43 protein-coding genes (2 of these 43 cut by a window edge) are annotated in these 57,671 nt (G+C 69.3%); 22 read left to right on the top strand and 21 right to left on the bottom strand.

Going from position 1 to position 57,671, the window contains the following annotated elements:
- On the top strand, positions 1-2,600 hold the 3' portion of the coding sequence (gene metH, locus ACW5DW_RS06260; protein WP_457017895.1) for a methionine synthase. 190 nt of this gene lie to the left of the window's left edge; the window shows 2,600 of its 2,790 coding nt (coding positions 191-2,790); its start codon lies off the left edge, out of view; it ends in the stop codon at positions 2,598-2,600.
- Between the two features lie 120 nt (positions 2,601-2,720).
- On the opposite strand, the gene ACW5DW_RS06255 is transcribed toward metH, so the two are convergent.
- The 7 genes from ACW5DW_RS06255 to ACW5DW_RS06225 form a co-directional block, all read right to left on the bottom strand.
- Positions 2,721-3,557: an alpha/beta hydrolase gene (locus tag ACW5DW_RS06255; RefSeq protein WP_457018423.1), complete on the bottom strand. Its 837-nt coding sequence runs from the start codon at positions 3,555-3,557 to the stop codon at positions 2,721-2,723.
- An 11-nt stretch (positions 3,558-3,568) separates the two neighbouring features.
- The gene (locus ACW5DW_RS06250; RefSeq protein ID WP_457017894.1) at positions 3,569-4,267 is read right to left on the bottom strand and encodes a DUF2058 domain-containing protein; all 699 of its coding nucleotides are present in this window, start codon (positions 4,265-4,267) and stop codon (positions 3,569-3,571) included.
- 8 nt (positions 4,268-4,275) lie between these two features.
- Positions 4,276-4,491 (bottom strand): SlyX family protein, encoded by a 216-nt coding sequence (locus tag ACW5DW_RS06245; protein ID WP_457017893.1) that lies wholly within the window; start codon positions 4,489-4,491, stop codon positions 4,276-4,278.
- A gap of 5 nt (positions 4,492-4,496) precedes the next feature.
- Entirely contained in the window at positions 4,497-5,843 is a 1,347-nt protein-coding gene (locus tag ACW5DW_RS06240; protein WP_457017892.1) for a UDP-glucose dehydrogenase family protein, read from the bottom strand.
- A 33-nt stretch (positions 5,844-5,876) separates the two neighbouring features.
- Positions 5,877-6,662: an FKBP-type peptidyl-prolyl cis-trans isomerase gene (locus ACW5DW_RS06235; RefSeq protein ID WP_457017891.1), complete on the bottom strand. Its 786-nt coding sequence runs from the start codon at positions 6,660-6,662 to the stop codon at positions 5,877-5,879.
- A 68-nt stretch (positions 6,663-6,730) separates the two neighbouring features.
- Positions 6,731-7,669 (bottom strand): FKBP-type peptidyl-prolyl cis-trans isomerase, encoded by a 939-nt coding sequence (locus ACW5DW_RS06230; protein ID WP_457017890.1) that lies wholly within the window; start codon positions 7,667-7,669, stop codon positions 6,731-6,733.
- Between the two features lie 114 nt (positions 7,670-7,783).
- Complete coding sequence (locus tag ACW5DW_RS06225; RefSeq protein ID WP_457017889.1) at positions 7,784-8,341, bottom strand: glutathione peroxidase; 558 nt, start codon at positions 8,339-8,341, stop codon at positions 7,784-7,786.
- A gap of 142 nt (positions 8,342-8,483) precedes the next feature.
- On the opposite strand from ACW5DW_RS06225, the gene ACW5DW_RS06220 reads away from it, so the two are divergent.
- From ACW5DW_RS06220 to ACW5DW_RS06190, 7 genes are all read left to right on the top strand, one after another.
- Positions 8,484-8,942 (top strand): hypothetical protein, encoded by a 459-nt coding sequence (locus ACW5DW_RS06220; protein ID WP_457017888.1) that lies wholly within the window; start codon positions 8,484-8,486, stop codon positions 8,940-8,942.
- Positions 8,943-8,946: 4 nt separating this feature from the next.
- The gene (locus ACW5DW_RS06215) at positions 8,947-9,318 is read left to right on the top strand and encodes a GntR family transcriptional regulator (protein WP_457017887.1); all 372 of its coding nucleotides are present in this window, start codon (positions 8,947-8,949) and stop codon (positions 9,316-9,318) included.
- Positions 9,315-10,193, top strand: coding sequence for an ABC transporter ATP-binding protein (locus tag ACW5DW_RS06210; RefSeq protein ID WP_457017886.1), 879 nt, complete (start codon positions 9,315-9,317; stop codon positions 10,191-10,193). Before ACW5DW_RS06215 ends, ACW5DW_RS06210 begins: the two co-directional genes overlap by 4 nt.
- A complete protein-coding gene (locus ACW5DW_RS06205) occupies positions 10,190-11,257 on the top strand; it encodes a hypothetical protein (protein ID WP_457017885.1) in 1,068 nt (355 codons plus the stop codon). Before ACW5DW_RS06210 ends, ACW5DW_RS06205 begins: the two co-directional genes overlap by 4 nt.
- A 243-nt stretch (positions 11,258-11,500) precedes the next feature.
- Positions 11,501-12,229: a DUF2884 family protein gene (locus ACW5DW_RS06200; protein ID WP_457017884.1), complete on the top strand. Its 729-nt coding sequence runs from the start codon at positions 11,501-11,503 to the stop codon at positions 12,227-12,229.
- Positions 12,230-12,309: 80 nt separating this feature from the next.
- A complete protein-coding gene (locus ACW5DW_RS06195) occupies positions 12,310-13,158 on the top strand; it encodes a DUF4097 family beta strand repeat-containing protein (RefSeq protein ID WP_457017883.1) in 849 nt (282 codons plus the stop codon).
- Between the two features lie 26 nt (positions 13,159-13,184).
- Complete coding sequence (locus ACW5DW_RS06190; protein ID WP_457017882.1) at positions 13,185-13,862, top strand: hypothetical protein; 678 nt, start codon at positions 13,185-13,187, stop codon at positions 13,860-13,862.
- 69 nt (positions 13,863-13,931) lie between these two features.
- On the opposite strand, the gene ACW5DW_RS06185 is transcribed toward ACW5DW_RS06190, so the two are convergent.
- Entirely contained in the window at positions 13,932-15,356 is a 1,425-nt protein-coding gene (locus ACW5DW_RS06185) for a class II fumarate hydratase (RefSeq protein WP_457017881.1), read from the bottom strand.
- A gap of 307 nt (positions 15,357-15,663) precedes the next feature.
- Between ACW5DW_RS06185 and purB the strand changes: the two genes are divergently transcribed.
- The 11 genes from purB (at position 15,664) to pilH (ending at position 29,036) form a co-directional block, all read left to right on the top strand.
- Positions 15,664-17,070 carry an adenylosuccinate lyase gene (gene purB, locus ACW5DW_RS06180; protein WP_457017880.1) on the top strand — a complete coding sequence of 469 codons (1,407 nt, stop codon included), beginning with the start codon at positions 15,664-15,666 and terminating at the stop codon, positions 17,068-17,070.
- Positions 17,071-17,167: 97 nt separating this feature from the next.
- The gene (gene bla, locus ACW5DW_RS06175; RefSeq protein WP_457017879.1) at positions 17,168-18,100 is read left to right on the top strand and encodes a subclass B3 metallo-beta-lactamase; all 933 of its coding nucleotides are present in this window, start codon (positions 17,168-17,170) and stop codon (positions 18,098-18,100) included.
- 50 nt (positions 18,101-18,150) lie between these two features.
- Positions 18,151-19,293 carry a JmjC domain-containing protein gene (locus ACW5DW_RS06170; RefSeq protein ID WP_457018422.1) on the top strand — a complete coding sequence of 381 codons (1,143 nt, stop codon included), beginning with the start codon at positions 18,151-18,153 and terminating at the stop codon, positions 19,291-19,293.
- Positions 19,290-20,201: a GNAT family N-acetyltransferase gene (locus tag ACW5DW_RS06165; RefSeq protein ID WP_457017878.1), complete on the top strand. Its 912-nt coding sequence runs from the start codon at positions 19,290-19,292 to the stop codon at positions 20,199-20,201. The genes ACW5DW_RS06170 and ACW5DW_RS06165 overlap by 4 nt, the downstream gene beginning before the upstream one ends.
- A 433-nt stretch (positions 20,202-20,634) precedes the next feature.
- Entirely contained in the window at positions 20,635-23,466 is a 2,832-nt protein-coding gene (locus tag ACW5DW_RS06160; protein WP_457017877.1) for a 2-oxoglutarate dehydrogenase E1 component, read from the top strand.
- A gap of 37 nt (positions 23,467-23,503) precedes the next feature.
- Positions 23,504-24,730 (top strand): dihydrolipoyllysine-residue succinyltransferase, encoded by a 1,227-nt coding sequence (sucB, locus tag ACW5DW_RS06155; protein WP_457017876.1) that lies wholly within the window; start codon positions 23,504-23,506, stop codon positions 24,728-24,730.
- Positions 24,731-24,854: 124 nt separating this feature from the next.
- Positions 24,855-26,291 carry a dihydrolipoyl dehydrogenase gene (gene lpdA, locus ACW5DW_RS06150; RefSeq protein WP_457017875.1) on the top strand — a complete coding sequence of 479 codons (1,437 nt, stop codon included), beginning with the start codon at positions 24,855-24,857 and terminating at the stop codon, positions 26,289-26,291.
- A gap of 66 nt (positions 26,292-26,357) precedes the next feature.
- Entirely contained in the window at positions 26,358-26,759 is a 402-nt protein-coding gene (locus ACW5DW_RS06145) for a hypothetical protein (protein ID WP_457017874.1), read from the top strand.
- A 3-nt stretch (positions 26,760-26,762) separates the two neighbouring features.
- Entirely contained in the window at positions 26,763-27,356 is a 594-nt protein-coding gene (locus ACW5DW_RS06140) for an LOG family protein (protein WP_457017873.1), read from the top strand.
- Positions 27,357-27,580: 224 nt separating this feature from the next.
- Positions 27,581-28,576 carry a YhdH/YhfP family quinone oxidoreductase gene (locus ACW5DW_RS06135; protein WP_457017872.1) on the top strand — a complete coding sequence of 332 codons (996 nt, stop codon included), beginning with the start codon at positions 27,581-27,583 and terminating at the stop codon, positions 28,574-28,576.
- 61 nt (positions 28,577-28,637) lie between these two features.
- Entirely contained in the window at positions 28,638-29,036 is a 399-nt protein-coding gene (pilH, locus tag ACW5DW_RS06130) for a twitching motility response regulator PilH (protein ID WP_457017871.1), read from the top strand.
- A gap of 25 nt (positions 29,037-29,061) precedes the next feature.
- Here the strand turns inward: pilH and ACW5DW_RS06125 are convergent, their stop codons facing one another.
- Positions 29,062-29,967, bottom strand: a complete 906-nt coding sequence (locus tag ACW5DW_RS06125; RefSeq protein WP_457017870.1) for a DnaJ C-terminal domain-containing protein — start codon at positions 29,965-29,967, stop codon at positions 29,062-29,064.
- 162 nt (positions 29,968-30,129) lie between these two features.
- Here ACW5DW_RS06125 and ACW5DW_RS06120 point away from each other — a divergent pair, with 162 nt between their 5' ends.
- On the top strand, positions 30,130-30,612 hold the full coding sequence (locus ACW5DW_RS06120; protein ID WP_457017869.1) for a redoxin family protein: 483 nt from the start codon (positions 30,130-30,132) through the stop codon (positions 30,610-30,612).
- 51 nt (positions 30,613-30,663) lie between these two features.
- Here the strand turns inward: ACW5DW_RS06120 and pbpC are convergent, their stop codons facing one another.
- Complete coding sequence (pbpC, locus tag ACW5DW_RS06115; RefSeq protein WP_457017868.1) at positions 30,664-33,123, bottom strand: penicillin-binding protein 1C; 2,460 nt, start codon at positions 33,121-33,123, stop codon at positions 30,664-30,666.
- A gap of 205 nt (positions 33,124-33,328) precedes the next feature.
- Positions 33,329-38,254, bottom strand: a complete 4,926-nt coding sequence (locus ACW5DW_RS06110; protein WP_457017867.1) for an alpha-2-macroglobulin family protein — start codon at positions 38,252-38,254, stop codon at positions 33,329-33,331.
- 186 nt (positions 38,255-38,440) lie between these two features.
- Here ACW5DW_RS06110 and ACW5DW_RS06105 point away from each other — a divergent pair, with 186 nt between their 5' ends.
- Positions 38,441-39,124, top strand: a complete 684-nt coding sequence (locus ACW5DW_RS06105; RefSeq protein WP_457017866.1) for a HEAT repeat domain-containing protein — start codon at positions 38,441-38,443, stop codon at positions 39,122-39,124.
- Positions 39,125-39,185: 61 nt separating this feature from the next.
- Here the strand turns inward: ACW5DW_RS06105 and gyrA are convergent, their stop codons facing one another.
- From gyrA to ACW5DW_RS06055, 10 genes are all read right to left on the bottom strand, one after another.
- On the bottom strand, positions 39,186-41,780 hold the full coding sequence (gene gyrA, locus ACW5DW_RS06100; RefSeq protein WP_457017865.1) for a DNA gyrase subunit A: 2,595 nt from the start codon (positions 41,778-41,780) through the stop codon (positions 39,186-39,188).
- Positions 41,781-42,161: 381 nt separating this feature from the next.
- The gene (gene mtnA / locus ACW5DW_RS06095; RefSeq protein WP_457017864.1) at positions 42,162-43,241 is read right to left on the bottom strand and encodes an S-methyl-5-thioribose-1-phosphate isomerase; all 1,080 of its coding nucleotides are present in this window, start codon (positions 43,239-43,241) and stop codon (positions 42,162-42,164) included.
- Positions 43,242-43,265: 24 nt separating this feature from the next.
- A complete protein-coding gene (gene epmA, locus ACW5DW_RS06090) occupies positions 43,266-44,237 on the bottom strand; it encodes an EF-P lysine aminoacylase EpmA (protein WP_457017863.1) in 972 nt (323 codons plus the stop codon).
- Positions 44,234-46,741: an NAD-dependent DNA ligase LigA gene (ligA, locus tag ACW5DW_RS06085; protein ID WP_457017862.1), complete on the bottom strand. Its 2,508-nt coding sequence runs from the start codon at positions 46,739-46,741 to the stop codon at positions 44,234-44,236. Before ligA ends, epmA begins: the two co-directional genes overlap by 4 nt.
- A 626-nt stretch (positions 46,742-47,367) precedes the next feature.
- A complete protein-coding gene (gene zipA / locus ACW5DW_RS06080; RefSeq protein ID WP_457017861.1) occupies positions 47,368-48,111 on the bottom strand; it encodes a cell division protein ZipA in 744 nt (247 codons plus the stop codon).
- Between the two features lie 28 nt (positions 48,112-48,139).
- The gene (gene smc / locus ACW5DW_RS06075; RefSeq protein WP_457017860.1) at positions 48,140-51,643 is read right to left on the bottom strand and encodes a chromosome segregation protein SMC; all 3,504 of its coding nucleotides are present in this window, start codon (positions 51,641-51,643) and stop codon (positions 48,140-48,142) included.
- Positions 51,644-51,825: 182 nt separating this feature from the next.
- A complete protein-coding gene (gene otsA, locus ACW5DW_RS06070) occupies positions 51,826-53,199 on the bottom strand; it encodes an alpha,alpha-trehalose-phosphate synthase (UDP-forming) (protein ID WP_457017859.1) in 1,374 nt (457 codons plus the stop codon).
- Positions 53,196-54,974, bottom strand: a complete 1,779-nt coding sequence (locus ACW5DW_RS06065; RefSeq protein ID WP_457017858.1) for a glycoside hydrolase family 15 protein — start codon at positions 54,972-54,974, stop codon at positions 53,196-53,198. Before ACW5DW_RS06065 ends, otsA begins: the two co-directional genes overlap by 4 nt.
- Before the next feature lie 14 nt (positions 54,975-54,988).
- Positions 54,989-55,735, bottom strand: a complete 747-nt coding sequence (gene otsB, locus ACW5DW_RS06060) for a trehalose-phosphatase (RefSeq protein ID WP_457017857.1) — start codon at positions 55,733-55,735, stop codon at positions 54,989-54,991.
- A 49-nt stretch (positions 55,736-55,784) separates the two neighbouring features.
- Positions 55,785-56,873 carry an ABC transporter ATP-binding protein gene (locus ACW5DW_RS06055; RefSeq protein WP_457017856.1) on the bottom strand — a complete coding sequence of 363 codons (1,089 nt, stop codon included), beginning with the start codon at positions 56,871-56,873 and terminating at the stop codon, positions 55,785-55,787.
- A gap of 174 nt (positions 56,874-57,047) precedes the next feature.
- On the opposite strand from ACW5DW_RS06055, the gene ACW5DW_RS06050 reads away from it, so the two are divergent.
- Positions 57,048-57,671: the beginning of a GH1 family beta-glucosidase gene (locus tag ACW5DW_RS06050; RefSeq protein WP_457017855.1), read on the top strand. The gene runs 750 nt beyond the window's last position; 624 of the gene's 1,374 nt are visible here — the first part of the coding sequence; the start codon lies at positions 57,048-57,050; its stop codon lies beyond the right edge, outside the window.

Genomic DNA, 57,671 nt, shown 5'->3' with positions numbered 1-57,671 from the left:
AGATCCTCGACGTCAACATGGACGAGGGCATGATCGATTCGGAGGCGGCGATGACGCGCTTCCTCAAGCTGATCATGTCCGAGCCCGATATCGCCCGCATTCCGGTGATGGTCGACTCGTCGAAGTGGAGCGTGATCGAGGCCGGGCTGAAGTGCCTGCAGGGCAAGAGCGTGGTCAACTCGATCTCGCTCAAGGAAGGCGAGGACGAGTTCATCGAGCAGGCGCGCAAGGTGCTGCGCTACGGTGCCGCCGCGGTGATCATGGCTTTCGACGAGGACGGCCAGGCCGACACCAGCGCGCGCAAGGTCGAGATCTGTACGCGCGCCTATCGCATCCTCACCGAGGAAGTCGGCTTCCCACCCGAAGACATCATCTTCGACCCGAATATCTTCGCGATTGCCACCGGGATCGAGGAACACGACAACTACGCGGTCGATTTCATCGAGGCCACGCGGATCATCCGCCAGACCCTGCCGCACTGCCATGTCTCCGGGGGCGTGTCGAACGTGTCGTTCTCGTTCCGCGGCAACGAGACCGTGCGCCAGGCGATCCACTCGGTGTTCCTGTACCACGCCATCCAGGCCGGCATGGACATGGGCATCGTCAATGCGGGCGGCATGCCGATCTACGACGACCTCGACCCCGAGCTGCGCGAGCGCGTGGAGGACGTGGTCCTGAACCGCCGCAAGGACAGCACCGAGCGCCTGCTGGAGCTGGCCGAGAAGTACAGGGGCAGCAAGGGCCAGGCCAAGGCCGAAGACCTGTCCTGGCGCGAGAAGCCGGTGCGCGCGCGGCTGGCGCACGCGCTGGTGCACGGCATCGATGCGTACGCCGAGCTGGATGCCGAGGAAGCGCGACAGCTGTCCTCGCGCCCGCTGGACGTGATCGAAGGTCCGCTGATGGATGGCATGAACATCGTCGGCGACCTGTTCGGCGCCGGCAAGATGTTCCTGCCGCAGGTGGTCAAGTCCGCGCGCGTGATGAAAAAGGCGGTCGCCTACCTGCTGCCCTTCATCGAGGCCGAGAAGCTGCGCACCGGCGACACCGGCAAGAACAACGGCAAGATCGTGATGGCGACGGTCAAGGGCGACGTGCACGACATCGGCAAGAACATCGTCGGCGTGGTGCTGGCCTGCAACAACTTCGAGGTGATTGACCTGGGCGTGATGGTGTCGGCACAGAGGATCATCGACGCCGCGATCGCCGAGAACGCCGACCTGGTCGGCGTCTCCGGCCTGATCACGCCTTCGCTGGAGGAGATGGGCCACGTCGCGCGCGAGATGCAGCGCCAGGGCCTGACCGTGCCGCTGATGATCGGCGGCGCCACCACCTCGCGCGCGCACACGGCGCTGAAGATCGACCCGTTCTACAAGTCGCCCACGATCTGGGTGAAGGACGCCTCGCGCGCGGTCGGCGTCGCGCAGTCACTGGTCTCGGCCGAGCTGCGCACGCCTTTCGTGGCCGCCAACGAGTCCGACTACGCCGAGATCCGGCAGCGTCACCGCAACCGCGGTGATGCCAAGCGGCTGGTGTCGCTGGAGAAGGCTCGCGGGCAGAAGTTCGACGGCGGCTGGACCGACTACCAGCCACCGGCGCCGAAGCAGCCGGGCCTGCACGTATTCGAGGACTACCCGCTCGAAGAGCTCATCGCATGCATGGACTGGACGCCGTTCTTCCAGGCCTGGGAGCTGGCGGGCAAGTATCCGGCCATCCTCACCGACGAGGTCGTCGGCAGCCAGGCCACCGAGCTGTACGGCGACGCCCGCGCGATGCTCAAGCGCATCGTTCGCGAGAAGTGGCTGACCGCCAGCGGCGTGTTCGGGCTGTGGCCGGCGAACAGCATTGGCGACGATGTGGAAGTGTCTGCTCCTCCCCCTCCCCTTCAAGGGGAGGGCCGGGGTGGGGATGGTGTGGCTTCAGGTGACCGCCACGTACACCACCCCCTCCCAAACCCTCCCCTTCAAGGGGAGGGCTTCAAGCCGACGCGGCTGCACTTCCTGCGCCAACAGGTCGACAAGCCCGTCGAGCGCCCCGACTTCTGCCTGGCCGACTTCATCGCGCCGAAGGACTCCGGACGTCAGGACTGGATCGGCATGTTCGCCGTCACCGCCGGGATCGGCATCGAGCCGCACCTGGCGCGCTTCCTCGCCGACCACGACGACTACAACGCGATCCTGCTCAAGGCGCTGGCCGACCGCCTGGCCGAAGCCTTCGCCGAACGCCTGCACCAGCGCGTGCGCAAGGAATTCTGGGGCTTCGACGCCGACGAATCGCTCGACAACGATGCGCTGATCGCAGAGAAGTACCGCGGCATCCGCCCGGCGCCCGGCTATCCGGCCTGTCCCGAGCACAGCGAGAAGGAAACCCTGTTCCGGGTGCTCGACGCGGGCCACAACGCAGGCATGACCCTGACCGAGAGCTTCGCGATGCTGCCGACCGCGGCGGTCTCGGGCTACTACTTCAGCCATCCGCGCAGCCAGTATTTCGTCGTCGGCCGTGTGTCGAAGGAGCAGGCGCAGGACTACGCCAAGCGCAAGGGCGTGGGCCTGACGCAGGCGGAACGCTGGCTTGCCTCCAACCTGGATTACGACCCGGAATGAGTCGCTGCGGGGAGATCGTCCCGCGTGGCGACGCGCTCATCTTCTTCGCACGTAGAGATCGGGCGGCGCGGCTCGCGTCCAACCTCGACTACGATCCGGAATGACGCCAGCCGGGACCGCTCAGGCCGCGCTGGCCTGGCGCGTCGCCATCGTCCCGATCATCGACTGCACCGCCACGGCGGTTTCATGCGGGCGCTCCATCGGGAACAGGTGGCTGCCCTCGACCCAGGCCACGCGCCCCTGCGTGGCTGCGCGGGTCGCGCGCATGCCGACATGCCGCACCTCGCGCGAGCCGGTGCCGCCGATGAATCCGATCGGCGCAAGCGCGGACCGGGCTGCGGACACGACCGTCATCGTCGGCAGGCTGCGGTAGATCGCCAGCTCGATGTCGCGGTCGAAGGCGAGTACGCGGCTGCCGTCGTCCCGGGCCAGCGTGCCGTGCTCGGCATAGTGGCGCAGCGTGCGGGGCTCCCAGCGCGCGAACGAGGCGCGCGCGGCGAAATGCGCGTGTACGGCGTCGACGTCCGGCCAGGTCTGGCGACGCCTGCGCGTTTGCCGGATCGGCATCATGTAGCGGTCGAAACCGAGCTGGCGCCCACAGCGCACCAGCTGCGCGCTGAATCCGCAGATCAGCGGCGAATCCAGCAGCACCACGCCGGCGACGCGATCACCCAGTGCGGCTGCCGCGAGCGTGCTGACGTAGCCACCGAGCGAATGCCCGACCAGCCACAGCCTGTCGCCCGGATCGACCTGCGCCTGGATGTGGTCGACCAGTTGGCGGGCCAGTCCCGGCCACCGCGGCGCGACAGGATAGTCGGCGCCATGACCGAAGCGCGCAACCGCCGACACCGCGAAGCGCGTGCGCCAGGCGTCGAACAATTCGCGGTAGACCTCGCCCGGAAAGCCGTTGGCGTGCGCGAAGACCAGATGCTCGCGCCCATCCCGGCCCGGTTGCATCGTGTCCACGACTACCAGACCAGGTCGTCGGGAACCTGGTACTTCGGATCGGCGTAGGGATCGTCACCAGCGGGCGCATCGGGATCGACCTTGAGCGCGACCGCCGCGGCGAAGATCGATTCGGCCTCTGCCAAGTCGGCCGCGCCCACCAGCACATAGCGTCCGTTGTGCTGCACCACGCCCAGTTCACCGGCGTTGAGCGCCTTGAGCTGGTCGGGAGTGACGTAGACGCGCTTGATCTTGCCGCCATAGGAAAAGTGCCGCGCGATCTCGGCTTCGGCATCGTTGAGGGTGCGCCCCTTGAGGAACTCATCGAGCTTGGCGCGCGCTTCCCTCCGCAGCCGCGCCTCCTCCTGGCGCTGGCGTTCGGCCTCGATGCGTTCGTCTTTCTCCCTCTGCGCGCGGATCGCGTAGGCCTTGGCCAGGTCGATGTCCTCGCGCGTGCGCGGCTTGCCGTCCCTGCGCGACTTGCCGTCCGTACGGGCGTCCATACGCGGCCTGCCATCCATACGCGGCCTGCCGTCCGTACGCGGCTTGCCATCCGTACGCGGCTTGCCCTCGGTACGCGGCTTGCCGGCCGGCGCGCCGGCGGCGGGCCGGCGCTCGCCCTTGTTCGGCCCACGCTGCGGCGCCGGCTTGCGCTCGCGCGCAGGAGTCGGCGCGGGCTTGAAGCCCAGGCCCAGCAGTTGGTCGCGCAACGAGTCGGTCATGGTGCGGGTCAGTAATGCGGCGGCGGCGGCTCGAGGCCCGGATCCCCGGAGCCGTCGCCGCGCGTGAGTTTCAGGTCTTCGAGCACGCGCCTCAACAGCCCGGCGTTGGAAACCGCCTCCAGCCGCATCTGCGTGAGCGCGTCGTTGAGTTCGGAAATCAGCTCGTCCTGGAACGCCAGGCGGGTTTCCAGTTCGATCAACCGCTGTTCGAATGCATCAGGCATGGCGCTCAGTCCCGGCGGATGGAGCGGCCGCGGCCAATGCCCCAGTAGGCGATGCCGGCCGACTCGACCTCGGCCGGATCGTACAGGTTGCGGCCGTCGAAGATCACCGCGTCGCGCAGGCTCTGTCGCAGCAGCTTGAAATCGGGGCTGCGGAACTGCTTCCACTCGGTGACCACGGCCAGCGCGTCCGCGCCCTGCAGTGCGTCCACGTCGCTGTCGCACAGCACCAGATCGTCGCGCTCGCCGAAGATGCGCTGCGCTTCCCCGCGCGCTTCCGGATCGAAAGCACGCACGCGCACGCCCGCATCCCACAGCTGTTGCAGCAGGCGCCGGCTCGAAGCCGCGCGCATGTCGTCGGTGTCGGGCTTGAAGGCCAGCCCCCACAGCGCGACGGTCTTGCCGCGCAGCGCCTCGGCCGCGCCGTAGTGGCGCAGGACCAGTTCGAACAAATGCCCCTTCTGGCGCTCGTTCACCGCCTCGACCGCATTGAGCAGGATCGGCTCGTGCCCGTGCTGGGCGGCGGTGCGCGCCAGCGCCTGCACGTCCTTGGGGAAGCACGAACCACCGTAGCCCGCGCCGGGATAGATGAAGTGCCGGCCGATGCGCGGATCCGAGCCGATGCCCTTGCGCACCTGCTCCACGTCCGCGCCCACCTTCTCGGCGATCCCGGCGATCTCGTTCATGAAGCTGATCTTCGCGGCGAGCATCGCGTTGGCGGCGTACTTGGTCAGCTCGGCCGAACGCACGTCCATGGCGACGATGCGATCGTGGTTGCGGTTGAACGGCGCGTACAGCCTGCGCAGCTTCGCGACCGAATCCTCGCTGGCGCTGCCCACGACGATGCGGTCAGGGCGCATGCAGTCCTCGACTGCCGCACCCTCCTTCAGGAATTCGGGGTTGGAGACCACGTCGAAGTCGATCGCGGCACCGCGTGCGGACAGCTCGCCGGCGATGGCCTCGCGCACCCGGTCGGCGGTGCCCACCGGCACCGTCGACTTGCTCGCAACGATTGCCGGCGCCTGCAGGTGCCGGCCGATGCTCCGTGCCACCGTCAGCACGTACTGCAGGTCGGCGCTGCCGTCCTCGTCGGGCGGCGTGCCGACAGCAATGAAGATGATCTCGGCCGACGCCACCGCGGCGGCGGCGTCGGTCGTGAACCGCAGACGGCCGGCGGCATGGTTGGCCCGCACCATCGGCTCCAGGCCGGGCTCGTAGATCGGCACTACGCCCTGCTGCAGACCATCGATCTTGGCCTGGTCGATGTCGACGCAGACCACCCGATGACCGACTTCCGCCAGGCAGGTGCCGCTGACCAGGCCGACATAGCCGGTCCCGAAAATCGCTACATGCATCTCTTGCGCCCGCCTGCGTGGATCAACGCGCGATCAGCGCGAGGCGCTGACGATGTCCAGCAGCTCGACCTCGAACACCAGGGTGGCATTCGGGCCGATCGGGCCGCCGGGCGTGCCCTGCTCGCCGTAGCCGAGCTTGCCGGGGATCCACAGCTTGTACTTGCTGCCGACCGGCATCAGCTGCAGACCTTCCTGCCAACCGGGCACGACCTGCGCAAGCGCGAACTCGACCGGCTCGCCGCGCGCGTAGGAATCATCGAACACTTCGCCATCAAGCAGGGTGCCGCGATAGTGCACGCGCACCGTGTCGCCGGCCGTGGGGCGCGCGCCTTCGCCGGCGGTCAGCACCTGGTACTGCAGGCCGGACGCGGTCGCCTGCACGCCCTCCTTCTTGCCATTCTCGACCAGGAACTTCTCGCCTTCCTCGGCGTTGCGCTTGGCCGATTCCTGCATTTCAGCCATCTGCTTGGCCTGCATGCGCATGCTGAAGTCCTGCATGACCTGCATCGCCTCTTCCTGGCCAATCAGCGGCTCCTTGCCGTCGATCGTGCTGCGCACCGCCTTGAACAGGGTGTCGAGGTCGACCTCGTCCTTGGCCGCCTTCAGGCTGTCGCCGATCTGCATGCCGATGACGTAGCTGACCTGCTCGCGCTCGGTCTTCATGCCGCCGCGCGCGTCGACCGCAGGCGAGGACGCCTTGTCGCCGCTGCCGTCGACCGGCTTGCCGGTTTCCTTGTCCAGCGGCTTGCAGGCCAGCAGCGCGAGCGACAGCGTCGCGCCAAGCACGACCAGGGAGGTGGAACGGTTCGTAACCTTCATCGGGGGTACTCCAGTCGGAATTCGGGATGCGTATTTCGGAAGAAGACCGCGGCGCGGGGCCGCAGGCTTCACAGGATGTCGAGCAGTTCGACCTCGAACACCAGGGTGGCGTTCGGGCCGATGATCGGGGGGCTGCCGCGCTGACCGTAGGCGAGTTCACCCGGAATCCAGAACCGGTACTTCGACCCGACCGGCATCAGCGTCAGGCCCTCGGTCCAGCCGGCGATGACCTGGTTGAGGCCGAACTCGGCCGGCTCGTCGCGGGCAAGCGAACTGTCGAACTCGGTGCCGTCGAGCAGGGTGCCGCGGTAGTGCACGCGGACACGGTCGCCAGGTTTGGGGCGCGCGCCGGAACCCGAACGCAGCATGCTGTACTGCAGGCCCGATCCGGTGGCAAACACGCCCTTGGCGCTGCGGTTGCGTGCCAGGAACTCGGCGCCGGCCTGGCGGTTGGCTTCGGCCTGCCGCCGCGCCCGGTCGCGTGACTGCTGCTCGAGCGCAGCGCGCGCCTGCGACGCCTGGTCGGTGTCCAGCAGCGGCGTGCCGCCCTCGGCCACCGTGCGCGCGGCCTGCACCAGCACCGGCAGGTCGATGGCGTCGGCCAGCGGCGCCAGCGACTGTCCAACATTGAGTCCGGTCAGCAGCCCCACCTTCGTCTTGTCCACCGCAGGCGGCTGCGTGCCAGGCGCCAGGCCCGGCACCTGTCGACCACTGCGCGCGGCCACGCGCTGCATCAGCCCCTGTCCCACGCGTATTGCTTCCTGCTCCTCGATCAGCGGGGCGCCGCCGGCCATGGCGTGCGCAACCGCGCGCTCGAAGCTGGCGAAGTCGATGTCGGGGGCGGCCGCGACCAGCGACTGGCCCACGTCCATGCCGATCACGTAGCTGATCCGTTCACGCTCGCTGGCCAGCGAGCCCGCGCCCTGCGCCTGCAGCGCCCACGCGGCGCCGGACACGAGCAACGCAGACAGACCCAGCGCGGCCAGGCCACGCATCAAACGGTTCATGGGATGGAAGACTCCGGGAGGCGCCGCGGCTGCGGCGCAAGCCCTCTATTGTCGCGAGCCTCGAGTCCGCCGGCAATCGCCTGCGAGCCCTCGCCGCCAGCGGCGTTCAGCCGCTCACGCACCCGGCCTGGGCGCCTTGAGCGCGCGCTCGATGGCGGCCACGATCGACGGATCCTCCGGAAGCAGCCGGCTGCCCCACGAGGCGATGACCTTGCCATCGCGACCCACCAGGTACTTGTGGAAGTTCCAGGCGGGCGCTTCGCCGGTGCTCGCCAGCAGATCGCGGTACAGCGGCGTGGCCTTGTCGCCGAGCACGTGCACCGGCTCGAACATCGGGAATTTGACCCCGTAGGTCAGGGTGCAGAACTCGGCGATCTTCTCCTCGTCCTCGAACTCCTGGTCCCGGAAATCGCCCGACGGGAAGCCGAGCACGGAGAAACCCTGCGCCTTGTAGCGCGCGTGCAGCGCCTCCAGCCCCTCGAACTGCGGCGCCAGCCCGCACTTGCTGGCCGTGTTGACGATCAGCAGCACCTGGCCGCCGTAGGTCTGGGCGAGGTCGACCGGCTGCTTTTCGGTCAGCGGCCGGAAGCTGCGGTCAAGCAGGTCGGAGGCCGAAGTTGCCGCCGAAATCAGGAGCAGGGCCAGCAACACAACGTATCTCGTTGTCTTCATTGGATTTTCCGCCAGCAGAGGTGGGGTGCGGCGCCAGACCCTGTCTTTAGTTGGGTGCATTCGGACGCCTGGGTGCTTGCGTCTATCTGTTCTGGTGTTATAGTTAGATACAACACCTATCCACCAGAGCAGGACGGCCATCATGAACCGCAAGCTCCGCAACACGATACTGGCTTTCTCCGTGACCGGCACCGTGTTCGCCCTGGGCCTGCTGACGGCCCGTCCGGCGATGCCGGACGACGGCCGGATGCCTGCCTCGATCACTGCCGCGGCGACACCGGCCGCTCAGTCCGACCTGGACGCCGCCGCGATCGACGGCATCGAGGCGCGGATCCTGGCGCGCAGCCGTCAGTTCGAGGACGACATCGTCAACGCCGCATCGCTGGAGGCCACGATGGCGCTGACCGCGGGCTTCGTGGCCACGGCCACCACCGAAGCCGTCTTTTCCGAAATCCTGTCCAGGGACATCACCAACACCGGCGCCGATCGCGCCAATCCGGACGCCGCCCCGCCTCCGCGCCATCGGCGCAGCGTCCGCGGCGCGTTTGCCGTCCCCTACTTCTCGTTCGCACGCGGTACGGGCCGCGGCGGCCGGAGCTGATGCCATGACCAACATCCAGTGGAGCGACGGCGCTCCCATCTACCGCCAGCTCAAGGAGCGCGTCATCGCGATGATGCTCGACGGGCTGCTCAAACCCGGCGACGCCCTGCCCTCGGTACGGCAGGTGGCCGCCGAATACCAACTCAATCCGATCACCGTCTCGCGCGCCTACCAGGAGCTGGCCGACGAGGCATTGGTCGAAAAACGCAGGGGCCTTGGCATGTACGTCACCGAAGAAGCGGCGAAGAAACTGCTGGTCAACGAGCGCGAGCGCTTCCTGCGCGAGGAATGGCCACTGGTGCTGGAGCGCATCCAACGCCTGGGGCTTTCGCTCGAGAAACTGTTTGAGGCCCAGCCACAGGGAGACGCCCGATGAGCGCCGTGATCGACACCGTGCCAGTGGTGCAGGCACGCGGCCTGCGCAAGGCCTACAGGAACAAGCTCGCGCTCGATGGCGCCAGCTTCCACATCGACGCCGGCCGCATCGTCGGCCTGATCGGCCCCAACGGCGCCGGCAAGACCACCGCGCTCAAGGCCATGCTTGGCCTGATCCCGTTCGAGGGCGAGCTGAGCGTGCTGGGCCGCGACCCGCGCAGCGAGCGCGACGAGCTGATGAACGACGTGTGCTTCATCGCCGACGTCGCGGTGCTGCCGCGCTGGCTGCGGGTGCGCGAGGCGATCGACTTCGTCGCCGGCGTGCATCCGCGCTTCGACCGCGACCGCTGCGAGCGCTTCCTGGCCAACACCCAGCTCAAGCCGAAGCAGCGCGTGCGCGAGATGTCCAAGGGCATGATCGTGCAGCTGCACCTGGCCCTGGTGATGGCGATCGACGCACGCCTGCTGGTGCTCGACGAGCCGACGCTGGGCCTGGACATCCTCTATCGCAAGCAGTTCTACCAGCGCCTGCTGGAGGACTACTTCGACGAGCACAAGACCATCGTCATCACCACCCACCAGGTCGAGGAGATCGAGCACATCCTCACCGACGTGATGTTCATCCGCGACGGCAAGGTGGTGCTGGATGCGCCGATGGAAGACGTGGGCGGGCGCTTCGTGGAGGTGCTGGTCAACGCCGACCAGGCAGAGGCCGCGCGACAGCTCGGCCCGATCGACGAGCGCTCGCTGCCCTTCGGCAAGACCGTGATGTTGTTCGACGGCGTGGCCCAGGCCGCGCTGTCGCCCCATGGCGAGACCCGCACGCCGGGCCTGGCCGACCTGTTCGTCGCCACGATGAAAGGAACCTACGCATGAACGCCGCCGCACATTCCCTGTCCGACAGCCCGCGTCCGGCCGGTGCAGCGCACGTTTCCCCTGCCCGCCGCTTTGGCTGGCTGCTCCGGCGCGAATTCTGGGAGCACAAGGGCGGCTTTCTGTGGGCACCGCTGGTGGCCGGCGGGGTCTCCCTGCTGCTCTCGGCGATGGGCATCGCCATCGCCATGGTGGCCGCGCGCGACTCCATGCCCGAGGACGTCGACATCTCGCTCGACACCGGCACCCGGATCCAGCTCAACGGCCTGGACCTGGGCATGCTGACCTCGCAGCTTGGACATCAAGACCTGGCCCGGCTGGGCGACGGGATCGACGTGACGCTGATGCTCGCTTCGGGCTGGCCGTTCCTCGTGCTGGCGTTCGTGATGTTCTTCTACTGCCTGGGCGCGCTGTACGACGAACGCAAGGACCGCAGCGTCCTGTTCTGGAAGTCGCTGCCGCTGTCGGACAGCTCGACGGTGCTGTCGAAGGTGGCCAGCGTCGTGCTCGTGGCGCCCCTGATCGCCACGATCGCGTCGATCCTGACCATGTTCGGCTTCCTGCTGCTGATCAGCCTGATCGTGCTGTTCTACGGCGGCAATCCGGTGGAACTGCTGTGGGGCCCGGCCAGCCCGGCGCTGATCTCGCTGCAGTACATCGCCGCGATTCCCGTCTATGCCCTGTGGGCGATGCCGACCATCGGCTGGCTGCTGCTGTGCTCGGCCTGGGCGCGCAGCAAGCCGTTCCTGTGGGCGATCATGATCCCGCTGTTCGCAGGCATCTTCGTGGCCTGGCTGCAGTTCCTGGGCGTGTTCGAGGACGCCGCGGTGCCGTTCTTCCGCAACATCGTGCTGCGCGCGCTGACCAGCATCTTCCCGATGACGTTCATGGACCTGGAATACCTGCAGAGCGTCGACTTCGACGTACCCGGCGCGGCCCGCAACCTGATGAACCCGGTCGGCGTGTACCGCAACCTGGCCAGCATCCAGCTGTGGGGCGGCGTGGCCGCCGGCGCCGCGATGATCTTCGCCGCCATCCGCCTGCGTCGCTGGCGGGATGAGGGGTGAGCGAACGCGCTTGGTCGATGCCCTATCGGCATCGACCGCGTTCGCGAACGCCCGGCCAAGGATGGCCGGGCCGGATGGATCCGGAGCATGGATGTCGCGCCATGGATGGCACCTCGCCCCTACCGAAGCGAACGCACCGCAGCCGTGAAGCCCTATCGATGGCTGGAGCCCGGAAACCCGCGGAGTCACACCGGCGCCCCACCCCGCGTCACCTCACCTTCCTTCGCCACTGAGGACACCGCCGTGAAGCACGTCGCCACCCTTGCCATGCTCGTCTGCCTCCCGCTCCTCGCTGCCTGCCAGCGCGACGCCGATCCACCGCCGCCCGCGAGTGATGCGCAGACCGACGCCGATGCGCGCCCGGCACCGCAGACCGCCCTGGGCCGCACCGTCGCCAAGGCCATGGACGAAGCCCGCCGCGAGCTGCACGAAGGCAACCTGAGCCTCAACGGCGACTACGACGTCCAAATCAACGGCAAGCGGATCAGGCGCGAAGCGGGCGACCTGCCCGCCGCCGAACTCACGCCCGACGGGCAGCTGATCGTGGCCGGCACGACCGTCGCCATGGACGATGCGAGCCGCGCCCTGGCACGCAAATACCGCGCCGGTCTGCTCGCCATAGCCGAAGCGGGCATGGACCTGGGCGTACAGGGTGCGGACCTGGGCATGCGCGCGGCCGCGGACGCGATCGGCAGCCTGTTCCGCGGCGACACCGAACAGATGGAAAAGCGCGTCGAGGCCGAAGCGGAGAAGCTGAAGGCGACGGCCATGCAGCTTTGCGAGCAGTTGCCTGCCCTGCTGGCCGCGCAGCAGGCGCTCGCCACGGCCGTGCCGGAGTTCGCCCCGTATGCGCGGGTGGAGACCGGCGACATTGAGGATTGCAACGAAGAGGCCAAATCGGGCCGCGGCATCAGCGTCTTTGCGGACGACCCCGCTGCCGAGGCCGACGCCGCGGCCGACAGCACCCACTGACGGCACGATGCCGGTTCCGCGGTTAAACCGCGCGCCGCTCTGCCGCATCCCAGTCCGGCACCCACTGCAGAGGAACACCCATGGCCCACATCGCCCGCATCGTCCGCCTCACCCCCATCGCACTGGCGCTCGCCGCCGTCGCCGCCCCGGCCTACGCCGATGACGAGTGCCGCCATTCAGCGCCGCAGAACCTGACGCTCGACCTCGCCGGCGCGACCACGGTGATGTTCGACATCGGGCCGCACAAGCTGCGCGTGGACGCGTCCGCATCGCCCAGCGGCACGGTCAGCGGTCGCGCCTGCGCGTCCAGTGCCGACCGGTTGGATTCGCTGACCGTCTCGCAGGAACGCAGCGGTGACAAGCTGATCGTGCGCCTGCAGCGCGAGGGCGACCTGTCGGCGCTCGGCTTCGGCAAGCGCTACGCTTACCTCACGCTCGAGGCGAGCGTTCCCGACGACGTGCTGGTGCAGCTGGTCGTTGGCTCCGGCGACGCATGGGTGACCGGCGCTGCCGCCGCCAGCGCCGACGTGGGCTCGGGCGACGTCGAGCTGAAGCGCATCGGCAACCGGGCCACGGTCAAGGTCGGCTCCGGCGACGTGGCCATCGATGATGCCGGCGCGCTGAAGGTGCTGTCGATCGGCTCGGGCGACGTGGAGGCCAGCAACCTGCGCGGGGATGCGGAGTTAGGCAGCATCGGCTCGGGCGACTTCAAGCTGCGCCGCAGTTCGGGCAGCGTGTCGATCCAGTCGGTCGGCTCGGGCGACGCGGAGCTGTCCGGCATCGCAGGCGACGTAAGCGTCGGCTCGATCGGTTCCGGCGACCTCGACGCGCACGACATCGGCGGCGACCTCAGCGTGTCCTCGCTCGGCAGCGGCGACATCGACCACCGCGACGTGCGCGGCGCAGTGGACCTGCCGCGAAGCCGCTGACGTTCCTGCGACCAGGAGAAGTACACATGCACAACATCCCGCTTCGTCGAGGCCTACGGCCGGTGCTGCTCGCCGCAGCGCTGCTCCTGTCCCCCACCGTGTTCGCGAACGAGCCTCCGCCCGGCAGCATCAACGACGAGATCCGTGCGGACATGGCCGATGCGCGCCGCGAAGTGCAGGCCGAGCTGGCGGTGGCGCGGGCCGAGCTGGACACCGGCAACCTGGAGCTCGGCCAGAACCTGCGCTTCGGCCGGTCGGACCGGTCCAGCGACAAGTCCGATCCGCTGCCGAAGGCGGAGATCACGCTCGCGGGCGACTTCCTGATCGAGGGCAAGACGGTGGCGATCGACGCGCGGCAGCGGCGCGAACTGCTCGTCTACCGAGAACAGGTCATCGATATCGCCAGGGCAGGCATCGACATCGGCGAGCGCAGCGCGAATGCAGCGCTGGACGCGGTCGACCAGGGCCTGTTCCGGCTGATGTTCAGCGCCATGACCGGCAGCCTGGAGCGGCGCATGGAGAAGACGATCCGGCAGACGGTCGAGCCGGGCGTACGGCAGATCTGCCAGCGCCTGCCGGACCTATACGACTCGCAGCAGCGGCTGGGTGATGCCCTGCCGCAGTTCCGCCCCTACGCCACGCTGCGGGCGGACGACATCGACGACTGCATGCAGCAGGTGCACCAGGAATTCGCGCGGAACTAGCTTCGGGGTGACGCGCCCCGCGTAGTCGACCAGCGCCGGGACGAGCGTGGTCGCAGCGCTGGCACGGCTTCAGCCGCCGCCGGCCTTGCCGTGGATGCCGCCGCGGGTCAGCGCGGCCGGGTCGAGCAGGCGCCGCAGCTGGTCGGCGGGCAGGCCACTGTCTTCCAGCGCGATGTCCAGCACCGGGCGGTTCTCGCGATAGGCGCGTTTGGCGATCGCCGCCGCCTTCTCGTAGCCGATCACCGGATTGAGCGCGGTGACCAGGATCGGATTGCGATGCAGCGCGATATCGATATTGTCCCGGCGCAGCTTCATGCCCGCGATGGTGCTGTCGGCCAGCAGCCGGCTCATGCTGGACAGCAGGCCGATCGAATCGAGCAGGTTGGCCGCGATCAGCGGCAGCGCGACATTGAGCTGGAAGTTGCCGGTTTGCCCGGCCACGGTGATGGCGGTGTGGTGCCCGATCACCTGCGCGCAGACCATCACCATCGCCTCGGGCACCACCGGGTTGACCTTGCCCGGCATGATCGAACTGCCCGGCTGCAGCGCCGGCAGCTCGACCTCGCCCAGGCCCGCCAACGGCCCGGAGTTCATCCAGCGCAGATCGTTGGCAATCTTGATCAGCGCCACCGCCAGCGCGTTGAGCTGGCCTGACATCTCCACCGCGTCGTCCTGCGCGGCGATGCCTTCGAAGCGGTCCGCAGCCGCCTCGAACTTCGTGCCCGCCAGCTTCGACAGCTCGCGCACGACCCTGTCGCCGAATTTCGGATGCGCGTTGATGCCGGTCCCGATCGCGGTGCCGCCGATCGGCAGCCGCCGCAGCCGCGCCAGCGAATCGGAGATGCGCGCCTCCGCCGAGGACAGCTGCGAGGACCAGGCGCCGAACTCCTGCGCGAATGTCAGCGGCATCGCGTCCATCAGGTGGGTGCGACCGGTCTTGACCACCTTGCCGAACGCGCGGCCGCGGCCATCGATGGTCTTGCGCAGGTGGCGCAGCGCCGGCAGCAGGTCCTCGACCACCGCCAGCTGCGCGGAGACGCGGATCGCGGTGGGGATGACGTCGTTCGAGCTCTGGCCGAGGTTGACGTGGTCATTGGGATGCACCTTGCGGCGCGCGCCCGAGGCCAGCGTGGCGATGACCTCGTTGGCGTTCATGTTCGACGAGGTGCCCGATCCGGTCTGGTAGACGTCTATCGGGAAGTGTGCGTCGTGACGCCCTTCGGCGACCTCCAGCGCGGCGGCGTGGATTGCCTTGCCCACGTCTTCCGGCAGCAGTTCGAGGCCGGCGTTGACCGCGGCGGCGGCCGCCTTGACCAGCCCCAGCGCGCGGATGAAGCCGCGCGGCATCGGCTGGCCCGAGACCGGGAAATTCAGCACTGCCCGCTGCGTCTGCGCGCCCCAGAGCGCATCGGCGGGGACCTGCAGCTCGCCCATGCTGTCGTGCTCGGTGCGGAAGCCGGCTTCCGCAGTTGCAGCTTTCCTGGGGCGAGCCATGGTCCATGTCTCCTTGAAAAAGGGGGGCTGCGGCCGCGCTGGCTGCCCGCGCAAGGATACGCCAGGGCCGGAAGCGGTTGAGCCAGGAGAGCTTTTGGCCACGGATGCCGCGAGATGAACACGGATGGAGTGGGTGTAGATCGAAGACACCTGCGGCTCTTGCCGATCCGCGTTCATCCGCGCAAATCCGTGGCCGGAATGCGCCGACTCCCCGCGCCGCTCGTCATGCGCAGCTGGGAATCCGCGAAGGACGCCAGAACCCGAAGGACACTAGAATATGGCCCCCGCCCGCGCCCGACTGAAGCGAATGCCCGCCACCAGCCCGCAAGACGCCGCCCTGCTCGCCCTTTCGCCGCTCGACGGCCGCTACGCCGCCAAGGTCGATGCGCTGCGTCCGATCTTCTCCGAGTTCGGGCTGATCCACGCCCGCGTGCGGGTCGAGATCGAGTGGTTGATCGCGCTCGCCGCCGAGCCGGGCATCGTCGAGCTGCCGGCGTTCGACGTTGGCCAGGTGTCGCAGCTGCAGGCGCTGTGGCAGGACTTCACGCCTGCCGACGCGGCGCGGATCAAGCAGATCGAACGCACCACCAACCACGACGTCAAGGCGGTCGAGTACTTCCTCAAGGAGCGGCTGCAGAGCCTGCCCCCGACTGGATCGGGCGGCGAACCCTCGCTGGCGCAGGCGCTGGAGTTCGTGCATTTCGCCTGCACCAGCGAGGACATCAACAACCTCGCCTACGCGCTGATGCTCGACCGGGCGCGCCGGGAGGTGCTGCTGCCCAGGCTCAACGAGGTCATCGCGAAGCTGCGCCAACTGGCGCACGCGCACGCCGCGCTGCCGATGCTCTCGCGCACGCACGGCCAGAGCGCCTCCCCGACCACCGTCGGCAAGGAGATCGCCAACGTGGTCGCGCGCCTGCAGCGGCAGGGCGAGCAACTGGCCGCGGTGGCGATCTGCGGCAAGGTCAACGGTGCGGTCGGCAACTACAACGCCCACGTCGCCAGCTACCCCGACGTCGATTGGCCCGCGTTCGCGCAGCGCTTCGTGGAATCGCTGGGCATCGAGTTCAATGCCTACACCACCCAGATCGAGCCACACGACTACATCGCCGAACTGTGCGACGCGCACAAGCGCATCGACACCATCGCCATCGACCTGTGCCGCGACATCTGGGGCTACATCTCGCTGGGCTACTTCAAGCAGGCGGTGGTGGCCGGCGAGGTCGGCAGCTCGACCATGCCGCACAAGGTCAACCCGATCGACTTCGAGAACGCGGAAGGCAACTTCGGCATCGCCAACGCGCTGCTGGAGCATTTCGCGGCCAAGCTGCCGGTCAGCCGCTGGCAGCGCGACCTCACCGACTCGACTGTGCTGCGCGCGCTCGGCACCGCCTTCGGCCATGCGCTGATCGGTCATGACGCGCTGCTGCGCGGCCTGGGCAAGCTCGGCACCAACCCCGAGCGCCTGGCCGCCGACCTCGACGCGTCCTGGGAAGTGCTGGCCGAAGCGGTGCAGACGGTGATGCGCCGGCACGGGCTGCCCAACCCCTACGAGCAGCTCAAGGCGCTGACCCGCGGCCAGGGCATCAACGCGGCATCGATGCGCGAGTTCATCCAGTCGCTGGACCTGCCCGAGGCGGACCGCGAGCGCCTGCTGGCCATGACCCCAGGCGACTACACCGGCCTGGCCGCGGAGCTGGCCGCCGGCATCTGAGCACGCGCCTGCTGCTGAACATCGACGTGCCCGACCTGGCCCCGGCCGAGCGGTTCAACGTCAAAGCGGACGTCAACGGTTACGACGAGATCACGACATGACAATGCGCCGCACCCCGCTCTTCCCTGCCGCCCTGCTCCTGCTCGCGGCCTGCTCCTCAAGTGACAACGTCGCCGAGACCGACGGCGCGCCGGCTCCTGCGGCCGCGGCAGTCCAGGCGCCAACTGCCTGCAGCAATGCGTCGGGCTGGGACGATCCGGCCACGCCGCTGCGCGTCCACGGCGACACCTGGTACGTGGGCACCTGCGGCATCGCCGCGCTGCTGGTGACCTCGCCGGCCGGCCACGTCCTGATCGACGGCGCCACCCCGAAGGGCGGCCCGCAGATCATCGACAACATCCGCACGCTCGGCTTCGACCCGAAGGACGTGCGCGCCATCGTGTTCTCGCACGAGCATTTCGACCACGCCGGCGGGCTGGCAGCGCTGCAGGCCGCGACCGGCGCGCCGGTGTTCGCGCGCGCGCCGGCCGTTGCCACGCTCGAGCGCGGCGCCAGCGACGAAAGCGATCCGCAGTTCGGCGAGCTCGATGACTTCGATCCGGTGGCGGACGTGCGCCTGCTTGCCGACGATGGCGTGGTGCGCGCCGGCGGCCTCGAGTTGCAGGCAGTCGCCACTCCCGGCCACTCGGTCGGCGGCACCAGTTGGACCTGGCGTTCCTGCGAGGGCCAGGAGTGCCGCCAGATCGTCTATGGCGACAGCCTGACCGCCGTATCCGCCGACGGCTACCGTTTCAGCGATCATCCCGACGCGATCGCGCGCCTGCGCCAGAGCTTCGCGGACGTGGCGGCGCTGACCTGCGACATCCTGGTGACCCCGCACCCGTCCGCCAGCGCGCTGTGGACACGCCTGGGCCCGGCGGCGACGCAACCGCTGGCCGACGAAGGCGCCTGTCGCGCCTATGCCGAAGCCGGCGCCACGCGTCTTGAACAACGCCTGGCGAAAGAGGCCGCCACCGGAGCCGCACCGTGAGCCGCACGCTCCCAGTCGAAGTCCAGGCCGGCCGGGGCAACCTGCTCGGCATGTCGCCGGCGCGCTTCCTGCGCGACTACTGGCAGAAGCGACCGCTGCTGGTCCGCGGCGCATTCCCCGACTTCGTTTCGCCGATCGAACCCGAAGACCTCGCCGGCCTGGCCTGCGAGGAGATGGCGCTGTCGCGCCTGATCCGCCACGACCGCGCCAAGGATGCCTGGCAGGTACAGACCGGCCCGTTCCCGGAAGAGCTGTTCCCGACCCTGGGCGAGCGCGACTGGACCCTGCTGGTCCAGGACGTCGACAAGTGGGATGCCGACGTGGCCGGGCTGCTGGAACATTTCAGCTTCATCCCGCGCTGGCGCATCGACGACATCATGGTCAGCTTCGCCGCCACCGGCGGCTCGGTCGGCGCCCACATCGACCAGTACGACGTGTTCCTGCTGCAGGCCAAGGGACACCGCCGCTGGCAGATCGATGCCGGGCCGAACCCGCCGCTGGAGTTCCGCGACGACGTCGAGCTCAAGCTGCTGCGCGAGTTCTCCCCAACCCACGACTGGGTGCTGGGGCCGGGCGACATGCTCTACCTGCCGCCGGGCGTGCCCCACCACGGCGTGGCCGAGGATCCCTGCCTGACCCTTTCGGTGGGCATGCGCGCGCCGTCGGCGGCCGAACTGATGGGCGACTACATCGACACCCTCGCCGCCGCGGCCGACGATGCGCTGCGCTACGGCGATGCCGACCTGGCGCCGGCGAAGGATCCCTGGGAGATCGACGCCGAGGCGATGGGACGGGTGGTCGAGGCCCTGAACGCGCTGCGCTTCCGCGATCCCGACCTGCTCGGCGACTGGTTCGGCCGCTTCATCACCCAGTACCGCAGTGCGGAGGTCGCCGCGCCGGACGCCGAGGCGCGTTCGCGCATCGAGATCGAGTGGTCGCTCGACCACGATGGCGGCGTCCTGCAGCGCCACTCCTATGCGCGCATGGCCTGGCGGCGCGCCGCCGATGGCGGCCGGCTATACGTGTCCGGCCAGGACCTGGCGATGCCGGTCCGCGACGCACAGCGCATCGCGGGCAGTGAGCAGATCGATGGCGGACTCTACGCCTCGCTGTCCGCAGCCGGCCGCGACGCGGTGCACGAACTGCTGCGCATCGGCTGCTACCAGTGGCTGACGGAGGACGACGCCGGGTGAGCGTGTCGGGCCCGTTCCAGGTCCTCGTTGTCGACCACGATGCGGCGCTGGCGCAGCTGCGCGCCGTGCGCGAGGCCGTCTTCATCCAGGAACAGGGCGTGCCGCCCGAACTCGAGATCGACGATCTCGACCCGCGCTGCCGCCATGTGCTTGCGCGCGACGGCAGCGGGATGGCGATCGGCACGGCAAGGCTGAGCCCCGAAGGCAGGATCGGGCGGATGGCGGTCCTGCGCGATTGGCGCGCGCATGGGGTTGGCAGCGCCCTGCTGCACGCGCTGCTGCGGATCGCGCGCGAGGACGGGCTCGATCGCGTGACCCTGCACGCGCAGGAAGGCGCGATCGACTTCTACCGTCGCCACGGCTTCTCACCGGTCGGCGAGCGTTTCGTGGAGGCCGGCATCGGCCACGTGGCAATGCAGCGCCGGATGGATCGTCCGGTGGCGGTCGAGGACCGTGCGGGCGCGGTGGCCACGACCCTCGCCGTCGTCCAGGGCGCGCGCCGGCGCCTGTGGATCTACAGTCGCGCGCTCGACCCGGGCCTGTACGACCATCCGCGCGTGCTCGAGGCCTTGCGCCAATTCGCGGTCGCCGGAAACGGGCCGCAGCTGCGCGTGTTGCTGCAGGACGCGCTGGCCGCACAGCGCGCGCACGCCCCGCTGATCGCGCTGGCGCAGCGCCTGCCCAGCGTGATCGCCCTGCGCGAGGTCGAGGACCCGGTGGACCGCAGCTGGCCCTCGGCGCTGATCGCCAGCGACACCGGCGGCTACTACTTCCGTCCGCTGGGCCATCGTTTCGATGGTGAAACGGAGCATGACGCCCGTGCGCGTACCCGACAGCTCACGGGCGGCTTCGACGAAGCCTGGGAGCGTGCGCGGCCCTGCAGCGAGCTGCGTGCCCTGGGAATCTGAAGCCGCAGTCATTGGTGGGGATGCGCTCGTCCAGCCAGGCGCGCCCTCCTGCCGGGGATCCGGGATGCTGCTCGCCACCCGTGTAGGAGCGGCTTCAGCCGCGATCGGGGCGGCGGGATGCTCGATTCAGGGGGTCGCGGCTGAAGCCGCTCCTACAGAAGGACGGAAGCGGCGAGGCGGTTCCCGATCAGGGCACACCACGTTTCGGCCGAACACGGCATGGTTCGCGACGATTTACGTCCATCACGGCGCGGGCAGTGCACAGCCCCCCTGTCCGCGACCCGAACGCGGGTCTCACTCCACCCAAAGCATGATGCAACGCGACAAGGGCAATGGCTATAATGGCGCGCTCCATATCCAGCCGCGTCCGGAAGCTGAAAAAGCTTTCTGGATCAGCCATTTGCCTCCCCAACTAGAGCCCCAGACGCCCGACGTGGACAGTCTTCTCAAGCAGTTTGCGCAGTCCTCCCAGCTCGGCGCCAATGCCGCCTACATCGAGGACCTCTACGAGCAGTACCTCGTCTCTCCCGACAGCGTCGGACCCAAGTGGAAGGCCTGGTTCGACGGCTTCCAGGGGCGGGAAGCGGGCGATGTCCCGCATTCGCCGGTCATCGCCGCAGTCGCCCAGGCCGGACGCCTTGCCGCGCGCGGCATCGTCAACGGCGGCAGCGCCGCCAGTGACGAGCGCGAGCGCAATGTCGGCCGCCTGATCACCGCCTATCGCTCGCGCGGCCATCTCGGCGCGAAGCTCGACCCGCTGGCGTTGGCGCCGCCGATGAACCCGCCGGACCTGGGCCTGGACTTCCACAGCCTGTCCGAAGGCGACCTGGACGGCGAGTTCAGCACCGGCGGCGTCGCCGGCCAGCCGCGCATGAAGCTGCGCGACCTGCTGGCCCGCCTCAAGGCCACCTACACCGGCCCGATCGGCGCCGAGTTCATGCACATCCCCGAGGTGCAGCAGCGCCAGTGGCTGTACCAGCGCCTGGAAGCGGCCGGCGGCGATTACAACCTCAGCGCCGAGACGCGCAAGCGCGTGCTCGAGCGCCTGACCGCGGCCGAGGGGCTGGAGCGCTACCTGCACACCAAGTACGTCGGCCAGAAGCGCTTCTCGCTGGAAGGCGGCGATTCGCTGATCCCGCTGCTGGACACCGTGATCCGCCAGGCCGGCATGGAGAAGGTCAAGGACATCGTGATCGGCATGGCCCACCGCGGCCGCCTCAACGTCCTGGTCAACACCCTGGGCAAGAGCCCGCGCAAGCTGTTCGACGAGTTCGAGGGCAAGTTCGAGCTCAACGAACTGGCCCACGCCGGCGACGTGAAGTACCACATGGGCTTCTCGGCCGACATCGCCACGCCCGGCGCGCCGGTGCATCTGGCGCTGGCCTTCAACCCCTCGCACCTGGAAATCGTCAACCCGGTGGTCGCCGGCAGCGTGCGCTCGCGCCAGGAGCGCCGCCTCGACGAGGAACGCACGCAGGTATTGCCGGTACTGATCCACGGCGACGCCGCGTTCGCCGGCCAAGGCGTGGTGATGGAGCTGTTGCAGATGTCGCAGGCGCGCGGCTTCGCGGTCGGCGGCACCCTGCACGTGGTGGTCAACAACCAGGTCGGCTTCACCACCAGCAACAAGGAAGACGCGCGTTCCACGCTGTACTGCACCGACGTGGCCAAGATGGTCGGCGCGCCGATCTTCCACGTGAACGGCGACGATCCCGAAGCGGTGGTGTTCGTGGCCAGGCTGGCCTACGAGTTCCGCCAGCAGTTCAAGAAGGACGTGGTCATCGACCTGGTCTGCTACCGCCGCCACGGCCACAACGAGGCCGACGAGCCGGCCGCGACCCAGCCGATGATGTACCGGGCCATCCGCAAGCACCCGACCACGCGCGAGCTCTATGCCACGCAGCTGGAGAAGGCCGGCGTGATCGCCGCCGACGCCGGCAAGGCACTGGTCGACGCCCTGCGCGACAGGCTCGACGCCGGCGAGGTCACCACCGAGCTGGCCGGCTCCAAGCCCGAGGACTACGAGCTGACCATCGACTGGTCTCAGTACCTGTCGGGCACGCTGGCCGACGAGGTCGACACCCGCGTCAGGAAGGCCACGTTGGACCACCTCGCCCAGGCCATCAATGCCATCCCCGACGGCCTCGAGCTGCATTCGCGCGTGGCCAAGATCTACGAGGACCGGCGCAGGATGAGCATCGGCGAGGTCCCCGCTGACTGGGGCTTCGCCGAGAACCTGGCCTACGCCACCCTGCTGGCCGAGGGCTATGGCCTGCGCCTGGTGGGGCAGGATGCCGGTCGCGGCACCTTCTTCCATCGCCACGCCATCCTCCACGACCAGAAGACCGACAGCTACTACATGCCGCTGCGGCAGCTGGTCGACCGGCCGGAGCAGGCCACCGTCATCGACTCGCTGCTGAGCGAGGAAGCGGTGATGGCGTTCGAGTACGGCTTCTCGACCACCGACCCGAACACGCTCGACATCTGGGAAGGCCAGTTTGGCGACTTCGCCAACGGCGCGCAGGTGGTGATCGACCAGTTCATCGCCTCGGGCGAAGCCAAGTGGGGCCGCATCTCGGGCCTGACCCTGCTGCTGCCGCATGGCTACGAGGGCCAGGGTCCCGAACACAGCTCGGCGCGCCTGGAGCGTTTCCTGCAGCTGTGCGCGCTGGACAACATGCTGGTCTGCGTGCCGACCACGCCCGCGCAGTGCTTCCACATGCTGCGTCGGCAGATGAAGATGGCCACGCGCAAGCCGCTGATCGTGATGAGCCCCAAGTCGCTGCTGCGCCACAAGGCGGCGGTGTCGACCCTGGAGGAACTGGCCGAGGGCCACTTCCAGCACCTGATCCCGGACGCCTCTGCCGATGCGAAGAAGGTGAAGCGCGTGGTGCTGTGCTCGGGCAAGGTCTACTACGACCTGCTCGAAGACGCCCGCAAGCGCGGCCAGGACGACGTGGCCCTGCTCCGCATCGAGCAGCTGTACCCGTTCCCGCGCGAACAGCTGGTGGCCGAACTGCAGAAGTACGGCAAGGCCACCGAGGTGGTCTGGTGCCAGGAAGAGCCGCAGAACCAGGGCGCCTGGTACCAGATCAAGCACCACGTGCAGGCCTGCATGGCCAAGGGCCAGGCGCTGAGCTACGCCGGCCGCAGCCGCTCGCCGTCGCCGGCGGTCGGGCACTTCGCCGACCACGTCGAGGAACAGCTGCGCCTGGTCGCCGACGCACTGGTCAATACGCCCGGCGACCAGATCGTCGCCGAATAACACCGCCCCGCATCCAACGCATCAAGGACGCCATCCCATGGCCACCGAAGTCAAAGTTCCAGTCCTTCCCGAATCCGTGTCCGACGCCACCATCGCCGGCTGGCACAAGAAGGCCGGCGACGCCGTCAGCCGCGACGAGAACCTCGTCGACCTGGAGACCGACAAGGTCGTGCTCGAGGTGCCCTCGCCGGTCGATGGCGTGCTGAAGGAGATCAAGTTCAAGGAAGGCGACACGGTGACCAGCCAGCAGCTGCTGGCGATCATCGAGGAAGGCGCCGCGCCCGCCGCCGACGCCGGCAAGGGCAGCCGGCCCGCCGCTGGCGACGAGGAAGTGCAGGAGCGCAAGGGTGCCGCCAAGGCCGAGGCCGCCGCGCCCGCGTCCACTCATCCCGCGCCGGTGTCGTCCGGCAAGACCGGCGATCTGCCCCCCGGCGCGCGCTTCACCGCCGAGAGCAAGGGCATCGACCCGTCCCAGGTCGACGGCACCGGCCGCCGCGGCGCGGTGACCAAGGAAGACCTGGTCAACTATGCGTCCGGCAAGACCCCCGGCGTTTCCGGCGGCGCGCGGCCCGAAGAGCGCGTGCCGATGACCCGCATCCGCAAGCGCATCGCCGAGCGCCTGATGCAGTCGAAGGAGTCGACCGCGATGCTGACCTCGTTCAACGAGGTCAACCTGGGCAAGGTGATGGCAATGCGCAAGGAGCTGGGCGAGCAGTTCCTGAAGGACACCGGCGTCAAGCTCGGCTTCATGAGCTTCTTCGCCAAGGCCGCCGCCAACGCGCTGCAGCGCTATCCGGTGGTCAATGCCTCGGCCGATGGCGACGACATCATCTACCACGGCTACGCCGACATCTCGGTGGCCATCTCCACCGAGCGCGGCCTGGTCACGCCGGTGCTGCGCAACGTCGAGCGCATGTCCTTCGCCGACGTCGAGAAGAGCATCGGCGACTACGCCAAGGCCGCGCGCGAGGGCGGGCTCAAGCTCGAGGACCTGCAGGGCGGCACTTTCACCATCACCAACGGCGGCACCTTCGGTTCGCTGCTGTCCACGCCGATCGTCAACCCGCCGCAGTCGGCGATCCTGGGCATGCACGCCATCAAGGAACGCGCGATTGTCGAGAACGGCCAGGTCATCGCCGCGCCGATGATGTACATCGCGCTGAGCTATGACCACCGCATCATCGACGGCAAGGACGCGGTGCTGTTCTTGGTCGACATCAAGAACCAGCTCGAGAACCCGGGCCGGATGGTGCTGGGGCTGTAAGCAAACTCCCCCTCCCCCGCCTGCGGGGGAGGGCTGGGGTGGGGGCCGGTCCGCCGCCCCGCCCCCATCCGCCCTTCGGGCACCTTCCCCCGCGCGCGGGGGAAGGAATCAGCAAGGAATCGACATGGCAGAACAATTCGACGTCGTCGTCATCGGAGCCGGTCCCGCCGGCTACCACGCCGCGATCCGCGCCGCGCAGCTGGGCATGAAGGTGGCCTGCATCGACGCCGGCCTGGGCAAGGACGGCAAGCCCGCGCTGGGCGGCACCTGCCTGCGCGTGGGCTGCATCCCGTCCAAGGCGCTGCTGGATTCCTCGCGCCAGTTCCACAACCTGCAGCACGTGTTCGCGCAGCACGGCATCAGCGCCAAGGATCCGAAGATCGACGTCGGCACCATGGTCGGCCGCAAGGACGCCATCGTGAAGCAGTTCACCGGCGGCATCGCGCAGCTGTTCAAGGCCAACAAGGTCAAGCCCTACTACGGCTTCGCCACCCTGCACGCCGATCGCGTGGTCAAGGTGAAGCAGCACGACGACACCGAGGTCGAGCTCACCGGTACCAACGTCATCATCGCCGCCGGCTCGGATTCGATCGAGCTGCCGTTCGCCAGGTTCGACGGCGAGGCCATCGTCGACAACGTCGGCGGGCTGGACTTCACCGAAGTGCCCAAGCGTATGGCCGTCATCGGCGCCGGCGTGATCGGCCTGGAGCTGGGCAGCGTGTGGAAGCGCCTGGGCGCCGATGTCGTGATCCTCGAAGCGCTGCCCGATTTCCTGGCCGCGGCAGACGCGGAGGTCTCGAAGGTCGCCGCGCGCGAGTTCAAGAAGCAGGGTCTCGACATCAAGCTCGGCGCCAAGGTCAGCAAAGCCGAAGTCACCGGCAAGGGCAAGAAGAAGGAAGTCCAGGTCACCTTCGCCGACAAGGCCGGCGAGCAGACCATCACCGTCGACAAGCTGCTGGTTGCCGTGGGCCGGCGCGCCGCTTCGAAGGGCCTGCTGGCTGAAGGCAGCGGCGTGAAGCTGAGCGAGCGTGGCCAGATCGAGGTCGACGAGCACTGCCACACCGGCGTCGACGGCGTCTGGGCCGTGGGCGACTGCGTGCGCGGGCCGATGCTGGCGCACAAGGGCTTCGAGGAAGGCATCGCGGTGGCCGAGCTGATCGCGGGCCTGCCTGGCCACGTCAACCTCGACACCATTCCCTGGGTGATCTACACCGAGCCCGAGCTGGCCTGGGTCGGCAAGACCGAGCAGCAGCTCAAGGAAGAAGGCGTGCCCTACAAGACCGGCAGCTTCCCGTTCGCCGCAAACGGGCGTGCCGTGGCGATGATCGAACCGGTGGGCTTCGTGAAGGTGCTGGCGCATGCCGAGACCGATCGTGTACTGGGCATGCATCTGGTCGGCGCGAACGTCTCGGAACTGGTGCACGAGGGCGTGCTGACGATGGAGTTCAAGGGCTCCGCCGACGATCTCGCCCGCATCTGCCACGCCCATCCCAGCCTGTCGGAAGCCATCCACGACGCTGCGATGGCGGTCGACAAGCGCGCGATCCACAAGGCCAACTGAGCGCCGGATCTGGATACACGAAGGCCCGGGCACTGCCCGGGCCTTTGCCTTTTGGAGAGCCGCAGCATGTCCCTGCCGCACCTGTCGCCGCTGTTGCTCGCCACCCTTGCCGCCTGCGCCGTTTCCACGCCAATGCACCCGCCAACGCCTGCCGCCACGCCCGCCATCAATGGCACCTCTGTCCACGTCGGCTGCGCGCAGGTCCAACCCGGCATGAACTACCGCGAGGCGCTGGCGCTGATGGGACGCACGCCCGACAGCACGCTGTCCGGCCATACCGCGGCCGGACCCGACGGCAATCCACCTGCCGGCAGCTACGCGATCGACTTCTGGAACGACATCGATGCGCAGGGACTCCAACGCGTTTCCAGCCTGCATTACAGCGGCGGCGTGGTCGACTCGGTCGACTGCGGACGTCCAGTGGACGATCCCGCTTCCCCGCTCCCGTCCCACTCCCCCGGAACCTGACCCATGCGCTCGATCTGCGTCTATTGCGGCTCCAATGCCGGCAGCAAGCCGGTCTACACCGAACGTGCCATGGCCATGGGCGACCGCATCGCTCGCGAGGGCCTGCAGCTGGTCTACGGCGGCGGCAACGTCGGCCTGATGGGCATCGTCGCCGACGCGGTGCTGCAGGGCGGCGGCGAAGTGGTCGGCGTCATACCGGAACAGTTGGTCAACTGGGAGGTCGCGCACAAGGGCGTGACCCGGCTGGAAGTCGTCGGCTCGATGCATGAGCGCAAGATGCGCATGTTCGATCTGTCCGATGGTTTCGTCGCCCTGCCCGGCGGCTTCGGCACGCTCGACGAGATGTTCGAGATGCTGACCTGGCGCCAGCTCGGCATCGGCAACAAGCCCTGCGCCTTCCTCGACATCGACGGCTTCTACGGGCCACTGATCGGCATGGTCGACCGCATGGTCGAAGAACGCTTCCTGCACCCCGCACAGCGCGAGGACCTGTGGCACGGCGACGACATCGACGCGATGCTGGCGTGGATGAAGGACTATTCGCCGGCAAGCGCGAGCAAGTGGTTGGACGAGAAGCACCGCAAGACGATGCGGTAAGCGCGTGGTGTGGCGACGTGTTCGTTATCGGGACGTCCGTGCAGCAGCGGGGCGCGGATGAGAAACAAGACAAGACCATGCGATAAGCTTCTCGCGCGCGGCGACGCGTTTGTCATCCAGGCGCCCACGGATCAATCTGGCGCGGATATGCTGTGACAATGCCGACGATCAGCGCCCTGCGCTGTCGGAATCCCGCCAGCCCCCGCTGGAACGACAGGAAGCACATGACCATCCCCCGCACTTTCAGCGCCTTCCGCATCCACAGCGACGACGCCGGCTATCGCAGCGGCATCGAACAGGTGGCGCTGGAAGACCTGTCGCGCGGCGAGATCCTGGTCAAGGTGGCGTTCTCCTCGGTCAACTACAAGGACGCGCTTGCGGGCACCGGACAGGGCAAGATCCTGCGCCATTTCCCGCTGGTGGGCGGAATCGACCTGGCAGGCCATGTGGTCGCATCCACCGATCCGAAGTTCCGCGAAGGCGACCAGGTGCTGGTCACCGGCGCGGGCCTGAGCGAAACCCGCGACGGCGGCTATTCGGAGTACGCGCGGATCGAAGCGAAGTGGGCCGTGCCGCTGCCGCTGGGACTGTCGTTGCGCCACGCCATGGTGCTCGGCACTGCAGGCTTCACCGCCGCCCTGGCGCTGCTGCGCATGCGCGACAACCGCCAGTCGCCCGAACTCGGCCCGCTGGCGGTGACCGGCGCCACCGGCGGCGTCGGCTCGCTGGCCGTCGACATCTTCAGCCGCGCCGGATACACCGTGCACGCGATCAGCGGCAAGCCCGAACACGCCGACTACCTGCGCGCGATCGGCGCCAGCGAGGTGCTTGGCCGCGATGCGCTGGCCACCACGCGCGCAATGGAATCGGTGCGCTTCGGCGGCGGCCTGGACAGCGTCGGCGGGCCGATGCTGGCCAGCCTGCTGGCACAAACCCGGCCCTACGGCAACGTCGCCAGCGCCGGGCTTGCCGCGAGCGCCGAACTGCCGGCCTCGGTGATGCCCTTCATCATCCGCGGCGTGTCGCTGCTTGGCGTCGCCTCGGCGGGCACCGCGCGCGGGATCCGCGACGAGGTCTGGCAGTTGCTCGCAGGGGACTGGAAGCCGCGCTACCTGGACACGATCTGCACCCGCGAAACCACTCTCGAAGGCCTGCCTGAAGTGTTCGCTGGCATGCTCCGGGGCGGTTCGGTCGGCAGGACCCTGGTCACATTCCCGTAGCCCGGCCCGTTCGCAGGTCCGGTCCCACCGCTACAATCGCCTGTCCAAAAGGGGAATCCGAATGGCGCGCATCCTCATCGTCGACGACTCGCCCTCGCAGCTGATGGGCATCCGCCGCATCGTCGAGAAGCTCGGGCACGAAGCGATCACGGCCGAGGACGGCGCCGCCGGCGTGCGCGCGGCGAAGGACCATCTGCCCGACCTGATCCTGATGGACGTGGTCATGCCCAACCTCAACGGCTTCCAGGCCACGCGCACGATCAAGCGCGACGCCGCCACCGGCCACATCCCGGTGATCCTGGTGACCACCAAGGACCAGGAAACCGACCGCATCTGGGGCGTCCGCCAGGGCGCGCAGGGCTATCTCACCAAGCCCTTCAGCGAGGCCGAACTCACCGAGACCATCGTCTCGACGATCGGCCACGGCAACGCTCCACCTCCGGGCGACACGGCGGCCTGAGCGCCGCCGGTCGCGACAGCCCGGGTCAGCTCCGGCGCCATTCCCCGCCGAACGCGTCGCGAAGCCGCTCGTAGGCCTCACGCTGGTCGTCGTCGCGCGGCGCCGGCGCCTGGATCTCGATCTCCACCAACTGATCACCGGCCGCACCAGCACCGGATCCGGGCAAGCCGCGTCCGCGCAGGCGCAGCTTGCGCCCGGCCTCGGAGCCGGCAGGGATCTTCAGTTCGACACGTCCACCCAGCGTCGGCACGCTCACCGTCGCGCCCAGTGCCGCTTCCCACGGCGCCACCTGCAGGACGTGGATGATGTTGCGGCCGTCGACCTCGAACTGCGGATGCGCCGCGTACTCGATCTCGAGCAGCAGGTCGCCGCCCTCGCGGCCCTGCCGTGCAAGCCGGATCACCTGGCCCGGGCGCACCCCGGGCGGCACGCGCACGTCGAAAGAGCGGCCATCCACGCCGATGCGCACGCTGTCGCCGCGATGGACGTTTTCCAGCGACACCGCCAGCCGGGCCCGCGTATCGCGCACGCCCATGCCCGGCCCGCCCGGTCCCGGACCGCGCCCGCCAACGCCGCCCTGGCGACGGAACAGGCTTTCAAAGAAGTCGCTGAACCCGCCGCCCGCGCCGTCGCCGGAAAACACGTCCTCGTAATCGAAGCCTGCCGGGCCGCCGCCACCGAACCCTGCCGGCGGCACCTCGTCGCCGGGACGGTAACCACCGGCGCGCAGCTGGTCGTAGGCCTTGCGCCGGGCGGGATCGCGCAGCGCCTCGTAGGCCTCGTTGACGGCCTTGAACTTGTCCTCGGCGCCGGCCTCCTTGCTGACATCGGGATGATATTTGCGCGCAAGCCGGCGATAGGCGGACTTGATCTCCGCCTCGCCCGCGTTGGGCTCGACGCCCAGAACACTGTAGTAATCCTTGAACTGCATGCTCGCTCCACGACGACGGCCCGCGTGCGGGCAGTGGAAGTTTACCGGTGCGTGCGCGTGCCCGGGGCTACGCTGGATCCGGGGAAGCGACGCGCGGCCTTGAAGCCCTGCCCACAGCCGCCGTGCGAGGATAGGCGGCATCTCCTCCACGACAGGTTCTCCATGACCATCCAGATCGGCGACCGCATCCCCGAAGTGGTACTCAAGTACATCGACGACGGCGTGCAGGCGGTGGACACCCCCACCCTGTTCGAGGACCGCAAGGTCGTGCTGTTCGCAGTCCCCGGCGCATTCACGCCGACCTGTTCGGAAAGGCATCTTCCTGGCTTTGTGGCTGCCTTCGCACAATTTCGCGAGCGCGGCATCGACGTCGCCTGCATGGCGGTCAACGACCCGTTCGTGATGCAGGCCTGGGGCGCGTCGCTGGATGTCCCCAAGGGGCTGCACATGCTTTCGGACGGCAATGCCGACCTCACCCGCGCGCTCGGCCTGGAGATGGATGCCACCGGCTACGGCATGGGGCTGCGCTGCAAGCGCTTCGCGCTGTATGCCGAGGACGGGATCGTGAAGCACCTGTTTGTCGAGGCCCCGGGCGAGTTCCGGGTGTCGAGCGCGGAGCACATGTTGGCGCAGCTGTCGGGGTGACGCGCAGGCTGCTGGCGGTGGTCATCACCGACATCGCTCACCGCGTCACCGCTATTCCAGTATCCGGAACTCCACCGAGGCCCAGGCGCCGGTGTCCGCCAGCGCGGTAAGCCGGTGCGTGCCTGCGTCATCGAAGCTGTGCTGGAATGCGTTGCCGCCGCGGGTGGTGGCGATCCAGCGACCATTGAGCAGCCACTGCACCGGGGCATCCGAGCCCAGCGCGCGCAGCGACACACGGATGCCGCGGCTGCTGCCGGGCGGTCGCGCGAGCGAAGCGCCGTTGGTCAGGCCTTCGATGCGCAGCTCGGCCATGTCGCGGCCGTCATCGACGCAGTCGGCAGACAGCGCAGGCGGCCGCGATGCACGACGAACGCCGGACGGCAGCCAGGGCGAAGCCAGTGCAGGCCAGCGCGCCACCGCCATCGCCTTGCGCGCATGCGGGCGCGCGCAGTCGGCCGACAGGCGCAGCCCCGTGTCCGCGTCGACGTCGAAGCGCTCCAGGCCCGCGCTCCACAGACGCGCATCGCGTTCGGCGAAGGTCGGGGGGATCGCGCCGTCGAGCACCCAGGCATCGAAGCGGCGCTGGCACAGCGCCTCGTCCTGCGCGTCGGCCGCAGTCCCCAGCGGCCAGCAGATCGCGCGTTGCTCCACGCTCGGCGGCATCGCAGGGGCGGCGCCTTCACCGCGCGCACGGGGCAGGCTGTCGACCACTTCGAACAGCAGCGGCAGCGCGGTGATCGCACCGTACTGGCCGGGCAGCGGGGTGCCGTCCGGGCGGCCGACCCAGACGCCGACGGTGTGGCGAGCGGTGCCGCCGATCGCCCAGGCGTCACGGAACCCGTAGCTGGTGCCGGTCTTCCACGACACGCGCGGACGCTGCGCGCCATCGAACATGCCCGCCTGCTCGCCCGGCCGCGGATTGGACTGCAGGATCTCGCGCACGATCCAGGCCGCGCCGGGCGACAGCAGGCGCCGCTTGATCACGTCGTCATCGGGTGTGTAGCGCACGCGGCCGGCGATGCCGTCGCGATGCAGCGCCGCATGCGCGCCGACCAGGTCCTCCAGCCGCGCGCCGGTGCCGCCGAGGATCAGCGACAGGTTCGGCGTTGCGCCGCGCGGGAACCGCAACGAGATGCCGGCATTGTCCAGGCGCGCGGCGAAGCGCGCCGGCCCGACGCGGTCGAGCAGGTCCACTGCCGGCACATTCAGTGAAAGCCGCAGCGCACTCGCCGCACCGACCGGACCGTTGAATGCCGCGTCGAAGTTGCCGGGTCGATAGCCGCCGAACGACTGCGGCGCATCGACCAGCAGGCTTTCCGAATGGATCAGTCCGTCGTCGAGCGCCATGCCGTACAGGAACGGCTTGAGCGTGGAGCCGGGCGAGCGCCAGGCGCGCACCATGTCGACATGGCCCAGCCGCGTGCGATCAAGCATGTCCAGCGAACCGACGTAGGCGCGCGCCTCCATGGTCGCGTTGTCGACCACCAGCAGGGCCGCGGAGGTGCGTTCGGGCAGGTCGGAAAAGTACGCGCCGACGCGCTCTTCGAGGGTGCGCTGCAGGTCCGCGTCGAGCGTGGAAACGATGCGCGCCTGCTGCGGATGCGCCGTGCGCAGGCGCTGGGCCAGCAGCGCCGCGGACATCGGCGCGCGCAGGCTGCGCGCGACCACCGTCTCCATCCGCGCATCGTCGACATCGTCGCGCGACCACACGCCAAGCCGCGCCAACCGTTCGAGCACCTTGTCGCGTGCCTGCTGCGCCGCTTCGGGATGGCGGTCCGGGCGCAGTCGGCTCGGCGCCTGCGGCAACACCGCCAGCAGCGCGGCCTCGGCATGCGACAGGCGCGCCGACGGCTTCCCGAGATAGGCCCAGCTGGCCGCCTCAACGCCTTCGATGGTGCCGCCGAACGGGGCGCGTTCCAGGTACAGCGAGAGGATCTGGTCCTTGTCCAGATGCGCCTCGAGCTGCAGTGCACGCAGCATCTGCACCAGCTTGCCGTACAGCGTGCGGGTGGACAGCCCGTGGTCGCGGTCGAGGATGCGCGCCACCTGCATGCTCAGCGTTGAGCCGCCGGACACGATGCGCCCGCCCGATCCCCACTGCGCCGCCGCGCGCAGCAGCGCAAACGGGTTCACGCCCGGATGCCAGCGGAACCAGCGATCCTCGTAGTTCAGCAGCGCCTGCACGTACAGCGGCGACACGGTCGCCGGCGTGGCCGGATATCGCCACACGCCTTCGGCGTCGGCGAAGGCACGCAGCGGAGTGCCATCGGCCGCAACCACCAGCGTGCTGGTATCGCGCACGCGCGGGAGCTTCGGCGGGAATGCCAGGTCCAGCACCAGCAGCGAAAGCAGCAGCGCGGCGGTGCCCCAGCGCAGCCAGGGCAGGACGCGGCGCCAGCGCCCGTGGGGGTGGCGTTCCTGGTGCGGCGAACTGGATCGCTGCGTCCGCACGTCACGGCCCCGGGAATCCGGCGTGCTTGGGCGACGGACACTTGAGCCCCCGCCTGTCATTTCGACCAAAGGGAGAAATCTGCTTTCTTCGCGTCAGACACTGGATTTCTCCCTGCGGTCGAAATGACAGGCTTCAGACTGCAGTCGAAAGACAGGCTTCCAGCAAGTCGTAGCTGCGGCTCGGGATATCGCACCCGGCGACGGCAGTGATGCCGCCCCGGCCGCATCCCCCGCACGCGGCCACCCGGTCGCGCCTACGCCACGATCACGGCTGTACCACCGTGATCGTTGCGGGCACCGCGCGGCCCACGCCGCGGATGTCGGGGCGGTACATGTCCTCGACCAGCGGCGGCGGCACCGTATAGATGCCCGGCGTGACTGCGCGCACCAGGTAGAACACGCGGGCGCTGTCGCCGCGGCGCAGATCCAGCGCGGCCACGTAGCGGTCGTCGCGGAACTCTTCGTGGCGTACGGTCGCAGCACTGTCGCGGTCGCTGATCTCGATGCCGTTGACCACCACGTCCGCCCACTGCTTCGCATCGCCCAGGTTGAAGTTCTCGATCTCCAGGCCTGCGGGCAGCAGGTCGGTCACCAGCGCGTCGCGCATCGCCACGTCGGAGGTCAGCGTCAGCGCCACGATCAACGCTTCGCCCTCCTTGAGCGGCGCCGGCGTCCATGGCTTGCCATCGGTGGTGAACAACGTGCGCGCGATCCGCACCCGGCTCTCGTCCACCTCGGGCGCGGTCACCGGCACGCCGGCGACATCGATGCTCACGAACAGCGGCGGTTCGCCCACCGGATCGAAGCGCACGCCCTTGTCCAGGGTTGAAGCGTCGTAGCTGCGCCCGACGATGCGCGCGGCCGCCACCGGCTGGCTTACGCCGCCCTCGGTGAGCGTGCCCGATACCTGCTTGCCCTGTGACGACGAGAGCGCCCGGCCCAGCCGCGCCAGCGCGATCTGCTCCTGCGTGCTCAGATACAGCCGGCCGCCGGAGCGGCGCGCGTCGAGTTCGCGGCCGATGTCGACCGCCTTCGCATCCCACGCAGGCCGGACCATGTCGCGCTCGTGGGTGAGCGCGATCATCAGCGACCGGTCGCGCAGCTCACTGCCGTAATCCCACAGGTAGCGCGGACGCTCGCCGGGCTTGTCGAACGCCTGCACGATCGCCTTCTCGCCGCGTGCCTTGTCGCCCTGCAGCGACAGCGCCAGGCCCAGGTGCGCCAGCGACAGCGCGGTCAGCGACTTGTTGCGATCGTTGTCGTACATCGCGCGCAGCGTGCCCAGCGGCGCGCGGTTGACCCGCGCCAGCACGTAGCCCGCGTGCGCCTGGTAGGCGAAGCGCAGGTGGTCGCGGTGGTCCTGGCCGTAGAACTGCTCGCCGCCCGAGAGCAGGTCTTCGCCGAGGCGCTCGAGCGCCTTCTGCAGCACCTGTTCGGGCACGTTGAAGCCGGCCTCGCGCGCGTCGAGCAGGAACTCGACGATGTACGGGGTCAACGCCGGATTGACGTAGCCGTCGCTGCCCCACATCGAGAAGTGCCCCGAGCGGACCTGCATCGAGGCCAGCCGCCCGAACGCGCCCTCCACGTACTGCCGACGTTTCGCCGCGTCCACGTCGGGGATGCCGAGCATCTTCGCCGTGGCCTCGTCCAGCTGCAGCGCCGCGTAGCCCTTGCTGGTGGTCTGCTCGGCGCAGCCGTAGGGATAGTCGAGCGCGCCACGGATGGCGCTGGCGAACGGGATCGGCGGCAGCGCGCTGACCGTGAACTGTGCCAGTACCGAGCCGGCCATCAGCCCCTGCGCCAGTGAGCCATCGAGCGTCACCGGCGCGGGCGACTGCAGTACCTGGGTGCGCGATCGCAGCACCGCCGGCCACGCAGGCCGCACCGGCAGATCGTAACGACGATCGACCTTTGCGCCATTGCCGTCCACGCGCACGCGCACCTTGGCCACTTCGTAACCGGTCCGCGCCGCCAGCGGGAAGCTGAGCGTGGTCTTGCCGTCCACCGCCAGCTCCGCGCTGCGCGTGCCCTCGCCCACGTCGAGCGGGCCGATGCCATCCACGCGCACCTCGAAGCGACCGGCCTTGCCGGTGAAGTTGGTCAGGTCCAGGGTCACCGTGGCGCGGTCGCCCGGCGCCAGTACGCGCGGCATGCTGGCCTCGGCCACGATCGGCGCGCGCGCAACGGTCTCCACGTCGCGGCTGCCGTAGGCGTCGGCCGAGTACACCAGGGTCGACACGCGCAGGGTGCCGTTGAAGTCCGGCACCTGCAGGGTGATGCGCGCGTTGCCGCTGGCGTCGAGCATCACCGGACCCGCGAACAGGTCCACCGTCTGCACCCGCGCAGTCGGCCGGCGCGCCTGCGGCATCGCCGCCAGCGCCATGTCGCCGCCGAAGCGCATCCGCGCGGTGCCGCCCTCGAAGCTCTCGATCACCCGCCCGTACACATCCCAGGCATCCACGCCGAGGCGGCGCTGGGCGAAGAAGTGCGCACGCGCATCCGGCACCGGGTAGCGGGTGATGTTGAGGATGCCGACGTCGACCGCCGACACCGTCGCATACGCCTCCTTGCCGGCCAGCTGCGGCGCGCTCAGCACCACCTGCACCGGTCCTTCGGGGAGGATCCGTTCGGGCACCTTCAGCCCGACCGCAACACGCCGCTCGCGACGGTCCATCGGCACGTGCGCCACGCCCACGGCACGTGCCGGCGTGATTTTGCTGGCCGCGCTGCCGCCACGGAACACCAATGCGGTGACGTAGACGTCGTGGCGCTCCCAGTCTTCGGTGACGGGGATCTCGAAGCTGCTACCCGCCTTCGCATCGATCTCCTGCACGTACAGCATGCGGTCGCTCTCGACCATCAGCAGGCCCTTGCCCGGATGCGGCGGCGTCACCGTCACCTTCATCCGGTCGCCGGCGCGGTAAGCCGTCTTGTCGAACGCCAGCTTGACCTTGTCCGGGCGCGCGTCGAGGCCGCGGTTGTCGTTGCCCCAGCTCCAGCCGGCGCGGAACGGATAGCGGGTGACCAGCTTGGTTTCCGGATCGAGCACGTCGATGCGGTACTCGCCCCACTCCACCGGGAAGTCCACGCGCGTCGCAGTCGCAGCTGCATCGACGCTGCGCGTCTCCACGTTCTCGAAGCGGCTGGTGTGCTCGTAGCCCCAACCGCCATCTTCGTCGTGGCGCCAGTGGTAGTCGCGATGCTCGCGCACCAGGGTGACCTGCAGGCCCTTGGCCGGGCGCGGCTTGCCATCACTGCCCACGCGCAACAGTTCGAAGCCGGGGCTGCTGTTGGCGTCGGCGCCTTCGGCATCGTCGAACAGCGGACGCACGCCGACCAGCGCCTGCGCCGGCCACAGCACGCGACGCAGCGTGCGGTTCACGCTGCGCCCGCCGGTCTCGTACAGGCTGCCCGACACCACCGCCGCGATCGGCGTGGTCGGCTTGGCTTCCTCGGGCAGCGCGATGTCCTGCTGCAGCCGGCCCTGCGCGTCGAGGGTGGCGTCGACGATGTCTTTCGCTTCCTTCGACATCTGCACGGTGGGATCGCCGAAGAACCAGCCGGGCATGCCTTCGAGCGGATGCTGCTCGACCATGACCGCCAGCCTGGCGGTGAAGCGGTTGCCCGCGGCCGGCGCGCCGTAGAGATACGCACCTGTGGCCTGCAGCTTCAGCGGCTGGCCGGGCCGGAGGATGGCCTCGGCGGCGTCCAGCTCGAGCTTCATGCGCTCGGGCAGGAACTCCTCGATGCGCAGGGTCATGCCCTGCACCGCCTCGCGGCTGGACGGGTCGGTGCGGAACTCGACCTGCCAGCGGCCGGTGGGCGCGTCGGTGGGCACTTCCTTCTCGAAGCTGTAGTAGCCCAGCGCGCCGGGCTGCAGCCGGGTCTCGAAGAACGGCTTGCCGTTGGGCTGCTTGAGCCGGACGAACAGCGTCTGCGCCTTGCCGTCCTTGGCCGCCACGGGGCGGCCGTCGTTGTCGCGCAGCAGCGCCGAGACGCGCACGGTTTCACCCGGGCGATACAGGTCGCGGCCGGACCAGGCGAACACGTCGAACCAGCTTGCCTCGCGCCCGGACACCGCGAATTCCGACAGGTCCAGCGCCGGCTGGTTGAACGGCAGCATCGCCACGTCGTTGCCGCGGCTGGCGACCAGCACGTGGCTGGCATCGATGGTGTAGTCGGCCAGGGCGTTGCCGTTAGCGTCGGTGCTGGCGCGGTAGATCGTCTCGCCGCGCGCATCGAGCACGCGCAGCTCGGCGCTGCCGACCGCCGCGCCGTCACGCAGCGAGGCGGTGTGCACGAACAGCTTGTCCTTGTAGGCGCGCGCATGCAGGCCGATGTCGCTGACGGTGAAGTACGCGGTCTCGAACTCGTCCTGGAACGACCCGGCGCGCTTCATCACCGCGAAATACAGGCCCGGCTGCTGCAGTTCGGCGATGTCCTGCAGCGGCAGGTAGGTCAGCACGCGCTCGTTGCGCTCGCCGCCCAGCACGAAGCGGTTGACGTACACCGGCTCGGCCAGCTGCGACATCGGGGTCCGGTCGTTCCAGCGATTGTCGAGCTCCCAGCTGCCGCGGCGTCCGCCGCGCTGGAATTCGGCGAAGAACTTCGGCAGCGAGCCTTCGCGCACGCGCAGGAACTCGACGTCGACCTCGGTCACGTTGACCGACACCACCGGCAGGCCGCGCGACTCCTTCGCCGGCAGCACGCTGCCCTGCGAGGCGAAGCCAACCACCGGATCGAGTTCGCCGGTGTAGACCTTTTCCTCCAGCGCCGCCGGAAGCCGGCTGCCGTCGGCAGCGGTCAGCTCGCCGGAAATGCGCAGCGTGTAATGCTGGTCGGCCTTGACGTGCGGGTAGCGCAGCACGGTGCCGGCATCGTCGAGCGTCCAGCTGCTGGGCTCGGCGACCGGTTCGGCGAAGGTGACCAGCTTGTCGAAGTCCTGCGTGCCGACCAGCGGCTGCGAGAACTCCAGCGCGATCGACAGGCCTTCGCCGGTCTGGTCGGGCCAGGCGCGCACCAGCGCAAAGCCCTCGACCTGCTCGCGCTCGGCCTGGATCGCCTCGCCGCTGACGCCCGGCAACTGCCCGGATTCGTTGCGCTGGCAGCCTGCCAGCGCCAGGAGCAGCAGCCCGAGCAGCAACAGGCCGCGACCGGCCCTGCCCACTACACGCCTTTCGACACGCGCCATCCGCCCCATACCGCCTCCTCCGTTTGTCCGTTCAGTATAGTCAGCGTCGCTTCACGCGACGCGCTGCCATGCAGCTCGGGAGTGCGCTTGTTCCCATGTCCGCCCCGCTCAATGGCTTACGCCCGCAGCACCGCTGCGCTCCCGCGCGTGACGACGCCCCCATGCGACCTGCTGCACAATCGGCCCATGTCTCCTGACCGGCCCGCTCCACGTGGCCCTGCATGGCGCGGCTGCGCAGCGGGGCTGGCGATCGCCGCCAGCCTGGCCGTGGCGGCCTGCGATGAGCGCCCGCGCGAGACCAGCGCCGACCCCGCCCCGCAGCAGGCCCAATCTCCCGTGGCCAGCGACGCGTCTCCCTTCCGGACCGCCTACGACACCCTGGCCGCGCTGCCGCCCGATGCCGAACTCAACGGCCTGCGCGCCACGGCTGCGCTGTCGCGGCTGCAGGGCCAGGTTCGACCGGGAGACCTCGCACTGGCCAAGCCTCTCGCCGGGCTGGCGCGGCATTCGCGCTCCGCGATCCGGGCGACCGCGGTTGCGCTGATCGGCGAGCTGGCGGCGGCCGACGGTGGCGCCACCCTGCCGCAAGCGGCGCGCGACGCGCTGGTGGATGCGATGGGCGATGACGAGGAGCATGTGCGCCTGGAGGCGACCCGCGCCGCCGCGCCACTGCGCGACGATGCGATTCGCGACGCCATGCTCGAACGCCTGTCCGACGCTTCATCTACGGTGCGCTTCCATGCCCTGCAGGGTTTGCATGCCTCCGGCCATCTGCAGCCCGGGAGCAACGCGCGCAGCCGCGCACTGGCGCTGCGCGAGGATCCCGATCGGCTCGTGCGCGAACTGGCGCGAAAGACCCTGGCCGACTGAACCGCCGCGACCCTGCCCCGACCCGTTCCCGGAGGAACGGGCGTGCGCTCGCCTGGATCGATCAGGCCTCGGGGTGGGCTTCCCCGCCGTCCACGGCGATTGCCGCCGGGACCGTCTCGTCCGATTGCTCCAGCGAGGCATCGACGCGCTCGATCGCCTGCAGGGTCTCGCCCTCGCCCAGGCGGATGAGGGTCACGCCCTGTGTGTTGCGGCCGACCTGCGAGATCTCGGAGGCGCGCGTGCGCACCAGGGTGCCGCCATCGGAGATCAGCAGCACCTCGTGCTGGTCCGACAGCTGGATCGCGCCGACCAGCTTGCCGTTGCGCGCCGTGGTCTGCAGCGCGATCACGCCCTGGGTGCCGCGCCCCTTCTTCGGATACTCGCCCAGCGGCGTGCGCTTGCCGTAGCCGCGTTCGCTGGCGGTGAGGATGTCGCCGTCGCCCTCGACCACCACCAGGCTGCACACCGACTCGCCCTGGGCCAGGCGGATACCGCGCACGCCGGTGGCGGTGCGGCCCATGCCGCGCACGGCAGCTTCGTCAAAACGCACCGCCTTGCCGTTGCTGGCGAACAGCATGATGTCGCGGTTGCCGTCGGTCAGCGCGGCGTTCACCAGCGCATCGCCGTCGTCGAGGTTGATCGCGATCTTGCCGCGCGCCAGGCGGTAGGCGAACTCGGTGAGCGGAGTCTTCTTGACCGTGCCGTTGCGGGTGGCGAAGAACACGAAGCGGTCGCCGTCGTATTCGCGCACCGGCACCACCGCCTGCACCTTCTCGCCTTCCTCCAGCGCGATCCAGTTGATGATCGGGCGACCGCGTGCGTTCGGCCCGGCATCGGGCAGCTGATACACCGGCAGCCAGAACACACGGCCCGCGCTGGTGAAGGTGAGCAGCGTGTCGTGCGTGTTCACCAGCCACAGCTGGTCGATGAAATCCTCGTCCTTGATCGTCGCGGCGTTGCGGCCACGGCCGCCGCGCTTCTGCGCGCGGTAGGCGGTCACCGGCTGGCGCTTGGCATAGCCCGAATGCGAGAGCGTGACCACGACATCTTCCGGCGCGATCAGGTCGAGGATGTCGAGATCCTCCTCGCTGGCGCGGATCTCGCTGCGGCGCGCGTCGTTGAACTCTTCCTTGACGTTGCGCAACTCGGTGCGGATCACCTCCAGCAGCACTTCCGGATCCTCCAGTATCTCGATCAGGCCGCGGATGGTGCCGAGCAGCAGCTTGTATTCCTCGGTCAGCTTCTCCTGCTCCAGCCCGGTCAGGCGATGCAGGCGCATCTCCAGGATCTGCTGCGCCTGGGTCTCGGTGAGCTGGTAGCCGTCGGCCAGCAGGCCCACGCCCTTGGGCAGGTCTTCTGGACGCGAGGCCTCGGCACCGGCGGCGCCCAGCAGCGCGCCGACCAGGCCCGGCTGCCACACGCGGGCGAGCATGCGTTCGCGCGCGACCTGCGGGTTGTCCGATGTCTTGATCAGCTCGATCATCTCGTCGATGTTGGCGAGCGCGACCGTCAGGCCTTCGAGGATATGGGCGCGGCTGCGCGCCTTGCGCAGCTCGAAGATCGTCCTGCGCGTGACCACCTCGCGGCGGTGGCGGACGAAGGCCTCGAGGATCTGCCTGAGGTTCAGCAGCTGCGGGCGCCCTGCGACGATCGCCACCATGTTGATGCCGAACACCGACTCCATCTGGGTCTGCTGGTAGAGGTTGTTGAGCACGACCTCGGCAGAATCGCCGCGCTTGATCTCGATGTAGATGCGCATGCCGTCCTTGTCGGACTCGTCGCGCAGCTCGCTGATGCCCTCGAGCTTCTTCTCCTTCACCAGCTCGGCGATCTTCTCGATCAGCCGCGCCTTGTTCACCTGGTAGGGGATCTCGGTGACGATGATCGACTCGCGGCCGTTGTCGGCCACTTCCACGTCCGCCTTGGCGCGGATGCGCACGCGGCCACGGCCGGTGCGATAGGCCAGATGGATGCCGCCGACGCCGTTGATGATGCCGGCGGTGGGGAAATCGGGGCCGGGGATGTATTCCATCAACCCGTCGATGTCGATCTCGGGGTTGTCGATCATCGCGATCAGTGCGTCGACCACTTCGCCCAGGTTGTGCGGCGGGATGTTGGTGGCCATGCCAACCGCAATACCGGCCGAGCCGTTGACCAGCAGGTTGGGGAAGCGCGTCGGCATCACCGACGGTTCCAGTTCCTTCTCGTCGTAGTTGGGGGTGAAATCGACGGTTTCCTTGTCGATGTCGGCCATCAGTTCGTGGGTCAGGCGCGACATGCGCGCCTCGGTGTAACGCATCGCCGCGGCGGAGTCGCCGTCGACCGAACCGAAGTTGCCCTGGCCATCGACCAGCAGGTAGCGCAGCGAGAACGGCTGGGCCATGCGCACCAGCGTGTCGTACACCGACTGGTCGCCGTGCGGATGGTACTTGCCGATGACGTCACCGACGATACGCGCCGACTTGTAGTAGGGCTTGTTGCTGTGCGCGCCAAGTTCGTTCATGGCGTGCAGCACGCGCCGGTGCACCGGCTTCAGGCCATCGCGGACGTCCGGCAGCGCGCGCCCCACGATCACGCTCATCGCGTAATCCAGGTAGCTGCGCCGCATTTCGTCTTCGAGGTTGACCGGAATGATTTCCTGCGCGAGATCGGTCATCGGGTTGCTTGCGTCCTGTGGTGCCGGGGTTCCCCGTGGCTGCAGAAGCAGCGGCCCGGAAACGTGGCGGCGGAGCCGTTTGGCTCCGCCGGAATCAGTGCCGGAATGCTACCACGATGGGCACTTTTTTTCCAGCAGATAGGCCGGAGAAACAATCACTTGCGTGAGTCTCGGGGGTCGATTTCGGGTGCAGTAGGCAGGCTGCCGCAGGCGTCGCGGTGAGACGCTGCTGATCTGGCGGCCGATCATGTCCGGCGCAGGGCAATACAAACGCTCAGCCGGTCCGTTTTCCATGGGGCACGAGACACTCCGCGACGGCCGCCCTCACCCGCCTTGGCGGCCTCGCGATGCACCGTGGTGCCGCGACCCTGCCGCCAGTACTCAGGCGCCGAACAGTGCCCGCATCGAGGCCGTATCGGGATGCGCGACGATGCCCCTCTCGGTCACGATCGCATCGATCAGCGCCGCAGGCGTCACGTCGAACACCGGGTTCCAGGCTGGCACGCCCTCGGCCACCGTGCGGGTGCCGCCGATGCCGTAGAGCTCGGCCGGGTCGCGCTCCTCGATCTCGATCAAATCGCCCGAGGCGGTGTCCATGTCCACCGTCGAGGACGGCGCGACCACCATGAACTTCGCGCCGTGGTGGCGCGCGGAGATCGCCAGCTGGTAGGTGCCGATCTTGTTGGCGGTGTCGCCATTGGCGCAGATGCGGTCGGCGCCGACGATCACCCACTGCACCGCACCGGTCTTCATCAGGTGCGCGGCGGCCGAGTCGGCGATCAGCGTCGCCGGGATGCCGTCCTGCATCAGCTCCCATGCGGTCAGGCGTGCGCCCTGCTGCCACGGCCGGGTCTCGCCGGCGAAAACCTTGCCGATCCTCCCCTCCGCCACGCCGGCGCGGATCACGCCCAGCGCGGTGCCGAAGCCGGCGGTCGCCAGCGACCCGGTGTTGCAGTGGGTCAGCACACCGCTGCCCGTCGCGATCAGCGAGGCGCCCAGCGTACCCATGGCGTGGTTGGCCGCGAGATCCTCGGTCTCGATCGCGCGGGCTTCGGCTTCCAGCGCATCGCGCCAGTCCATGCCCTCGCCCGCCTGCGCGCGCACCAGTGCCGCGCGCATGCGCGCCAGCGCCCAGGCCAGGTTGACCGCGGTGGGTCGTGCGGCGTTGAGGTGCTGCATCGCGGGCTCCAGCACGTGCGCGGCCCCGGTGGCATCGACGGCATCGGCGGCGTCGACAGCGCGCGCAGCCAGCACCACGCCCCAGGCCGCGGAAATTCCGATCGCCGGCGCGCCGCGCACCGCCAGCGAGTGGATCGCCGCGGCAACATCATCGCTGCTGCCGCACACCAGGTATTCCACCTCGAACGGCAGGCGGCGCTGGTCGAGCAGTTCCAGTGTCTCCCCGGTCCAGCGGATCGGCCGGATGCGGTCGTAGCGGGCGTAATCGATGGCGTCGGTCATCGGCGGATTGTAGCTGGCGCGTGATCAAGCCCGGCCGAAATCGAAGGCCAGCACATCTGCGATGCGCGGCGTGCCCAGCATCGCCATCAACAGGCGGTCGATACCCAGCGCCACGCCCGCACAGGCAGGCAGGCCCGAGTGCATCGCCTCGATCAGGGCTTCGTCGATCGGCGGCGCGCCGGTGCCGCGTCCGTGGCGGACCGCCACGTCGCGTACGAAGCGCTCGCGCTGCTCGCTGCCGTCCAGCAGCTCGTGATAGCCGTTGGCCAGCTCCAGCGATCCCAGGTACAGCTCGAAACGCTCGGCCACGTCGACATCGTCGCGCGCCACCACCTTCGCAAGCGCGCACTGCGCGGCCGGGTAGTCGTGCAGCACCAGCAGCTGGTTGGGCGGGAACCCCGGCTGGATGCGGTGGGTCATCAGCAGGTCGAGCCAGTCGTCGCGGCCCAGCCCGTCCGGGTCGATGTCGATGCCGCCCGAGGCCGCGCGCAGTTCCTCGATGTTGGCCGTCATCGGGTCGATGCCGAGCGTGTCGCGGTACAGCGCGCGAAAGCTGGTGCTGGCGACCGAAGCCTCGCGCCCGACCAAGGCCAGCGCCGCCTGCACAAGCTCCACCGTTTCGTCCGCGAGCCGCATGTGGTCCCAACCGACCCGGTACCACTCGAGCATCGTGAACTCGGGGTTGTGGCGGCCACCCGCCTCTCCGTCGCGGAACACGCGGCCCAGCTCATAGCAGTCGCCGATGCCGGCCGCGAGCAGGCGCTTCATCGGGAACTCGGCGGACGTGCGCAGCCAACGCGTGCGCGGCGCGCCATCGGTACGCCCGGAAAACTCGAGACAGAACGAGGCGATGTTCGGATCGGTGTTGCCGGCGCGCGAGAGGATCGGTGTTTCCACCTCGAGCACGCCGCGGCGCGCGAAGAACTCGCGGACCAGGGCGTTGACGCGCGCGCGCAGCAGCAAAGAACTGCGCGAGGCAGAGGGCGACCAGTTCATGCGCGGTGCTGCGACAGGAACCCGAGCAGTTCCGCTTCATCCCAGACCTCGATGCCCAGCTCCTGTGCCTTGGCCAGTTTGGAGCCAGCCGCCTCGCCGGCCACGACCAGATGGGTCTTTTTCGAGACGCTACCGGCGACCTTGGCGCCCAGCGCCTCGAGCCTGGCGCCGGCTTCGTCGCGGCTCATCGCGGACAGGCTTCCGGTCAACACCACGGTCTTGCCGTCGAGCGGACCGGCGGACTGCTCGATCCGGACCGGCGCAGCCTCAAGCAGTCGCCGCATCGACGCGTCTGCTGCGCGCAGCGCCGCCAGCGCGGCATCGTCAGCCAGGTATGCGGCGAGATTCTCCGCACCTGCCGTCGACAGGCCGGCACCGGTCCAGCCGCTGGCGTTGGCGCGCAGCAGCGCATCGAGCGTGCCGTAGGTTTCGGCCAGCCGCGTCGCGCTCTTGCCACCGAGCTTGTCGACCGCCAGCGCCCCGAGCAGATGGGCAAGATCGAGCCGCTCGCGCAGCGACGCCGACGGCGGTGCCTCGTCGCTGAAGCTGATCCCTGCCGCGAGCAGCGCATCGACCGCCTCGACATTGCCGGGCTGTTCGAAAAACGTGGCGATCGACCGCGCCACTTCGCCGCCGATGTCGGGCAGCGCCTGCAGCAGCACCGCCGGCGTGTTGCGCACGAAATCCAGCGATCCCAGCCACTGCGCCAACGACTTGGCCGTCGTTTCGCCCAGGTGCGGGATGCCGAGCGCGAACAGGAAGCGCGGCAGCGTGGTCGCCTTGCTGGCCGCGATGCCGGCAACCAGGTTCTCGGCCCAGCGCGTGGCGAGCTTGCCCGACGTGTCGACCGCCAGATGCGCACGCAGGAAGGCCGCGTGCTTCCACTCGCGCGCCTCGTCGGCGAGCACGGCAAGACCCTCGGCGTCGAGGGTCAGCGCGCCGCGACTGTCGGCGACCGTCTGGACCAGGTCGGCGGCGGTGGCGGCATCGAGCGCGGCCTTCATCCGCACCAGGTCCTCGACGGTCAGCGCGTAGATCTCGGCCGGCGAATGCACGAAACCGAATTCGACCAGCGCCTCGGCCTGGCGATCGCCGAGCCCTTCGATATCCATTGCACGGCGCGAGGCGAAGTGGCGCACGGCTTCCTTGCGCTGCGCCGGGCAGGACAGCCCGCCGCTGCAGCGCCATGCGGCTGCGCCCTCTTCGCGGACCAGCTCCGATCCGCAGACCGGGCAGTCGGGCGGCATCGTCCATGGCACTGCACCGGCGGGGCGGTGTTCCTCGATCACGCGCACGATTTCCGGGATCACGTCGCCGGCGCGGCGCACGATGACGGTATCGCCCTCGCGCACGTCCAGCCGCGCGATCTGGTCTGCGTTGTGCAGGGTGGCGTTGGTGACGGTGACGCCTGCCACCTGCACCGGCTCGAGCCGCGCGACCGGCGTGATCGCGCCGGTGCGGCCGACCTGGACCTCGATCGCGCGCAGCACGGTGGACTGTTCCTGCGCCGGATACTTGTGCGCCAGCGCCCAGCGCGGCGCGCGCGAGACGAAACCCATCTCGCGCTGCTGGTCGTAGTCATCGAGCTTGTAGACCACGCCGTCGATGTCGTAGGCCAGCGTGTCGCGCAGCTCGCCGATCCGGCGGAAGTACGCGATCAGGCCGTCGAATCCCGTCGCGGTGTCCACTTCGGCCGCCACCGGGAAACCGAACTGGCGCAACGCCGCCAAGGTCTGCGAATGGGTCTCCGGCAGTTCCAGCCCACGCACTTCGCCCACGCCATAGGCGAAGAACGCCAGCGGGCGACGCCGCGTGACCGCCGGATCGAGCTGGCGCAGCGACCCCGCCGCACCGTTGCGCGGATTGGCCAGCAGCTTCTCGTTGCGCTCCAGCGCCTGCGCGTTCCAGGCCTCGAAGGCCTTGCGCGGCATGTAGATCTCGCCGCGCACTTCCAGCACAGCCGGCGACGGCGCCTTGCCCGGCCGCAGCCGCAGCGGCACGGCGCGCACCTGGCGCAGGTTCGCGGTGACGTTCTCGCCGGTCGCCCCGTCGCCGCGCGTGGCGCCCTGCACGAACACGCCGTCCTCGTAGCGCAAGCTGATCGCAAGCCCGTCCAGCTTGGGTTCGACCGAAAACACCGGCGCACTGATGCCCAGGCGCTGCTCGATGCGACGCTCGAAATCGGCGACCTCGGCATAGCGCGTGCGGTCGTCGGCGTCATCGGCAACGCCGGCGGACTCGAAGGCGTTGGCCAGCGAGAGCATCGGGATTGCGTGCGCGACCTCGGGGAAGCCGCCGTCCGGGCGCGTGCCGACGGTGCGGGTCGGCGAGTCGGCGGCGGCGAGTTCGGGATGCGCCAGTTCGAGCGCTTCGAGTTCGCGCATCAGCGCGTCGTATTCGGCGTCCGGGATCGACGGATCGTCGAGCACGTAATAGCGATGGTTGGCGTCTTCGATGCGGGCGCGCAGCTCGGCGGCACGGGCGATGGCGGCGGGATCGGGCATGTGGGAATTGTAGGACGCTGCGTCCGGTTTGGCTGGCGATAAGGCGGTATTGGAAGCTTCTCCGCTGACCGCACAGCGAACTGACGGGTTTGCCGGCGAGGCGACCTGACGGGTGTGCGGCGGCGATGCGACCTGATGGGCCTCGCCGCAACCGGCAGGCTTCCTCCGCGAATGTCCCCCGGCGTCCGCCTGGCGGCGGACGCCTCCTCCTTGATTTCGCTGCGGAAGCCTGCCGGCCGCGACGAGGCTCGGCTTGCGGATGCTTTGTCGGGCGTGGGTGCCTGCAACGCGGTACCGCCACGTCCCTGCGGGTCTGCGTTGGGTGCGGGCCACCACACATGTCTGCTGCAAGGACTGGCTACGGCACCCGCCGGTTCCGCGCCCGATTCGCCCACCACCGTCTATCAGATGGCGACCCCAAGATCAGGCGACCGCCTGGCGACTCCGAAGGCGAGCCCCGCCGCGACCGGTGGGCCTTCGCAGCAAAATCAAGGAGGAGGGAATCCGCCGGCAGGCGGATTCCGGGGGACATTTGCGGAGAAGGCCCGCCGGTTGCGGCGGGGCCCTTACGCCGCGCTGCAAGCCGACGAAGGCCAATGCAAGTGTGGCAGGCGCCCGACAGCGGCCTACCAGCGCGGGCTGCGCGTCACCGGCGGTGCCTCGTGTTCGCGGTCCCAGGCGCGCAGCTCATCGCGCAGGCCGGCGATGCGCTGGCGGCCCAGCGCGTTGCGCGACTCGTCCAGCAGCACGCCGTCGAGCAGTTCGGCCATGCGCTGCGCGGCCGGCAGCATCGCGTCCCAGGCATCGAGTGCGCTCACCGGTGCCGGCAGGGTCAGGAAGAAGGCGATCGCCGGGGTTTCCAGCGACTGGATCCCCGACATCTCGAAACTGCCCGGCTTGCGGATGTTGGCCACGCTGAAGATCGGGCCGCGCTCCGGGTGGCTCTCCACCAGCCGGTGGAACACGTTCATGTGGCCATAGGTGAGGCCGGCCTTTTCCGCGGCGACCACGATGTCCGGACCGCGCAGCACCTGCTCGGTGCGCGCGGCGACATAGAGGGTCACGATCTTGTCGAAGTCCTCGCTGACGCGCTTGCCCAGCTCGCTGTTGGGCGAGGCTGCGCCGACGCTGTCGTCGAGCAGCTCCATCTCCGTCTGCACCACGTCCTCGCCGGCGCCATCGGTGGCGGCGAGCTCGCGCTCGATCTGCGCGCCCAGCGTGGGCTCCATCCGTGCGCCGTCGGCGTCACGCTCCCCGCGCGGCAGGCGGCGACCCTGCCCCTGGCCCTTGCGCGGGCGGGTGCCGAAGTACCAGATCGCGACCAGCAGGATCAGGCCTGCGACCAGGATGCCAATACGCAGTTCGGTCATGCATGTCCTCCGGGACTCGTGCGGGGCCTCACGCGGCGCCAACCAGGCGTGCGGCCTCGGCCAGGTCGACCGACACCAGCCGGCTGACGCCGGGCTCGCGCATGGTAACGCCGCTGAGCTGCTGCGCGGCTTCCATGGTGGCCTTGTTGTGGGTCACGAACAGGAACTGCACCTGCTCGCTCATTTCCGAAACCAGGGCGGTGAAGCGCCCGACGTTGGCCTCGTCCAGCGGTGCGTCGACCTCGTCGAGCAGGCAGAACGGCGCCGGGTTGAGCTGGAAGATCGCGAACACCAGCGCCACTGCCGTCATCGCCTTCTCGCCGCCCGACAGCAGCGAGATGTTGCTCACGCGCTTGCCCGGCGGGCGCGCCATGATCGCCACGCCGGTATCGAGCAGGTCCTCGCCGGTGAGTTCGAGATAGGCATGGCCACCGCCGAACAGGCGCGGATAAATCTCCTGCACGCCGGAGTTGACGCGGTCGAAGGTGTCCTTGAAGCGACCGCGGGTCTCGCGGTCGATCTTGCGGATCGCCTCTTCCAGCGTGTCCAGCGCGGTGGTCAGGTCGGCGTCCTGCGCGTCGAGGTAGTCCTTGCGCTGCGCGGCCTCGGCGTGTTCCTGGATCGCGGCGAGGTTGACCGGCTCGAGCCGGCGCAGCTTGCCGTCGAAGTCGGTGACCATCTTTTCCCAGGCGGGCGCGGTCGCCTCCTCCGGCAGGCCGGCGATGGTCTCGTCCATCACGAAACCGGCCTCGGACACGGCGGCGGCCAACTGCCCGGCCCGGATGTCCAGCGCCTGCTGGTCGAGGCGACGCTGGGCAATCGCCTCGCGCTGGGCCAGCGCCTGTTGCTCGCGCTCGTGGCGGGTACGCTCGAAGCTGCGCAGGTCGTTGTCGACGCCCTCCAGCGCCGAGCGTGCGGCGCCCAGGTCCCTGTCCGCGACCACGCGCTGCTCCAGTGCCCCCTGCCGCTGCGCTTCCAGCTCGACCACTGGGGCATCGCCCTGCGACAGCTGCGCGGCCAGTTCGCCCAGGCGCGCGTCGAGCTGGCCGCGCTGGCCACCCATGCGTTGCAGCGCCTGGGTCAGGGCCAGCACCTGGGCGCGCTGCGACTCCAGGGTGAGCGCCAGCGCGTGCGCGCTGTCGCGGGTCTCGCGGGCGGCGGCACGGGCGGCGTCGCGCGCTTCGCCCAGGCTGCGGCGCTCGGCCTCCAGGGCGTTGCGCGCGCCTTCGAGTTCGGCCATCAGGCCGACTGCATCCTCGAGCCTTGAGCGCGCCTCGCGCGTCTGCTGCGCGTTGCCGTCGCTGGTTTCGACCAGTTGCTCGAGCTCGGCCTCGATCTTGTCGATGCGCGCACGTGCGTTGTCGACCCGGCCCTGCTGGCCCTGCAGCTGGCCGGCGAGCTCGGATGCGCTGCGGTGCGCCGCGTACAGCTGGCGCTGCGCATCCTCGCGCTGCTGCTCGGCCTGCAGCAGGCGCTCGCGCCCGGCAGCCAGCGCGGCTTCCAGCTCGTGTTCGCGCGCCTGCAGTTGTTCGATCGTCGCGCGCAACTGCTTGATCTCGCGCTCGCGCAGCAGCGCGCCCTGCTTGGCCGCGCCGGAGCGCACCACGCGCACCCAGCCGCTGCCCAGCCGCTCGCCGCCGCGGGTGATCACCGAGTCGCCCGGGTCCAGCCGCGCCTGCAGTGCGACGCCCTCGGCCAGCGTCTCGGCCACGTGCAGGCGGCCGAGCATGCGCCGGATCGCGAGCGGGCCCTGCACCTTCGCGGCCAGGGAAGTCGGGGCGAAATCGGCATCGCCGGGCTGCGATGCGACCAGCGCCAGGCGCCCGTCGCCCAGGTCCGACAGCGCTTCCACCAGCGCCTCCGGCGCCTCGACCAGCACGCCCTCGATCAGTTGCCCGAGCGCGCCCTCGACCGCGTTCTCCCAGCCCGGTTCGACGCTGAGCTGCTCGCCCACGCGCGTGGCCGAATCCAGCCCGTGGCGACGCAGCCATTCCACCGCCGCGCCCTGCTCCTGGCCGAGTGCGGCGTGCTGCAGCGTCTCCAGCGAGGACAGGCGACCACGCGCTTCCTGCGCCTGCTTGCGCAGGCCCGACAGCTCGTCCTGGCTGGCGCGCTGCTGGTCCTGCAGGTCCAGCGCGGCCTGCTTGCGGGCCTCGAGCCCTTCGTTGAGGCCGTCGAGCGCCGCCTTCTGTTCCTCGTGGCGCAGGGCGATGGTTTCGAAAGCTTCCGACAGTGCGCCCAGGTCAAGCGCGCCGCGCTCGGCGAGCAGCTGGCTGCGGCGGCGGTCGGCTTCCAGCGCCTGCCGGTCCAGATAGTCCACGCGGGTGCGCTCGACATCGCCGCTGCGCGAGGCCTCGCTCTGTTCGCGGTTGTGCGCGTCCCAGCGCTGCTGCCAGTCGGCCAGCGCGTCCTCGGCGGTGCGCAGCGCCTCCTGGCGGACCTCGTCACCTTCGCGCAGGGCCTCCAGCTGCGGTTCGGCGTCGGCGATTGCCGACTGCAGCACCTCCAGGCGCGACTCGTCGCCGCCGATGTGGACGCCGATCTCTTCCAGCGCCAGGCGGGTTTCCTCGCGCGCCTTGTGCAGGCGCTGGGCCATTTCGTGCTGGTGCGCGATCTGCTGTTCGACCCGCGCCAGGGTGCCGCCAACCTCGTAGTTCGCGGCCTGGGCGCGGCTGAGCGCGGTGCTGGCCTCGTCGCGGCGGACGCGGCCGGTTTCCAGTTCGCGCTCGGCCTCGCGCTGCTCGGCGATCAGCTGCTGCAGGCGCGTTTCCTCCTGCGACAGTCCCTCGCGCAGGGCCTGCAGCTCGGCATCCAGGGCACGGAACTCGAGCGCCTTCCACTGCGCATCGCGGATCTTGCGTTCGGCCTGGATCGCGGTGTACTGCTCGGCCTGCTTCGCCTGCCGCGCCAGGTGCTGCAACTGCTTGCCCACCTCCTCGCGCAGGTCGCTGAGGCGGTCGAGATTCTCGCGCGTGTGGCGGATGCGGGTTTCGGTTTCCTTGCGCCGCTCCTTGTACTTGGAGATGCCGGCCGCCTCCTCGAGGTAGACGCGCAGCTCTTCGGGCTTGGCGTCGATCACCTGCGAGATCATGCCCTGCTCGATGATCGAGTAACTGCGCGGCCCAAGCCCCGTGCCCAGGAACAGGTCGGTGATGTCGCGGCGGCGGCAGCGGGCGCCGTTGAGGTAGTAGCTGCTCTGGCCATCGCGGCTGACCGTGCGCTTGACCGAGATCTCGTTGAACGCGGCGTATTCCCCGCCAATCGCGTGGTCGGAGTTGTCGAACACCAGCTCGACCATCGCCTGCGAGACGGGCTTGCGCGAGGTGGACCCGGCGAAGATCACGTCGGTCAGCGAGTCGCCGCGCAGGCGGCTGGCCGAGCTTTCGCCCATCACCCAGCGCACCGCGTCGATGATGTTGGACTTGCCGCAGCCGTTCGGGCCCACCACCCCCGTCATGTTGGTCGGCAGGTGCAGCGTGGTGGGATCGACGAAGGATTTGAAACCGGCGAGCTTGATCGTGGACAGGCGCATGCGGCGTTCGGTGGCCCCGGCCGCCCCCGCTGGGCGCGGCCCTGTGAGTCTTGCAAGAGATTAGGAATGACGCTCAAGTCATTGAATGGACTGGAGTCAAGCCGACCCCGCGTCACATTCCGACCGGTGAGTATAACGACCGGCACCGCCCCCCGTCGCGGCTCGCGGACCGGCCCCGCCGCTCAGGCCGCGGCTTCGGCCAGGCGCTCGAGGAAGCCCCGGCACCAGGCGTGGATGTCGTAGCCGGTAATCGGTCGCATCATCGATTCCCAGCGCTCGCGGCGCTCGGCCAGCGGCATCGCGGCGGCCCTGGCGATGGCATCGGCCACGCCGTCCAGGTCGTAGGGGTTCACCAGCAGGGCGGCGTCGAGTTCGGCCGCGGCACCGGCCAGCATCGACAGCACCAGCACGCCCGGGTCGTCCGGGTCCTGGGCGGCGACGTACTCCTTGGCGACCAGGTTCATGCCGTCGCGCAGCGGCGTCACCAGACCCATCGAGGCCAGGCGGTAGAAGCCGGTCAGGGTGGCGTGCGGGAAGTTGCGGTTGACGTAGCGCAGCGGGGTCCAGTCGGGCGCGGCATGGGTGCCGTTGATGTGGCCGGAAATGCCCTCGAGCTGGTCGCGCAGGTGCTGGTACTCGGCGACTTCGCCGCGCGAGACCGGTGCGATCTGCAGGAAGGTCAGCTGGCCGCGTTGGGCCGGATGGCGCTCGATGAAGCGGCCGAACGCACGGAATCGTTCGGGCAGGCCCTTGGAGTAGTCGAGCCGGTCGACGCCGATGGCGAGCTTGCGGCCGCTCAGGCTGTCGCGCAGCGCGCGCACCGCGGCCTTGTTGACCGCGGAAGCGGACTGCTGGGCGATGCGCCTGGCGTCGATGCCGATCGGGAACGCGCCGACCGCCACCCTGCCGCCGCCGGGCAGCGTCACCGCGCCGTCGGCCTCGATCGTGGCGCCGCCGAAGATGCGCGCATAGGTGCGGAAACGGTCGGCATCGCGTGCGGTCTGGAACCCGACCAGGTCGTACGCGTAGAACGTGCCGAACAGGCGCCCGTGTTCGGGCAGCGCCGAGACCAGATCGGCCGAGGGCATCGGCACGTGCAGGAAGAAGCCGATCCGGCAGCGCACCCCGCGCTCGCGCAGCATCGCCGCCAGCGGGATCAGGTGGTAGTCGTGGATCCACAGCACGTCGTCGTCTTTCAGCTGCGGGGCCAGTTTGTCCGCGAACAGGAGGTTGACGCGGCGGTAGCCGGCGCGGGTTTCGCGGGCGTAGTCGACCAGGTCCAGGCGCGAGTGCAGCAGCGGCCACAGGGTGCGGTTGGCGAAGCCGTTGTAGTAGGCGTCGTGGTCGGCGCGGTTGAGGTCCATGGTGACGTAGCGCACGTCGCCGGCCACCTGCTCGTGCAGGCGCCCGCTGTCCTCGCGCACCACCTTTCCGCTCCAGCCGAACCAGAGCCCGCCGTGCGTGCCCAGCGCCGCTTCCAGCCCGACCGCGAGGCCGCCGGCGCGGTTCTCGCCCGGCAGGGCCACCCGGTTGGACACCACGACCAGACGACTCATGAGGCCTCCTGCCAGCTCCGTGACAGCCGCATCGCGGCGATGATCAGGCCCACGTGCGAGTAGGTCTGCGGGAAGTTGCCCCAGGCCTGGCCGTCATCGATGGCCAGGTCTTCCGACAGCAGCCCGAGGTGGTTGCGCCGCGCCAGCAGCCGCTCGAACATCGCACGCGCCTCGTCGGCGCGCCCGGTCGCGGCCAGCGCGTCGATGTACCAGAAGGTGCAGATGGTGAAGCTGGTTTCGGGTTCGCCGAAATCGTCCGGCGCGACATAGCGGAACAGCACGTCGCCGCGGCGCAGGTCGCGGCCGATGGCATCGACCGTGGCGACGTAGCGCGGGTCCTCCGGCGCCAGGAACCCGATGTCGGCCAGCAGCAGCAGGGATGCGTCGAGGTAGTCGCTGTCGAACGAGGCGCTGAAGTGGTTGGCCGCGGGCCGCCACGCGCGCTCGATCACCGTGGCGTGGATGGCGTCCGCGCGCTGCCGCCAATAGGCCGCGCGCTCGGCCAGTCCCAGCTGGCCGGCAATCTTGCCAAGGCGGTCGCAGGCGGCCCAGCACATCGCGGCCGTGTAGGTATGCACCTCGGCGCGGCCGCGGAACTCCCACAGGCCGGCGTCCGGGTGGTCGTGCAGCGCCCAGGCACGCTCGCCCAGCGGTTCGAGCCGTTCGAATGCCGAGGCGTCGCCCGGATGCGACAGGCGCTGGTCGAAGAACAGCTGGGTCGAGGCCAGCACCACGCTGCCGTAGACGTCGTGCTGCTTCTGCACCCAGGCCAGGTTGCCGCGCCGCACCGGCCCCATGCCGCGATAGCCGGCCAGGCTCTCGACCTCGGCCTCTTCGAGTTCTTCTGTGAAGTCGATGCCGTACAGCGGCTGCAGGGTGCCGTCGTGGGTGGCGATGTTGTAGATGTAGCGCAGGAACTCTTCCATGCTGCGCGTCGCGCCCAGCCGGTTGAGCGCGCGTACCACGAAGGCCGCGTCGCGCAGCCAGCAGTAGCGGTAGTCCCAGTTGCGCGTGCTGCCGGGGGCTTCCGGGATGGACGTGGTCATCGCTGCGATGATCGCGCCGCTGTCCTCGTACTGGCACAGCTTGAGCGTGATCGCGCTGCGGATCACCGCCTGCTGCCAGTCCAGCGGGATCGACAGGTAGCGCACCCATTCGCGCCAGTAAGATTCGGTGCGGCCGATGGCCTCTTCCACGTAGCCGGAGATCGAACGCTGCAGCGGCTCGTCCGGACCGAACACCAGGTGCATGGTCTGGTTGAGCACGAAGACGGTCTGCTCGCGCACGAACCGGATTGGCACGTCCGTGGTCATCCGCAGGGTGAAGCCCGGCAGCAGCCAGCGCATGTGGTTGCTGCCCCAGGTCGACTCGGGCACGCGCGCGCCCCAGTCGGCAAGCGGCCGCACCCGCACCCGCACCCGCGGACTCCCGGCCAGCGGCGTGATCCTGCGGATGATCGAGACCGGCCGGTAGATGCGGCCGCTCTGCTTCCAGCGCGGGGCGAAGTCCAGCACCTCCACCGCGCCGCCGTGGCGGTCGTAAAGCACGGTGCGCAGCACCGCGGTATTGGTGATGTAGTGCTGTTCGTTGCGCTCGTAATCCTCCAGCTCGACCGCAAGGTCGCCGCCCTCGTGGTCGCGTGGCGACAGCAGCGCGCAGAATGCGGGGTCGCCATCGAATGCCGGCAGGCAGCTCCACACCACGCGGGCTTCGCGGTCGACCAGGGCGCCGAAGCTGCCGTTGCCAATCACGCCCAGGTCCAGCGTCTGCTGCATCGTTCCTCCTCCGCTCAAGCGACTGCTCCCAGCCATGCGTGCACCGCTGCGATGTCGGGCAGCCCGCAGCGTGCGTCGGTGCCGCCGCGTTCGCCGACCAGCACGCCCAGGCCGCCGTGCGCGTTGACCGCGCGGAAGCCATGTTCGTCGGTCAGGTCGTCGCCGACGAACACCGGCTGGCGCCCGCGGAACGGCGCCTCGTCCAGGAACGCGTCGATGGCGCCGCCCTTGTCGGCGTGGCGCGGGCGCAGTTCAACCACCATGTTGCCCGGCTGCAGGTGGTAGCCGGGCAGTCGCTCCACGGCGCGCGCGGCAAACGCCTGCAGCGCGAGCGCGGCATCGGGCGCGGCGCGCCAGTGCAGGGCCATCGCCTCGCCCTTGTCCTCGACCAGGGCGCCCGGCCAGCGCGTCACGAACTCGAGTGCCTGCAGCTTGATCGCCTCCAGCTCGCCAGGCGGACCCGGCATGTCGGCCAGCACTTCGCCGGCGCGCCGCCGCTGCAGCCCGTGCAGCCCGGCCGCCGCCAGCCGCAGCGGCGCGAACATACGGTCGAGCATTTCCACGCGACGCCCGCTGACCAGCGCGATCGCGCCATCCATCGCCATCGACAGCGCCTGCAGGCGCGGGACAAGGTACGGGGACACGTACACCTGCTCCGGATCGTCCGCGAACGGCACCAGGGTGCCGTCGACGTCGAGGAACAACGCCCAGCGGTCGCACAGGGGAGGTGGCGGCGGCAAGATGGGGGGGCCGTCGGACATCATTCCCATATCATGGCCCGGATCGCGCAACCGCGGCATGAAGGTGCCGTCACCGGGGCGCCAGGGCGACGCCGTCGACGGGATCGAACCAGTGCAATTGCGTTGATGCGAAGCGCAACCACAGGGTGCTCCCCGGCGCCGGCAGTTCCTCGGGCAGCAGGCGCGCGACCAGCGCCTGGGCACCGAGGCGAAGATACGCATGCACGTCGCTGCCCACCGGTTCGACCACGTCGACGATCGCGGCGAATCCCTGGTCCGCATCGGCGCGCAGCAGGTGCTCGGGACGCACGCCGAGCTGCAGCTCGCGCCCTTCCAGGTCTGGCTCGATGTCCGCATCCCCGGGCAAGGCCAGGCGCGTGCCGTCGGCCAGCAGCAGTCGCCAGCCATCCTCGCGCAGCAGCGTCCCGCGCAGGATGTTCATCGCCGGGCTGCCGAGGAAGGTGGCGACGAACAGGTTGGCCGGCTGCCGGTACAGCGCCATCGGCGTGTCGATCTGCTGGACCAGCCCGTCCTTCATCACCACGATGCGCTGGCCCAGCGTCATCGCCTCGACCTGGTCGTGCGTGACATAGAGCATGGTCGTGCCCAGCTGTCGGTGCAGCCTGGCGATCTGAACCCGCATGTCGGCACGCAGCCGGGCATCGAGGTTGGACAGTGGCTCGTCGAGCAGGAACACCTTCGGCTGCCGCACCAGCGCGCGGCCGAGAGCAACGCGCTGGCGCTGGCCGCCCGACAGCTGCGCCGGCCGCCGCGACAGCAGCCCGTCGAGTTCGAGCATCCGCGCTGCATCGCCGACCCGGGCCGCGACCGCATCCGCCGGCATCCGGCGCAGCTTCAGCGCGAAGCCGAGGTTCTCGGCCACGGTCATGTGCGGATACAGCGCGTAGCTCTGGAACACCATCGCGATATCGCGTTCGCCCGGCGCGAGATCGTTCACCACCCTTCCGCCGATGCGCAGCGTGCCGGCGCTGATCTCCTCCAGCCCGGCCACCATGCGCAACAGGGTGCTCTTGCCGCAGCCCGACGGCCCGACCAGCACCAGCAGTTCGCCGTCGGCGACATCGAAGCTGGCACCGGCCACACCGACGTGGCCGTTCGGGTACTGCTTGCGCAGCTTGTCCAGTTGCACCTGCGCCACTCGTTCCTCCCGGCCTGATGTCCATTGCCCGCTGCGTCATGCGCGTCGACACGCCGCAGTGTTTTCGTCCGCGTCGCAGGGCCACTTCGACACCGCGATCGGGCGATTGCGCTACTCTCGCAATGTAAGCGTTTTCACGCCGCGCAGGCCACAACCGCAGGACGCCGCACCCCGATGAGTTCCAGCCCCGCCCAGGATTTCCGCTTCCCGCCCGGCTTCCTCTGGGGCGCCGCCACCGCCGCCCACCAGATCGAAGGCTCGCCCCTGGCCGACGGTGCCGGCCCCAGCATCTGGACCCGCTTCGCGCATACGCCCGGCATGACCCTCAATGGCGATACCGGCGACGTCGCCTGCGACCACTACCATCGCTGGAAGGACGACGTGTGCCTGATGCGCGAACTGGGCCTGCAGGCATACCGCTTCAGCGTGTCCTGGTCGCGGATCCTGCCCGAGGGCACCGGCCGGGTGAACCAGGCCGGCCTCGACTTCTACTCGCGCCTGGTCGACGAGCTGCTGGAAAACGGCATCGAACCGCTGCTCACCCTCTTCCACTGGGACCTGCCGGCCGCGCTCGACGATCGCGGCGGCTGGCTCAACCGCGACAGCGCGGACTGGTTCGCCGAATACGGAACCACGCTGTATCGCGCGCTCGACGGCCGGGTCAAGAAGTGGGCGACGATCAACGAGCCCTGGGTGGTCACCGACGGCGGCTATCTGCATGGCGCGCTTGCGCCGGGACACCGCAGCCGCTTCGAGGCGCCGATCGCCGCGCACAACCTGATGCGCGCGCACGGCGCC

Source organism: Luteimonas sp. A482, assembly GCF_054072655.1.
The sequence above is the reverse complement of the archived record's forward strand: the minus strand, read 5'-3'. Positions and strand labels throughout refer to the sequence as shown.

Coding starts and splice junctions, on each gene's coding strand:
- ACW5DW_RS06255 (WP_457018423.1), bottom strand. CDS start 3,557: ATGCAACCGGGCCGGGATGGGCGCGAGCATCTGGTCTTCGCGCACGCC.
- ACW5DW_RS06250 (WP_457017894.1), bottom strand. CDS start 4,267: ATGACCGACTCGTTGCGCGACCAACTGCTGGGCCTGGGCTTCAAGCCC.
- ACW5DW_RS06245 (WP_457017893.1), bottom strand. CDS start 4,491: ATGCCTGATGCATTCGAACAGCGGTTGATCGAACTGGAAACCCGCCTG.
- ACW5DW_RS06240 (WP_457017892.1), bottom strand. CDS start 5,843: ATGCATGTAGCGATTTTCGGGACCGGCTATGTCGGCCTGGTCAGCGGC.
- ACW5DW_RS06235 (WP_457017891.1), bottom strand. CDS start 6,662: ATGAAGGTTACGAACCGTTCCACCTCCCTGGTCGTGCTTGGCGCGACG.
- ACW5DW_RS06230 (WP_457017890.1), bottom strand. CDS start 7,669: ATGAACCGTTTGATGCGTGGCCTGGCCGCGCTGGGTCTGTCTGCGTTG.
- ACW5DW_RS06225 (WP_457017889.1), bottom strand. CDS start 8,341: ATGAAGACAACGAGATACGTTGTGTTGCTGGCCCTGCTCCTGATTTCG.
- ACW5DW_RS06220 (WP_457017888.1), top strand. CDS start 8,484: ATGAACCGCAAGCTCCGCAACACGATACTGGCTTTCTCCGTGACCGGC.
- ACW5DW_RS06215 (WP_457017887.1), top strand. CDS start 8,947: ATGACCAACATCCAGTGGAGCGACGGCGCTCCCATCTACCGCCAGCTC.
- ACW5DW_RS06210 (WP_457017886.1), top strand. CDS start 9,315: ATGAGCGCCGTGATCGACACCGTGCCAGTGGTGCAGGCACGCGGCCTG.
- ACW5DW_RS06205 (WP_457017885.1), top strand. CDS start 10,190: ATGAACGCCGCCGCACATTCCCTGTCCGACAGCCCGCGTCCGGCCGGT.
- ACW5DW_RS06195 (WP_457017883.1), top strand. CDS start 12,310: ATGGCCCACATCGCCCGCATCGTCCGCCTCACCCCCATCGCACTGGCG.
- ACW5DW_RS06190 (WP_457017882.1), top strand. CDS start 13,185: ATGCACAACATCCCGCTTCGTCGAGGCCTACGGCCGGTGCTGCTCGCC.
- ACW5DW_RS06185 (WP_457017881.1), bottom strand. CDS start 15,356: ATGGCTCGCCCCAGGAAAGCTGCAACTGCGGAAGCCGGCTTCCGCACC.
- purB (WP_457017880.1), top strand. CDS start 15,664: ATGCCCGCCACCAGCCCGCAAGACGCCGCCCTGCTCGCCCTTTCGCCG.
- bla (WP_457017879.1), top strand. CDS start 17,168: ATGACAATGCGCCGCACCCCGCTCTTCCCTGCCGCCCTGCTCCTGCTC.
- ACW5DW_RS06170 (WP_457018422.1), top strand. CDS start 18,151: ATGTCGCCGGCGCGCTTCCTGCGCGACTACTGGCAGAAGCGACCGCTG.
- sucB (WP_457017876.1), top strand. CDS start 23,504: ATGGCCACCGAAGTCAAAGTTCCAGTCCTTCCCGAATCCGTGTCCGAC.
- lpdA (WP_457017875.1), top strand. CDS start 24,855: ATGGCAGAACAATTCGACGTCGTCGTCATCGGAGCCGGTCCCGCCGGC.
- ACW5DW_RS06145 (WP_457017874.1), top strand. CDS start 26,358: ATGTCCCTGCCGCACCTGTCGCCGCTGTTGCTCGCCACCCTTGCCGCC.
- ACW5DW_RS06140 (WP_457017873.1), top strand. CDS start 26,763: ATGCGCTCGATCTGCGTCTATTGCGGCTCCAATGCCGGCAGCAAGCCG.
- ACW5DW_RS06135 (WP_457017872.1), top strand. CDS start 27,581: ATGACCATCCCCCGCACTTTCAGCGCCTTCCGCATCCACAGCGACGAC.
- pilH (WP_457017871.1), top strand. CDS start 28,638: ATGGCGCGCATCCTCATCGTCGACGACTCGCCCTCGCAGCTGATGGGC.
- ACW5DW_RS06125 (WP_457017870.1), bottom strand. CDS start 29,967: ATGCAGTTCAAGGATTACTACAGTGTTCTGGGCGTCGAGCCCAACGCG.
- ACW5DW_RS06120 (WP_457017869.1), top strand. CDS start 30,130: ATGACCATCCAGATCGGCGACCGCATCCCCGAAGTGGTACTCAAGTAC.
- pbpC (WP_457017868.1), bottom strand. CDS start 33,123: ATGACAGGCGGGGGCTCAAGTGTCCGTCGCCCAAGCACGCCGGATTCC.
- ACW5DW_RS06110 (WP_457017867.1), bottom strand. CDS start 38,254: ATGGCGCGTGTCGAAAGGCGTGTAGTGGGCAGGGCCGGTCGCGGCCTG.
- ACW5DW_RS06105 (WP_457017866.1), top strand. CDS start 38,441: ATGTCTCCTGACCGGCCCGCTCCACGTGGCCCTGCATGGCGCGGCTGC.
- gyrA (WP_457017865.1), bottom strand. CDS start 41,780: ATGACCGATCTCGCGCAGGAAATCATTCCGGTCAACCTCGAAGACGAA.
- mtnA (WP_457017864.1), bottom strand. CDS start 43,241: ATGACCGACGCCATCGATTACGCCCGCTACGACCGCATCCGGCCGATC.
- epmA (WP_457017863.1), bottom strand. CDS start 44,237: ATGAACTGGTCGCCCTCTGCCTCGCGCAGTTCTTTGCTGCTGCGCGCG.
- ligA (WP_457017862.1), bottom strand. CDS start 46,741: ATGCCCGATCCCGCCGCCATCGCCCGTGCCGCCGAGCTGCGCGCCCGC.
- zipA (WP_457017861.1), bottom strand. CDS start 48,111: ATGACCGAACTGCGTATTGGCATCCTGGTCGCAGGCCTGATCCTGCTG.
- smc (WP_457017860.1), bottom strand. CDS start 51,643: ATGCGCCTGTCCACGATCAAGCTCGCCGGTTTCAAATCCTTCGTCGAT.
- otsA (WP_457017859.1), bottom strand. CDS start 53,199: ATGAGTCGTCTGGTCGTGGTGTCCAACCGGGTGGCCCTGCCGGGCGAG.
- ACW5DW_RS06065 (WP_457017858.1), bottom strand. CDS start 54,974: ATGCAGCAGACGCTGGACCTGGGCGTGATTGGCAACGGCAGCTTCGGC.
- otsB (WP_457017857.1), bottom strand. CDS start 55,735: ATGTCCGACGGCCCCCCCATCTTGCCGCCGCCACCTCCCCTGTGCGAC.